This window comes from Moraxella sp. CTOTU49097 (genome assembly GCF_032064105.1).
Taxonomy (GTDB): domain Bacteria; phylum Pseudomonadota; class Gammaproteobacteria; order Pseudomonadales; family Moraxellaceae; genus Faucicola; species Faucicola osloensis_B.
On sequence record NZ_DAMBOA010000008.1, the window covers coordinates 1 to 57671 of the forward strand.

Sequence of the window (57671 nt, forward strand, 5' to 3'; positions counted from 1 at the left end):
GTGAAATCTCTAGCTGCTCAAACTGTGGCGACTTCCAAGCGCGCCGTATGCAAGCCCGTGTCAAAGATGGCAAAAAAACTGAGCTGGTGCATACGTTAAATGGCTCAGGGCTTGCGGTGGGTCGTACCTTGCTAGCTATTATGGAAAATTATCAAAATGCGGATGGTACTATCACGGTGCCTGAAGTGTTACGTCCATATATGGGCGTTGATGTGATTGGTTAGTGGTAATAATGAAAAAATAGCCAGTTGCTTGACTGGCTGTTTTTTATTTGGCTAGCAGATACTAGCGGAATGATGGGCGAGAAATGGTTGCATAGTTGAGCCTTTTTTCGGTTTCAATTTCGGTTTTATTTTGGCATTGTTTAGCCTATTAAGGATATTTGACTCCTTGTGGAATTCTTTTTGTAAGAATTACCAATATCGTAATCTTTATATAGTGTTAAAAAGCTTTCTTGAGAAATAAGAGCATCTTCAAGCAAATTTCTTTTATATAAGGCACAAAATAATGCTACAGATTTAGCTTGGCAATTGATAGATTTTTGAGGATTGAATTCAATATCTGTAAAAGCCTCATATTTTAAAAGTTGTTCGTGATATTCTGGTTTACTGTTAAGGGCATTAATATATAGCCAATCATAAAATGCAGTTAGCGGTGTTGTTTCCCAAAATTGATTATAAAAATTAAATCCAATCACATTTCCTGATTCTTTCAATCTTGTATCTTTTTTAGCTTCTCGTGAGGTTTTTTCCAATAAATCTAAATATTGAATATTGCCTTCAAATACTTTACTACTTTGAAATGCACATTCGACACTAAACGTTTTCCCTAATTTTTTCGTAGTAATCATTAGATTAAAAGCACTTAAAGCAATACCTAACTCATCTTTCGATTTGCTTGATATTTCTAAAATATTTTCAAAACTACACTGTTCTCTAATAGCATTATGAAGAGATTCAATAGACTTTTGCTTTTGAACGAAAGCAAAACCTGAATAATAGGTAAAATTAACTAATTTAACTTCGACAAGTACATTGTCATTTAAGCATGGTATAAAAGTTGGTCTTTGAGCCATTATTTAGTGTCCATAAAGAAATGCTTTACGAGAAGTAAAAGCTCTTGTATTTGGTTCATGAAATTTGAACGAAAACTTTGGATAAAGAGCTTTATACCTTTTTATTAAATTTTCGTCACTCATAATTATACCTGTGATATTATCAGGAGTAACTATCCCATGAATCATAACTTCGGCTTGTGAGTCTGTAGGAAACTTATCAGTTAAATATTCTTCTCTACCTTCTGAATAAAACATTTTTTCCAAAGCCTCTCCACCTTGAAAATCATTCAAATTTGTATTGTTTCTTACCAAGTTAGAAGCGGCGTTACACGGGTAAAATAAACAAGGTTTATTTATGAGTAAATTCACATTTAGCAAAATTATTACCCAAGTAGTGTCAGGATTATTTAATCTAAGTGTATAAAACATTTTATCGTTTGGGAAACTTAAGCTAAAGCAAGAGTAATCAAGTTTATTATCGTATCTATAATCATCATTATAAACATAAGATTTGTTAGCCAAACTTGCTCGAGGTATAATTCCATTCTTCAAAATATTATCTAAATTATCCAGTCTAGTAAAATGAACCAAAGATTTAAGATTCCTTTGGCTAATTACGTCAGAAATTTCCATAAAACTATCCTTAATTTAACTTGAAGCCGAGCATTTATCATACTCGGCTTTTTAAAATTAAACAATTATTTGGTAGAAATTACGCCACTTCACCTTTTAAGAAGTCTTGTGCAAATTTCTGCAATACGCCACCGGCTTTATAAGTATCCACTTCCGCTTGGGTATCAAGACGGCAGGTCACAGGCACTTCAAGCGGCTGCGAGCCTTCTTTATTAATCACCAGCGTCAAATCACAACGTGGCGAGATGTCACCAATCACATCATAGGTCTCAGTCCCATCTAGCCCTAGCGTGATACGCGTCGTCCCAGCTTTAAATTCAAGCGGCAGCACACCCATACCGATAAGGTTGGTACGGTGAATCCGCTCAAAGCCTTCCGCCACAATCGCTTCCACCCCAGCCAGACGCACACCTTTGGCAGCCCAGTCACGGCTAGAGCCTTGACCATAATCCGCTCCGGCGATGATAATCAGCGGTTGCTTACGGTTCATGTAAGTCTCAATCGCTTCCCACATCCGCATCACTTGACCTTCAGGCTCAACGCGAGCCAGTGAGCCTTGTTTGGTACTACCATCGTCATTTTTCACCATTTCATTAAACAGTTTTGGATTGGCAAAGGTCGCACGTTGGGCGGTCAGATGGTCGCCGCGGTGCGTGGCATAGCTGTTAAAGTCTTCTTCGGGTAAGCCCATTTTTGCCAAGTATTCGCCTGCTGCTGAGCTTGCCAAAATCGCATTGGACGGCGACAAGTGGTCGGTGGTGATATTGTCAGGCAAGATGGCGAGGGGACGCATACCTTTGAGGGTGCGTTCACCCGCTAGCGCGCCTTCCCAGTAGGGTGGACGGCGGATATAGGTTGACATGGGGCGCCAGTTGTACAGTGGGCTGTCGGCTTTTTCGCTGCGGTCAAGGTTGAACATCGGGATATATATTTGACGGAATTGCTCAGGTTTGACGTGTTTTGCCACAATCCCGTCAATCTCTTCATCCGATGGCCAAATGTCGATAAGGCGAATTTCTTTACCATTGACCACGCCAAGTACGTCTTTTTCGATGTCAAAACGAATCGTCCCTGCAATCGCATACGCGACGACTAACGGCGGGCTTGCCAAGAAGGCTTGTTTGGCATACGGGTGGATACGTCCATCAAAGTTGCGGTTACCTGACAACACCGCCGTGGCATACAGGTCACGGTCGATGATTTCTTGCTGAATCGCTGGATCTAACGCACCCGACATACCGTTACAAGTGGTACAGGCAAATGCCACGATACCAAAGCCGAGTTTTTCCAGTTCTGGCAATAGGTTAGCGTCTTGCAAGTATAGTTCAGCCACTTTTGAGCCAGGGGCGAAGGAGGATTTGACCCAAGGTTTACGGGTCAAGCCAAGTTCGTTGGCTTTTTTGGCAAGTAATGCCGCTGCCACCACGTTACGAGGGTTTGAAGTGTTGGTACACGAGGTAATAGCCGCGATAATCACCGCACCATCAGGCATTAAGCCATTCTCTGACTCAGGCACCGCTTCACCTTCGGCATGGGCAATGCCTTTGGTAGAAAGCTCAGAAGTCGATACACGCGCATGGGGATTTGAAGGACCTGCCATGTTACGGGTGACGAGTGACAAATCAAACTCAAGCACACGCTCATAGTCGGCATTGACCAGGTCAGATGACCAAAGCCCTGCGGTTTTGGCATAGTTTTCTACCAGTTCGACTTGTTTGTCTTCACGACCTGTGAGGCGTAGATAGTCGATGGTTTGCCCATCAATATAAAATAACCCTGCGGTTGCGCCATATTCTGGGGTCATGTTGGCGATGGTGGCACGGTCACCGATGGATAGACTGTCTGCGCCTTCACCGAAGAATTCCACATAGGCGCCGACCACGCGCTCTTTACGCAAAAACTCAGTGAGTGCAAGTACGATATCGGTGGCGGTGATGCCTGCTTGGCGTTTCCCTTTGAGGTGTACGCCCACGATATCAGGCAGGCGCATCATCGATGGGTGACCGAGCATCACGGTTTCTGCTTCTAGACCACCGACACCCACCGAAATCACCCCCAGCGCATCCACGTGTGGGGTGTGGCTATCTGTGCCCACGCAAGTATCTGGGAACGCCACGCCATTTTGTACTTGGATCACAGGTGACATTTTCTCTAGGTTGATTTGGTGCATGATGCCGTTGCCTGCTGGAATCACGTCCACGTTTTCAAAGGCGGTCTTTGTCCAGTTGATAAAGTGAAAACGGTCTTCGTTGCGGCGGTCTTCGATGGCGCGGTTTTTTTCAAACGCATCTGGGTCATAACCACCACACTCCACAGCAAGCGAGTGGTCAACAATCAGCTGGGTTTGTACCACAGGGTTGACCTTGCTTGGGTCACCGCCTTGCTCAGCGATGGCGTCACGCAAGCCTGCCAAGTCCACAAGGGCAGTTTGACCCAAGATGTCATGACACACCACACGCGCAGGGTACCAAGGAAAGTCTAACGTACGCTCACGGTTGATGAGCTGTTTGAGCGCAGCGGTCAGTTCATTTGGGTCGCTGACTTTACGCACCAGTTGCTCGGCTAAAATACGTGAGGTGTAGGGGAGTTTGTCATACGCGTCTGGAGTGATGTCGTTCACCGCTTGGCGGGTGTCAAAGTATTCTAAATCAGAATTGGGTAAGGGCTTGCGGTATTGGCTCATGGCTAGTTCCTTTTGCTGTATGACATTATAAGAGTCAACTTATATAAAAATTCATTACTAATTTTAGATAGAATTAAACAGATTTGAACAGCTAGTACTCTGTAAAAATACTAAAAATATTATTCTCTAAAGAGAAAGAATATTTCAGTATTTGACTCATCCTGTATTTCGAATCCAGTATTTTGTAATATGTTTACAACAGCATCTTTATCTATATTACATTTCTTAACCAGAGCAGAAAGAGTTTCATTTCTATCAACTTTTTCTTTCCACAATATGATTGCTTTTTGAATCGCATTTTTTGCAATGCCTTCACCTTGGTATTCATCAAATATACCAATGGTTAATTCAAATTGAAATCCTGATGGATATTTTGTTTGATCTGGCTCTTCTACTCTTTCTAATAAAATAAATCCAGCAAAACTACCTCGGTATAGAACTTTATAGAAAAAACCTTGCTTATTTTCAATAAAATTTCTTCCAATATCATTAGAAAGCTTCTCAGATACCCTTTTAGATAATTCTCTAAGTAAATTTTCTCGCGAACATTCTTCTATTTCATCGTTATTGAAAAGATCGTCAAAACTATAAAAAGAAGTTGCATGATCTGTAATAAATTTAGCAAGGGCATTATCTATAATTATTTCATCAGTTGAAATTAAAGTAACATCTGTCATTTTTAAAACTCAATACTATTATTTGCTGAACTCTATGAGATTTTAATCAAGTCAAAATCTCATAGAGAATGTTATGAAAATTTGAATGCAATATTATCAAAGGTTTAAAAAAAGCGTCTTGATTCATTTATTGATAATACTTATACAAAACCAAAGGCATATTTCTTTAATCAAAATATGCCCTTGTTCCACTATTAATTAACGCTCATCTAGCGGCACAAATACTTGGTCATCTGGGCCTGTATAGTTGGCAGAAGGACGGATGATTTTGCCATCGGCACGTTGCTCAAGTACGTGCGCTGACCAACCTGCAGTACGCGCAATCACAAATAATGGGGTAAACATGGCAGTGGGTACGCCCATTTTGTGGTAGCTGACCGCTGAGAACCAGTCAAGATTTGGGAACATTTTTTTGTTGTCCCACATCACGCTTTCTAGGCGTTCTGCCACATCAAATAGGGTCATGTCGCCCGTTTCTTTGGATAAGTTGCGCGCCACTTCTTTGATGACCACGTTGCGTGGGTCGCTCACGGTGTACACAGGGTGACCAAAGCCAATGATAACTTCTTTTTTCTCAAGACGTTCAAGGATGTCTTTTTCCGCGTCGTCGGCATTGCGATAGCGTTTTTGGATGTCATACGCCACTTCATTGGCGCCGCCATGTTTTGGACCTTTTAACGCACCGATTGCGCCGCTAATGGCGGAATACATATCCGAGCCAGTGCCCGTAATCACGCGGCTGGTAAAGGTTGATGCATTGAACTCATGCTCAGCGTACAGAATAAGCGAGATGTGCATGGCTTTGATATGCGATTCACTGGGTGCTTCACCTTGTAGTAGCTCAAGGAAGTGACCGCCAATGCTGTCTTGGTCGCTCTCAAGACTGATGACTTTGCCATTGTGGCTATAGTGGTACCAATACAACAGCATTGAGCCTAATGAGGCGATAAGCTTGTCGGCGATATCACGGGCTTCTGAGGTAGGTTGGCTTTCACGCTCAGGCAAGGTGCAGCCCAGTGCCGATACGCCGGTACGCATCACATCCATCGGGTGGGCGTGGGCAGGCAAGGCTTCTAACACCGCCAGTACATTGACCGGTAAGTTACGCAGGGTTTTGAGTTTTTTCTTGTACGCCGCTAGCTCATGACGGTTTGGCAAATGACCATGAATCAGTAGGTGCGCTACCTCTTCAAACTCGCTGTCTTTTGCCAAATCCAAAATATCATAGCCACGATAGCTTAAGTCATTGCCTGTACGACCTACGGTACATAGGGCAGTGTTACCGGCGGGTACCCCTGATAGGGCAACACTTTTTTTGGGTTTTGGCTTATTGTCAGTCGCATCTGTCACTGGGGTGTCTTTTGACATGGTAAAACTCCTTTTTAGCTTTATTCAGTGTTTGGCATTAAGTGTTTGGCATAGTTCGCCAATTATTTTTTTGATTTAAATAAGGCGTCAAGTTTTTGCTCGTATGAGTGGTAGTTTAAGAAATCATACAATTCCATGCGGGTTTGCATGGTGTCGACCACGGAAGTTTGTACGCCTTCATCTTTTAACGCTTGGTAGACATTGAGGGCGGCTTTGTTCATCGCACGAAACGCGGATAATGGATAAAGTACCATGTCAACACCCACGTCAAACAGCTCTTTGGTACTGTAAAGGTCGGTTTGCCCAAACTCAGTCATATTGGCAAGCACGGGAATGTCTAACACGTCGGTAAATTTGCGGTACATGGCGATATCGGTCAATGCTTCGGCAAAAATCATGTCCGCGCCTGCTTCTTGGAACGCCACCGCACGTTCAACCGCAGCATCCAAACCTTCCACTGACAGCGCATCGGTTCGTGCCATCACCACAAAATCTGGGTCAACTTTGGCATCCAGCGCAGCTTTTAGGCGGTCAACCATTTCAGCAGTTGAGACGATTTCTTTGTTCGGGCGATGACCACAGCGTTTTTGCGCCACTTGGTCTTCGATATGGACCGCGGCAACGCCTGCTTTTTCCATTTGTTTGATGGTTTGGGCGATGTTAAATGCGCCGCCCCAGCCCGTGTCGATGTCAACCAATAATGGCGTGTCAACCGCATTGGTGATACGGGTGGCATCGGTCAATACATCGTTAAGGCTCGTCATACCAAGGTCAGGCAAACCAAATGAGGCATTGGCAACACCGCCACCTGAGAGATAAATCGCTTTATGACCGACTTGGCTTGCCATCATGGCAGTGTAGGCATTGATAGTGCCAACGATTTGAAGGGGACGACCTTCGGCTTTTTCAGACTCGATGGCGTCACGGAATTTGCGACCTGCAGAGATAGGTGCCATGTTGCTTCCTTTTTACATGATTGAAGGGGAAAATAGCAAAGTTAGTGTTAATCAGCCCTGCTTTAGGTTTAGGGCAGGTTATTAGCTGCTTTGCCTTAGTATACCCACAAGTATACGCACAAAAAAACTGGCTGTCAGTATGCCATTTTTAAAAAATAAGTTAAGTAAAAATAACAGTATGTTAAAAATGAATAGTAAACTTCTATTTTTACATAATTAGTCGTGCTAACTTTTAAAAGGTGAATATTTTGCGCAAAGTATGAAGCGTTTATTTACATTTATTTACAATAAACAGGCGCCCGTTGCTACATTCTTCTAAAATAAGTTTAACAAACTAGGCATGATATACAGGTTAAAATTTGAGGAATTACTTATGGCACAATCAACGTTACCGAGTCATATCAAACAACTGGTCGATAAAAAAAACTACGTCATCGCCATCAAAACCCACGCACAAGAGCAGGGGATTAGCTTAGACGAGGCAAAACAACAAATTGATGCGTATGAAAATCAAGCGTTAGCAGCAAAAACCCAAACGCCGCCTACAGCCCATCCTGCGCCATCAGTAGAGACTAAAGAGCAAGGCTTTAACACATTGACACAAGGATTAGATAATCATCTCAAACAAGAAAATATCACCCTACCGTTATTGCCAAGATGGGTGAAACGCGTGAGTGTGATTATCTTGGTCATCCTGATAATAGGTTGGTTGTTTTATCGATGGTTTAAATAATTAATTGTTCAAATAATTGCGGGTTTAGATGATAAGCACTGCAATAAAAAAAGCGTATGACGATTCAATACGCTTTTTTAATGAAATGCTCGTGTTGTTGGACTGCAATTAATTGCCGATTTGCATATATTTTTGGAAGTTTTCGGCATAGTCGTCAATATTGTCAGACAACATACGCTCAAAGTTTTTGGTAAAGTGCTCAATGATGTCTTGTTTTTCTTTGGCATAATCAGTGCCTTTGACAAAGCCAGTTGCCGCTGTCCATGCGCTAAAACGCGCGACCGCATACAGCATGGAGGCATTGATTTTACCTGCGTGTATATCATCGGTGCGAAGGGTATTGGCAAGCTGGATAAACTCATCAGCACGCTCATAAAACGCGTTCATTTCTTCGGTGATTTGGTTGGTGTTTTCGCTCATAACTTTTCTCTACAATTTTCTACCATCAATTAAACGTTAAAAAGGTACGTAAAACGCACCCTACAAATCTTGTACTTCGTCAATAAAATTATAAACCCGCGTCTGCTCTAAGTAGTGCTGCGCGGTCAGTACGCTCCCAAGTAAAAGCGGTTTCAGTACCTTGGCGACCAAAGTGACCATAGCTCGCCGTTTGCTCATACATGGGCTGGAGTAGGTTAAGCATACGCGTGATACCATACGGACGTAAATCAAAATGCTGGCGAATAAAATCGACAATCTTGTCATCGCTGATTTTACCCGTGCCAAAAGTGTTGACAGAAATAGATGTTGGCTCTGCCACCCCAATGGCATAACTTACTTGAATTTCACAGCGTTCCGCCAGTCCTGCCGCTACGATATTTTTGGCAACATAACGCCCTGCGTAGGCTGCACTGCGGTCAACTTTTGATGGGTCTTTGCCTGAGAACGCACCGCCGCCGTGACGCGCCATACCGCCATACGTGTCTACGATAATTTTACGACCGGTCAAACCTGCATCCCCCACAGGACCACCAATCACAAATAACCCAGTTGGGTTGATATGATACTTCGTGTCTTTGTGCAGCATCGCGGCTGGAATGACAGGCTTGATGATTTCTTCCATCACCGCTTCATGCAAGTCTTTTTGCGAGATACTTGGATCGTGTTGGGTTGATAGTACCAACGCATCAATAAACGCAGGTTTGTCGCCATCATAGCGTACGGTGACTTGCGCTTTGGCATCGGGACGCAGCCACGCTAATGTGCCGTCTTTACGCAATTGCGCTTGCTTTTCCATCAAACGATGGGAAAACTGAATGGGGGCAGGCATCAACACATCCGTCTCATGGGTGGCATAACCAAACATCAAACCTTGGTCACCGGCACCTTGCTCTTCAGGGCGTGAGCGGTCAACGCCTTGGGCGATTTCGGGAGATTGTTTGCCAAGCATATTGATAACCGCGCAGGTGGCGCCATCAAAGCCCAATTCTGAGCTGTTATAGCCGACGCGCAGGACGGTATCACGCACGATTTTTTCAAAATCAACATTGGCGGTGGTAGAGATTTCACCCGCCAGCACCACGCCGCCTGTTTTGGTCAAGGTTTCGCATGCCACACGCGCATGAATGTCTTGCTCAAGGATGGCGTCAAGGATAGCATCAGAGATTTGGTCAGCGAGTTTATCTGGGTGACCTTCGCTGACAGATTCAGAGGTAAATAGTTGATATTCACGCATTTAATTTTCTCATTACATTAAGGGTGATAGAAAATTAATCGCTTTGCAAACCTATCTCTATTTTACATTTTAAAACGAGAACAAAGCAAAAATAGAAAGTCACGGACTGCGATACAGCACGAGCAAGTTTGCAAAATGATTAACGAAAAAATGATTAATATGACTAATAGCAAAATGACTCATACAAGTCATTGCCGCTACAGTGGAAAAAGTCAGGGGATATTATAAGGGATTTTGCCAAATTAACCTAATGCTTTTAAATGCCTAACTGCAATAGGCTAATGGGGTAATTTGAACAAGTTTGATGATGGCTGGTTTGTTAATGGGTGGTCTTTTTCGATACAACCAGTTATTGATACAATATTTCGCGTTATTTTGCTTTAACTTCTCACCCATTAACCCCATTATTTAGCCATCTTTGACTACGATAAAGACAATAAAATGCGACCACCTCAATCTTCCCGCTCCGAACGTGAACTTAGCCAACTTGCCCGCCAAATTCAAGATGATGCCCAAATCACCGGTGTCAATGCCAGTGGTACCCAAATCTCAAGTAAACCTTTTGAGATGGTGACCGAATTTGAACCCTCAGGCGACCAACCACAAGCGATTGCCAAATTGGTTGATGGCATTGAGCGCGGCATGCACGGTCAGCTGCTCTTAGGGGTGACAGGCTCAGGTAAAACCTACACCATGGCAAAAGTGATTTCCCAATGCCAGCGTCCCACCATTATCATGGCACATAACAAAACCCTTGCCGCCCAGCTATATGGCGAGTTTAAGGCGTTCTTTCCCCACAATGCTGTGGAGTATTTTGTCAGTTATTACGACTATTATCAGCCTGAGGCGTATGTGCCTGCCAGCGATACCTTTATCGAAAAAGACAGCGCCATTAACGACCATATCGACCAAATGCGACTGTCCGCTACGCGTGCGCTACTGGAACGTCGTGATGCCATTATCATTGCATCGGTATCTTGTATCTATGGTCTAGGCGACCCAGAAAGCTACCTAAAAATGCTTCTCCACATCGTAGTGGGTGACAAAATCGACCGCACTGCCATGCTCAAACGCTTGGTGGAGCTGCAATATACCCGTAACGAGCTTGACTTTGGGCGCGGTACTTACCGCTTGCGTGGCGAAGTGCTGGATATTTACCCAGCTGAGTCTGAACAACTTGCGGTGCGTATCAGTATGTTTGATGATGAAGTGGAAAAAATCACCTGGTTTGACCCGTTGACAGGTAAAAACGTGCGCAGTGTGCCACGCATTACTATCTATCCAAAATCTCACTACGTCACCCCACGAGACAAGCTAGAAAGAGCCAGTGGCACTATCAAAGCCGAGCTTGAACAACGCCTGGAGTATTTTCGAGCGCATGACAAACTGATTGAAGCACAGCGTATCAAAGAACGCACCACTTATGATTTGGAAATGATTCAACAGCTTGGCTACTGTAACGGCATTGAGAACTATTCGCGCCATTTATCGGGACGTCCTGCCGGTGAAGCACCGCCGACGTTGTTTGACTATATTCCGCCTGACGCCTTGTTATTTATTGATGAAAGCCATGTAACCGTACCACAAGTCGGTGCGATGTACAAAGGCGATAGAAGTCGTAAAGAAACCTTGGTCAATTACGGCTTTCGCCTGCCATCTGCGATGGATAACCGCCCGCTGATGTTTGAAGAATGGGAGCGTATTACCCCTGCGACCATTTTTGTGTCGGCGACCCCTGCCCAATACGAGCTTGAGCATAGCGAACAGGTCGTAGAGCAAGTGGTACGTCCGACAGGTCTAGTTGATCCACAGCTTGAGATTCGTCCTGTCTTGACCCAAGTTGATGATGTGCTATCAGAAATCAACATTCGTAAAGCCAAAGATGAGCGAGTGCTGATTACCACGCTCACCAAACGCATGGCAGAAGATTTGACCAGTTATCTAAAAGAATACAACATCAAAGTCGCTTATTTGCACTCGGATATCGACACGGTGGAGCGGATGAAAATCATCCATGAACTGCGTACAGGCGTGCATGATGTGCTGGTCGGTATCAACCTATTGCGTGAGGGTTTGGATATGCCTGAGGTGAGTCTGGTGGCGATTTTTGATGCGGATAAAGAAGGCTTTTTACGTTCGGAGCGTTCGCTTATTCAGACCATCGGTCGTGCCGCGCGCCATGTCAATGGTAAGGCGATTTTGTACGCTGACAGCATTACCCCAAGTATGCAAAAGGCGATTGAAGAAACCGAGCGTCGCCGTGCCAAACAGATGGAGTATAACGAGGAACATGGCATCACGCCGACGTCCGCTCGCCGTCAGATTACCGACAAAATCGACACAGGCGAGGCAGAAGCCCCGAATGATAACCAAGCGATTGCGGTCACCCATGCGTTCCCCGATGTGGATATTTCGATTTTGCGTTCGCCTGATTTGCTTGCCAAAGAGATTGCTCGGCTGGAAAAAGAGATGAAAGCCTTGTCGCGTGATTTGAAATTTGAGGAAGCGGCAAAAGTGCGGGATAAGGTGGTGAGTTTAAGGGAATTTGTGTTGCAATAATTATTTAAAAAATTTTATTCGACTATCAACAAGGGGTACTAAATGGTAAAAAATGCTGATATTTTAAAGAGTAAAAATGAAGTTTTGAAATTTAAAGTTGATGAAGATAGTCCTTTTAAAAGAAATGATGTAGTACACATAATTCAAGAATATTCTTTACCAAAATTTGATGAAGTAAGGTGCAGTTTTCTAAACGAAAATAAGACTAAAAAATGCAACACTCTACATCAAAATGGCTTTATTGTGCAGAAAATAAATGGAGATTACGCACTACTTGGTAATGAATGCAGTAAGTATTTTGGTGAAGATGAAGAAATAAAACGCCAAATTTCTCAGATAAGAAATGAAAGAAATCGAAAAAAAAAGTTTGGCGTTTTATTGGAATATGCTAGTCATCAATTAGAATTAAAATCAAAAATAGAGTTAATTCGAAGTGAATTAAACAATTGGTTAGAAAAGTTAGAAGTAGTTTTTAATGGCAATACACCCGAATTTAATACGGTTATTTCAAACGGGATAAAACAAGGGCAAATAACGGTTTCATTAAAATGTATAAGATATGAAAGAAATAAATTTGGAGATTTAACCAATAAAATAGAATTTTCATCAAATATTGAAATAGGAAAAATAGTTGCATTATCTACACTTAATCAAGAATTAATAAAATCCTTAAGAGCAAGAGTAGCTATTGCTTTGAAAGCATTAGATGAGGTTGTTGAAATTCTAGATAAAAATCATAACACAGTTGATAGTAAAGTTATAATACGACTTTCTCAAAACTTAAATGATATTAAATTCATACAAATGGACTTTGAGAAATTTCTAATGAATCGAAAAGTTTTTTTAGAGAATAATTTTATAATAGCTACTATGCTTTTCAGCGGTAACCAATCTAAGAAATGTGTTTTGGAATTTGCAAATTATTTCGGTATAAACTTGGATATCGATACTCAGAAATTTAAAAGAGAATTAGTTAATACTTTGAAGTTACAACATAAAGTTGATGCTATACATGAACTTAAGTAAAAATTTTCTTAGATTTATTATTTATTAAGCTTTATAAACTTTTAAAAAATTCATCAAATATTGAGAGAAAAAATGACCGACGTCACACAGACCAACCAAACCGAACACCCACAATTATTAAACACCCAAATGCCCGATGTGCCTGCTAATACACCAACACCCGACCCAAGCCAACCGCAAAAAATCTACCTTAAAGACTACACGCCGCCGGTCTTTAGTGTCAATCACATTGACTTAAAAATTGAGTTGTTTGACGGCGCTGATAAAAAGCATGCAACCGTCACCGCCAATCTTGACATGACAAGAAACACGGCAGGCGATTTGGTACTCTTTGGACGAGAATTACAACTTGAATCAATTACCTTAAACGGCAAAACTTTAAGCGAAAGCGACTACCAACTAGACCAAGAAAGCCTAACGATTGTTAACGCGCCAGACACTTGTCAGATTACCACTGTGGTCACCATCGTGCCGCAAACCAATACCAGTCTTGAAGGTTTATACCAAGCAGGGGAAGGGGCGGACAAAATGTTCTGTACCCAGTGTGAGCCAGAAGGGTTTCGTAAAATTACCTTTTATCCAGACCGTCCCGATGTGCTTGCTACCTTTACCACACGCATTGAAGCGGATAAAACTTACCCAACGCTGCTTGCCAATGGTAATTTAATTGACCAAGGCGAGCTTGCGGGCGACCGTCATTTTGCGGTGTGGCAAGACCCCACCAAAAAACCGAGTTATCTATTCGCTTGCGTGATGGCAGATTTGGACGTATTGACCGATCAGTATGTCACCAGTGAAGGGCGTGAGGTGCTGCTTGAATTATACGCCAAGCATGAAAACATCGAGCAGTGCCATGTCGGCATGCAAGCGTTAAAAGACTCAATGAAATGGGACGAAGACAACTACGGACGGGCGTATGACCTTGATCGCTATATGATTGTGGCGGTTAGCCAGTTTAATATGGGCGCGATGGAAAACAAAGGATTAAACATCTTTAACACCGCTTGCGTACTATCTAGCCCAGAGACCACCACCGATCGCCGTAATTTTAATGTCAAAGCGGTGATTGCCCATGAATACTTCCATAACTGGACGGGCAACCGTATCACCTGCCGTGACTGGTTTCAGCTGTGTCTAAAAGAAGGCTTTACCGTATTTCGGGACCAGTCTTTTTCCGAAAGTCTGCATTCTGCTGCGGTACAGCGGATTGATGATGTGGCAACATTGCGAGCGGCGCAGTTTCCTGAAGATGCCAGCCCATTGGCGCACCCGCCACGCCCTGACCATTTTGTTGAGATTAACAATTTCTATACCGCCACAGTGTACGAGAAAGGCGCAGAAATCGTGCGCATGATTGCCAATACGCTTGGCAAAGAAAAATTCCGCCAAGGCACGGACGAATATTTTCGCCGTTATGACGGGCAAGCGGTCACGGTAGAAGACTTGTTATCTGCACTGAGCGTTGCAGACCCAAGTATTGAAACATTTATTGATTGGTATACCCAGCCAGGCACGCCGACGTTATCAGGGTATTTTGAAAAAACAGCTGACAAGCTTATCTTGACGCTAAGCCAACACACGCGCCAAGTGGCAGGCTATCCTGCACCAAAAGCCTTGCCGATTCCTGTTAAAATGGCGATTTTTAACCGTGCCACGGGTGAGTTGGCGAAAGAAGACTTGGTATTGTTAAAAGATGATAGCCAGAGCTTTGAATTTGATGGGTTATTTGCTAAGGCAGATTTTGACCCTGTGGTGTCATTGCTTCGTGATTTTTCCGCGCCTGTTCAGCTCAATTTTGAGTATAGCAATGATGATTTGGCGTTTTTGATGCAGTATGAGACCAATGGCTTTAACCGTTGGCAAGCGGCACAGTTGTTGGTCAATCGTATTTTATTACAAAATGCCGATACCGATGCCTATATCACAGCATTAAAAGCCAGTCTGCCAGCGCTATCAGAAACCGATCCCATGCTAGCGGCGCGGTTACTAGATATGCCAAGCGAGCGAGAGCTGGGCAGTGCGATTCAGACCGACTATGACCCTAGCCAAGTTCGTGCCCGTCATCAAGCAGTCAAAAAAGCCGTGGCGGTAGAGCTTAAAGACATTTGGCAAAGTGCGTATGCCAAACTGCCGATTACCGCGTATGAAGATACAGCCGAAGCCATGGGCGTGCGGGCATGGCGAAATGTGGTGCTGGATATGGCGTTATTGGCAGGCGTGAATGATGCCAAACACTGGGCGATTACCCAGTACCAACAAGCGTCTTGTATGACTGAGCGTTTAGGCGCGTTAAATGCGGCAGTGGAGCATGGTTTGCCCCAAAAAGCCGAATGGCTTGCCGATTTTTACCAACGCTTTCATCATGATGCATTGGTGATGGATTTATGGTTTGGTGTCCAAGCCAATGACAGTCAGGCGAGCGTTGCCGATATTTTTGCGTTAACCTCACATCAAGACTTTGACATCAATACCCCAAACCGGGTGCGTGCGGTGCTCGGCGGATTGCTTGCGCAGCCTACCAAAATTTGGACACAGCAGGGCGTTGAGCAGTATTTGAGCATGATGCAAGATTTGGATAAACGTAACCCACTGTTGGCGTCGCGTTTGATTCAAGGTTTATCAAATTGGAATGCCTTGGTAGCAGACAAAAAGTCAATGGTTAAACAGGCTTTGATATTAAGCCAAGCTAATATGTCGTCCAAAAATGTGAAGGAAACCTTGCAAAGTATGCTCAATAATCTTTAAAATGCAAGCTTAAACGCTGACAAGCCGTGTCAATAAAACCAAGGGGTAACGCAAAATGTCACAATCTGACCGACAGCAGATTATATTTTGCTTTATCCTAGCAAGTACCGCGCTTGCGGTGGCAATGGGAATCGGGCGATTTGCTTTTACCCCGATTTTGCCTTTGATGATACAAGAAGGCAAGGTGCATCTTGCGCAAACGGCGTGGTTATCAAGTAGCAACTATATTGGCTATTTGGTCGGGGCGCTGTCACTGCTTAAAAGTAAGCGGCACCCGCTTTTTGTCGTGTTAGGTCTTACCTTAGTCACGCTTACCACTTGGCTGGCTTCGCTAAGCAGCTTTGCTTGGTTACTGGTGCTACGCTTTTTGGCGGGCGTGGCAAGTGCTTGGGTGCTGGTATCTATCAGTGCGTTTGCAATCAATTGGTTGAAATCAAGACAGGTAGCCAGCAGCGGCTTGATTTATACGGGTGTCGGTATCGGTATCACCCTTACAGGATTGATTTGTAGCTATTTTATTTTTCAATCAGCGACGGCGACTATCGCGGCTCAGTCATCATTGAGTCCATTATCGAGTCGATTATGGCAGTATCTAGGCGTGATTGCGCTGCTCGCCACCCTGCTTGTCACCTTTCTGCTGGCGAAAATCAACTCGCAGTTTGCCACAACAGCCGCTGCCAAAGCCAACCCTAGCAAAGCTGCTCATACCAAACCTACCCATACTAATCCTACCTCTTCTAGCATACAGCCACCTGCCAAGCTAAAATTAGCGAATGTATTAACCGCCTACGGCTTATTTGGGTTTGGCTATATTTTACCTGCGACTTTTTTGCCACAAATCGCCAAGCAATGGTTATCGGGGCAAAGTTATTTGCTGATTTGGCCATTTTTTGGGTTGGCGGCGGCTCTGTCGGTGGTGTTGTCGCAGCGGTTACAACGCCGTTTTGACAATGTTTCTTTGCTCGGCGTTTGGCGAGTGTCACAAATCATCATGGCGGTTGGTACGTTATTGCCTGCGCTTTGGCAGTCGTTGGCAGGTTTGATGTTGTCAGCGCTGATGGTGGGCGGCACCTTTATGGTGGTGACGATGGCAGGGCTGCAAGTGGCAGCAAGCCAAGTTACGCACTACCCTAAATACAACTTAAGTGCGCTGATGACCGCAAGTTTTGCCTTTGGGCAGCTTATCGGACCCTTAACCGCGCTAGTTGCAACAGGCAAAAATATTTGGCTTGCGTTGTTGCCCGTCTCTGCCATCGTTTTGCTTATTGGGGTGGCGCTACTTTGGCGACCATATCAACATCAACAATCATTAAATCATGTTTAAATCACTTTTAACGGGGCAACCATGAATAACCAAGCTACGAGTAATCAAACTGTGAGCAATCAAACCATTGAACTTTTACAAAATCATCGGGTGTATCGGGAATTTGACAGTAGCGCCACTGTGCCAGATTCGCAATTAAACGACATCATCAAATGCGCCCAGCAAGCGCCCAGTTGGCAAAATGGACAGCACTACAGCATTATCAACATCAGTGATAAAGCCTTACGTCAAAAAATTGTCGATTTGCAACCGCGCAACCCACAGATAGCCCAATGTAGTGTATTTTTGGTATTTGTGATGGATGGCTATCGCTCCTATTTGAGCAGTCAAGCGTATGACGGCAGCTTTGAGGGGTTTAAGGATAGTGATACATTGATTACCCTGGCTACCGATACGGCATTGGCGGCGCAAAATGCTACGGTGGCGGCAGAGAGCTTGGGTTATGCTACCTGTCCGATTGGCGGTTTGCGTATGATTGCCAATGACTTAATCAAACTGCTTCAGCTACCAAAATATACCTATCCAATTTTTGGCTTATGTATTGGTAAACCTAGCGTGGAAATGCGCCTAAAACCGCGTTTGCCAAAATCTGCGGTGTATTTTGAAAACCAATACAATACTGAAAACTTGCCGCAAATGCTCGCCGATTACGAGCAAACCATTTTGGCGTTTAATGAAGCGCGTGAGCGTAAGCCATACCGTCAAAAATTTGCCGATTACTACAGTCGACCGTATGTCGCTGCTGCAGAAGATTGGCTCAAAGCGCAGGGTTTTTTGACAAAACAAAAATAACGTGTAAAATTCGCGCAGTTGACAGATGAGAGCAAAATTATGGCAAATTCGCAAAGACAACCAACCCATCAAAATACCGGCAATGATAGCGGCTGGTTCCCAAAATGGCAGCCTTACGATGGGCATTTAGATCATCATCCTGTGCGTATCCACGAGTATTTACCTGCCGATAAAAGTGTGCTACTTGGGCTGCAACATGCGTTTGCGATGTTTGGGGCAACGGTGCTTGCGCCGTTATTGATGGGCTTTGATGCCAACCTTGCGATTTTGATGGCGGGGCTCAGTACGGTGCTGTTTTTCTTTTTAACCGGTGGGCGAGTACCCAGTTATTTAGGGTCAAGTTTTGCGTTTATCGCGCCTGTCATCACGGCAACGGCTTATACAGGGTCAGGCTTTAACGGTAATTTATCCGTGGCGCTCGGTGGTATTTTTGTCTGTGGTATTTTTTATGCCATGGTTGGATTACTGGTGATGAAAACAGGGGTTGGCTGGATTGAGAAACTCATGCCGCCTGTGGTAACCGGTGCGATTGTGATGATTATCGGGCTAAATTTGGCGCCAGTGACGATCAAAGGCGTGTCGGGCAACCAGTTTGATAGTTGGGTTGCGTTGATGACGGTGCTGTGTATCAGTGCGGTCGCTGTGTTTAGCCGCGGTATGCTACGTCGTTTGTTGCTACTGATTGGTTTGGTATTGGCGTATATAGCATATTTTGTGCTCACCAATGTGCTTGGGTATGGCAAGCCAATTGATTTTACCCCAGTTGCCCAAGCAGCTTGGGTTGGATTGCCCAATTTTTATCATCCGACGTTTGATATCAACGCAATAATTTTGATTGCCCCCGTTGCCTTTATTTTAATCGCCGAAAATTTAGGACATATCAAAGCGGTAGAAGCCATGACAGGACAAGCGGTATCGCCTTATATGGGACGGGCGTTTTTCGCCGATGGTCTATGTACAGCGATGTCATCGAGCATGGGCGGTACGGGCGTCACAACCTATGCGGAAAATATCGGCGTGATGGCAGTGACCAAAGTATACTCGACCACGGTTTTTGTGGTGGCAGGCTTGATTGCTGTGCTACTGGGGCTGTCACCAAAATTTGGCGCGATTATCCATACTATCCCAGCGCCATTATTGGGCGGTGCCTCTATCGTGGTGTTTGGGCTTATCACGGTAGCAGGGGTCAAAATTTGGCTCGATAATCACATTGATTTTAGTAAAAATGCTAATTTAATCATTGCTGCGGTGACCGTCATTATGGGGGCTGGGGATTTTAGCTTACATATTGGACAATTTAATTTGGGCGGTATCGGTACAGCGACAGTGGTCGCCATTGTATTAAATTTACTGTTTAGCCGCAGTGAAAAAGCCAAATTGACGGTTTTAAAATAACTTAAAAAACGCGCTACTTTGGGTAGGGCGGCGTTGTTTTATAAACTGTTTGATAAGTTGTTTGCCAAAAAGAATATGTCACCAAAAATGGACGAAAAAGGATGTCGCATGAGCGAAAACAATATAGCAAAACCCAAGGGACTGAGCGCAACCAGTTATTTGTTTGTACCCGCCATCAATATTGAGCGGGTGGAAAAAGCCTTTGCCCGTGGCGCAGATACGGTGATAATTGACTTAGAAGATGCGGTCAGTGATAGTGTCAAAATGCAATCACGTGACAATGTGATCAATTATCTAAGCGGCGCTGATGCCCAGCCTGTTTGGGTGCGTATCAATGCTGCAAGTAGTAACCACCAAGCGGGCGATATTGATTTGCTCAAATCTTTGCCAGCATCTGCAATCAACAACGTGATTGGGGTAGTGCTACCCAAAGTCGAGCACGCTATAGAGATTGACCGTGTCCGTCATGCGCTCGCCAAACCCATGATTGCCTTGATTGAGACACCCAAAGGCATGGCAAATATACCCGACATCGCCGCTGCGGCAGGATTGACTGCGCTCAGTTTTGGCTTTTTGGATATCTGTGAAAAATTGGGCGTGCGCGCAGACAGCGAGGCAGGTCAGATGGTTGCCAACCAAATCCGTTATCAGCTAAGCTTGCATAGTGCTATCAATGCGCTTACCCCACCGATTGAATGCGTATATCCGCCTTTTAATGACGATGACGGATTGACCCAGCGCGTTAATTGGTGGCGCGATTTGGGTTTTTCAGGGATGCTATGTATTCATCCCAACCAAGTCGCCATTGTCAATGCACTGGCTAGACCCAGCCAAGCACAGCTTGCCTTTGCCAAAAAAGTGGTTGACCATTATGCACAGACAGGGCTTGCGGCATTTGCCATGGATGGACAGATGGTCGATACGCCGGTGATTGTGCAAGCGCAAAAACTGATTGAAAAATACCAACCCTAAAGCTAATCAAACCCTAACCCAACTTATAACAACACAAACCATAACAAGGCAAACCATAACAGGGAAAATCATGACAACGCATAGTGAGCATAGTGACAGTAAACCCACCCTAGAGACGATACTCAATCATCGCTCGATTCGCAAATTCACCAACCAGCCAATAGATGCAGCAACGTTTGAGCAGCTTATCGAAGCGGGGATGGCAGGCTCATCATCGGGATTTTTGCAGTCGGCAAGCATTATTCGGGTGACAGATGCAACGCAGCGCTATGACATCCGCCGTATTTGTGCCGATGCCCAGCAAGCCAAAGACGGGGAAAAATACGGTCATCCCTATGTGGAGCACTGTGCCGAGCTACTAATTTTTTGTATGGACAACCACCGCCATCAAACCCTTGTACCCAACGCGCAAATTGATTGGACTGAAGTCACCATTGTTGGGGCGGTTGATGCAGCCATTATGGCGCAAAATCTGCTACTAGCGGCTGAGAGTATGGGATTGGGTGGTGTGTATTTGGGCAGTATCCGCAATGACATCAGACGTATGGGCGACATACTCAAACTGCCACAAGGCGTGGTGCCGCTATTTGGCATGGCATTGGGTTATCCTGACCAAAACCCTGCCATGCGTCCACGTTTGCCAAAGGCATTGGTTGTTTCCACCAACCAATATGAACCCGCTAACAAATCCGAATTAGAGCAGTATAACCAAACCGTTGCAGAATATTATGCGGCGCGTGGTCAAGCAGGGTCAGATTGGGTGCAAACCATTGAAAGTTATTTGGATAAACCTGTCCGTCCCGAGGTGCTGCCTTATCTTAACCAACAGGGCTATGCCAAAAAATAACCCAAAGTTTAATCAACAAATTTATGTAAAAAAATTTATGTAAAAAAAGGACGCTTAGGCGTCCTTTTTGATGAGCGAACAAGTCCTATTTTAATAAATTTTTCAAGTTTTTGGCTTGCTGAGCTGCATTGCCCGTGTAAGTAGCAGGGGTCAAATCAGCCAAACGTTGACGCTCATCTTCTGGCACGGCTGTCAGTTCATCACCATTGACGAAGTTGACCATCATCTCACGAGTCATGGCTTGACCGCGGGTCAAGGCTTTTAGTTTCTCATAAGGTTTTTCAACATTGTAGCGACGCATCACGGTTTGGATTGGCTCTGCCAATACTTCTTGTGCAAGCTCCAAGTCTTCATTGAGACGATTGGCATTAAGCTCTAATTTGCCAATACCTTTTAAGCAAGCGTCAAAGGCAATCAGACTATGGGCAAAACCCACTCCCATATTGCGAAGGACCGTTGAGTCGGTCAAGTCGCGCTGCATACGAGAAATCGGCAGTTTTTCGCCCAAATGCGCGAGCATGGCATTGGCAATACCCAGATTACCTTCTGAGTTTTCAAAGTCAATTGGGTTGACTTTATGTGGCATGGTGGATGAGCCCACTTCGCCATCTTTGAGTTTTTGTTTGAAATAACCCAAGGAGATATACGTCCATACATCGCGGTTAAAATCAATCAAAATGGTATTGTAACGGCGCAGCGCGTCAAACAATTCGGCGATATAGTCATGTGGCTCAATTTGGGTGGTATAGGGATTAAAGGTCAACCCAAGGCTGGTGACAAAGTTTTCGGCATTTTTTGCCCAGTCAATATGTGGGTAGGCTGACAGGTGCGCGTTGTAGTTGCCCACCGCACCATTGATTTTACCTAGCAATTCTACGTTATTAAATTGCTTGAGCTGGCGATGCAGACGGTATGCCACGTTTGCCATTTCTTTACCCAAAGTCGTTGGGCTTGCGGTTTGCCCATGCGTGCGTGACAGCATGGGTTGGTCGGCATGGGTTTCGGCGAGGGCTGCAATCTCATCAATGATTTTTTGCATCGTTTGCGCCAGTACGTCGCGACCGGATTTTAGCATCAACGCATGTGATAAGTTATTGATGTCTTCAGAGGTACAGGCAAAATGGATAAATTCACCCGCGTCTTTTAGCGCATCGATATCGGCAATTTTTTCTTTTAAAAAGTATTCAACGGCTTTGACATCATGGTTGGTGGTGCGTTCGATGTCTTTGATACGCATCGCGTCTGCTTCGCTAAAATTGGCTACAATCGCGTCCAAGCGCTCATTGGTCGCTGCCGAAAAAGGCTGAATTTCATGAATATCTGCATGATTGGCAAGGGTCTGCAACCAGCGCACTTCAACCGTCACACGGGCATGAATCAAGCCAAATTCTGACAGGTAAGGACGTAAACTATCCACTTTACTGGCATAGCGACCATCAATAGGTGAAAGAGCGGTCAAAGTATTCATCAAATAATCCTAATCGGTTAAATAAAGGGTTAACGTAAAAGTGCCTGCATTATAGCAAACTATCACAACGTGGACTACCGCTAGCGTTGCTTGGCAAACAGCACAAGCCCAATAATCACCAACGCAATCCCCACAAAACTTAAGCCTGATGGCATGGGCGTATGCAGCAGCAACATACCGCCTAACAACGCAAAAATAATTTCACTGCCTTGTGTGGCATCAACGGCGGCCAGTTGTTGTGGCTGTTTGGCAAGACTACGGGCATGTAAAAAAGTGGTCGTACCGAGCACACCTGCCATCAAGGCAACCAAAAAACTAATGGTCATTTGTGAGACACTGGGCGCGGGCGGTTGTACTATGACGCCTAATAGCAACCACATCGGCAATGACCCTAGCGACATCAGCCAGACTTTATGCAAAGGATTTGATAGCAGTGGGGAAGTCACTTGCGGCACTTTTTGTAGCAATTTGCTCGTTGCCAATTCGCTCGTTTCATTGCTCGTTGCCAATTTACTCGTTGCCTTGCTTGTTGCATGGGTATGATGGGTAGAGTCCCCTTTGGGTTGTCCTGCTTGCCAAATTAATTGATTACCTAAGGGAAAACAAAAACTTGCAATAAAGGCAGGCAGCGCACCAAATAGCAACAAAGCATGCCAATCAGTGCCTTGGCTCGTGCTATGCCTTAACCCTTCACCCACATTGGCAAGTACCACACCGATAAATACAATCACCGAATAGACAATGACCTTTTTTTGAAATGATTGCCCAAAAAAACTCAGCACCACCAAGCTTGCTACGACAGTGAATAAATAGGTCGCGGCAATCACCCACCCTTCCGCATAATCCGCCGCAAACGCTAGGAGTCCATACGTGCCCAGTCCAATGCCGCCCGTCACACACCAAAACTGCCAATGACTGACAAATAGTTTACATAGTTCTAGTAGCTTGGACGGATTGAGTTTGTTTTGCAGTAAAATAAAAACCGATAACAACAGCCACATAAAAAAACAGCGAAAACTTGCTGACCAAAACCAATGTCCGCCTTGTACACTCATCAATTGATACAGTACAAACGACGTGCTAAAAAAAGCCGACGCAATCAGCCCCCAAACAATCATTTTTCCCATCGGCTTGATATTTCCCTAAGTTGTGTTCTAACGATTTGGCAGCGGCTAGTTGACAGCGGCTATTTGCCTTTGGCATCTGCCCAAATGATTTTATGCAGTTGCAGTTGAAAACGCACTGGCAGCGCATCGGCAAGTATCCATTCTGCCAAGTCAGTGGCAAGGGTAGGTACATTGGCTTGACGTTCTTCCACATTAAACATCGGAGAAAACCATACCGTTGCGACTTTTTTATCCAGTTGGTAGTCTGCGAGGATTTGTTTTGACCAGTCATAATCGTCGCGATTCATAATGACAAATTTGATTTGGTCATGGGCAGTTAAGTAGGGAAGGTTTTGCCACAGATTTTTATCGGCTTCTTGAGAGCTTGGGGTTTTGATATCCATGACCTTAGATACCGCCGTTGGCACCTCTGCCACGGACAGCGCGCCCGAAGTTTCAAGCGAAATCTCGTAGCCATGCGCCAGTAGCAAATTCATCAAAGCGATTGCATTGGGCTGGGCTAAAGGTTCGCCACCTGTCAAACAAATACGCTGGCACGGAAAACTCTGACATACTGCCAAAATCCCTGCCAAACTCATGCGCTCGCCGCCGACAAAGGCATATTCGGTATCACAATACACGCAGCGCAGCGGGCAGCCCGTCAAGCGAATAAAAATCGTCGGCAATCCTGCGGTCAAGGCTTCACCTTGCAGCGAATAAAAAATCTCAGTGACTTTAAGTCCTGCTTCGGGGTCAGTGGTGGGAATGTCGATACGTCTTAAAGAATGGTTCACAATTATTACCTAAATCAACCGTAAAAATATCGCACTATTGCATATTTTATACAAAGGCATATTTTATACAAAGCTGACCATTTAGGGAAAATAAAATGTTATATCACGATTAAAAACTGGGTGCTAGCCCCTTGTTCCCCTTGTAAAATTGCTGTTAATTTGCATCTTATGAAAAAGTAAGGGCCAGAGCATATAAATGACACGACAAATAATAGGAAACCATTATGAAACAACTGATGACCGCTGCATTGATAGCAGGTTTGACCATCACCAGTACTGCAAGCATGGCAGCGGCGGATAAACCTGCTAAAGCTGTGGCAGTAAAATTTAAAGCAGGCGCGTCAGGTGCCACCTACCATGGTAAAATCAAAGGCTATGGCTATGACCAATACAGTTTTTATGCCAAAAAAGGTCAAAGGTTAAAAGCGGTCACCACAGGCAATGTTGAAACTTATTTATTTAATAACAGTTTATTACCCGACTCGGTAAATTTGGGGGAGTATTCAAGTCACTTGGATAGTCATGGTGATTATATCTTGCCTTATACAGGCACTTACCAAGTCAGAGTGCTCCAAACTCGTAACGCTGCGCGCAAAGGTAAAACACCCAACTATACGCTGCAGCTGACAATTCGCCAATAGTTTAATCAATAGCTTTATTAATAAAGCCTAATAAGGGCGCCTGTGGGATAGATTACTAGAATTGTCTGCGCCCATGATTAAGGTAATTTCCAATCAGCCTCCATTGCTCAGAGCTTAAATGGCTTAAAGCTAAAATGGGGGCTTTTTTTATATGAGTTTTATACGGGCTTTTTTGCTAAAAACTGGCAACAGTCAGTCACGAGGCAGGGGTAATTAAGTTAAGCTCGGTGAGTATCTCTAGCGCTGCCCGAAACGCTTCTTGTGCCGCTGGCGCACCGCAGTAAGGTAGACTATGCAGTAGCACTTCTTGAATTTCTGCCACGCTTGCACCGTTATTAATCGCCCCGCGAATATGCCCTTTTAGTTCTGTTGGGGATTTTTGCGCGATTAAAAAGGCGAGGGTGACCAGCGAGCGGGTTTTACGATCAAGTACGTCGTCGCGTTGCCATGTTGAACCCCAGGCGTGTTCATTGATCCAGTCTTGCAGTGGCGCAGTAAATTCGGTGACTTGTGACATGGCACGCTCCACATGCGCTTCGCCCATGACTTGTTTGCGTACCGCAATGCCGTTGTCATAGATGGTGTTTTGTTGTGACGACATACTGTTTCCTTTAATAAAGGCTATAAAGATAAGCGCTATAAAATTTGCTGAAAGGTATAAAAAAAGCAAACCATGGCTGATTTGCTTTAAATAATTTACTGTTATCTTGACTAAAAATCTAGTCCATTCTGAGCAAGTCATTGATAGAGGTTTTAGAGCGGGTTTGCGCGTCTACTTTTTTTACGATTACCGCACAGTACAAGCTATGCGAGCCGTCTTTACTTGGCAAACTGCCTGACACGACCACTGACCCTGCAGGAATACGGCCGTAACTGATTTCGCCTGTTTCGCGGTCTAGAATTTTGGTTGATTGACCGATATACACGCCCATCGAAATCACCGAGCCTTCCTCAACAATCACACCTTCAACGATTTCTGAGCGCGCACCGATAAAGCAGTTGTCTTCAATGATGGTTGGATTGGCTTGTAGCGGCTCAAGAACACCGCCAATGCCGACACCGCCTGATAGATGCACGTTTTTACCGATTTGGGCGCATGACCCCACCGTGGCCCACGTATCGACCATCGTGCCTTCATCGACATAGGCGCCGATATTGACGTAAGATGGCATCAAGATAGCGCCTTTGGCAATGTATGAGCCTTTACGCGCGACGGCAGGTGGCACCACGCGCACGCCCGCTTTGGCAAATTGTTCATCGCCCCAATCTGAAAATTTGGTTTCGACTTTATCAAAGAACTGCAGGTCACGACCGCCATTCATGATGCGGTTGTCGTTCAGACGAAAGGATAATAATACCGCTTTTTTGACCCATTGGTTGACGATCCATTCACCGTCTTTTTTTTCTGCGACACGCAAGGTACCCGCATCGAGCTGAGCGAGCACATCATTAACGGCAGCACGCACATCGTCGGTGGCGTCATTGGGGTTGAAGTTGGCACGGTTTTCAAACGCATCTTCAATAATCTGTTGTAATGACATAATTTTTTCCTACAATCCAAAAAAAGGTAGGTCATTGTCGCTAATTTTATTTTGTTTGGCAAATATTAATACGTCATTTTGGCAAGTTTTCATGAGTAGATAGCTTTGAGGTGTTGTAAAATCACAGCAGGTATTAAAAGGCATGTGTTAAATAGCTTAAAAAGTATGGGTTAAATAGCCGTCATTAAATGAATCAACGTAGGACCAAAAAACACCATAAATAACCCTGCCAATACCATCGTCAGACTGGCAATCACGCCTTCGCTTTCATGACGCTGACTGGCTCTTGCAGTACCAAAACCATGCGATGCATTACCCAATGCCACGCCGTGGGCAAGATGAAAACGGATTTTTGACCAGGCCAGTACCATATCGCCAATCACCATGCCGACCACCCCAGTAATTAAGGTAAATAGCGACACGAGCGCCGCTGAACCATGAATCTGCTGCGCCAAATCAATGGCAAATGGGGTAGAGATTGACCGTGCCATCAAACTGTAGGTGAGAGTGGCATCAAATTTAAACACGCGAGCAAACACCATGATGCTAGCAATACCCACCAACATACCTACCACAATCGACACCGCAAGCACGGCAGCATAGCGGTAAATCAATTGACGATACTGATAAATCGGTATGGCAAATGCCACGGTGGCAGGGCCTAACAACTCAACAATCCAAGCGGTATCGGCAAAATAGGTTTGGTAAGAAATCCCCAGCACAATCATCAAAACAATCGTTACTGTCGCCACCGTGATGGCAGGATTGAGCCAAAATTTTGGGAAACGGGCATACACCCGCTTTGCTAAAACATACGCCAAGATAGTCCAAAGTAAACAGCCGATAGAGATAATATTCATAGTAAATTACGATTGGTATGATTAATGATTAATGATTAATGATTTTTGATTAGTGATGTGCATGGTGCGTGCGGCGATACAACGCGCGCTTAACACGATTGCCTAGCATAAAAGTGAGGGCAGAGCTCAGCATCACCAGTGCCGTACTCACGACAATGGTAATCATCAGCTGCCAACCTTGAGCAAAAAATAACTGCTGATATTGGGTAATCGACATCATCAGCGGGATAAATAACAGCACCAACTCGCCCAAGATAAACTTAGCGCCGACATTGACCCAGTTGAGTTTAATGACCCGAGTCAATAGTAATCCCAACATCAAAAACAGCCCCAAGATGCCAGATGACATAGGGAGGTTAAATAACTTTTTGAGGATGTCAGCCGCGCCCCATACCACACCAATGAGGGTGGTTTGCAGTAAAATTTTGACCAGTGGCTGTTGTAACATCAGGTCTATTTTATGGGGTAACAGTTTATGGCGTAGCGGTTTATGGGGCACCAGTTTATGGGGTAATAGCTGCTGAAAAGTCGGAAGATTCATAGCGCGTTTCACGGTAAACAAGTCATCAACAATGAAGATATCTAGTATAAAAAAACCGTTAACAAAAAATATGAATAATATTTTTAAAATTATGCGTAAAATCTATAAGGCTAAAAAACTATAAAGTTATAAAGCTACAAAACAAAGCTATAACGCTATTTTGGGCAGTGCAAAAACATGATGACCTTAAAACAACTTCAATGCTTTATCACTGTGGTAAAAACCGGCGGATTTTCTCATGCTGCCGATACATTGAGTTTGACGCAGCCAACAGTCACCAAAGCCATTTCTAATTTGGAAGATACGCTGGGCGTGGCGCTGTTTGATAAGCAACTGATGAGCCGCAAGCGGGATATTGCGCTGACCGAAATAGGTGCATTGGTATATGAGCAGGCGCAGACGGTGCTGCAACATGTCGGCTACCTTGAGCAGACGGTGACGCAATATCAGCACATGGACCGCGGGCAGCTGCGGCTGGGGTTGTCACCGCTCGGGGGTGAGTTGTTGAGCGATGCGATTTTTGAGTTTTATCAAACCCATCGCCATATTGAGCTGTCGTTGCTAGAAGATGGCGCAGAGTCGTTAAAACAAGCCTTGCTCGATGATACGCTTGATGTGTGTACCTTGATGCAACCGATTGAGGAGGACTTTGATTGTATCCCAGTATGCGATTATCCCATTATGATGGTGGCACACCGACAGCATATGGGCAATACCATCAAACAAGTGACTTTAAAATCTTTAAAAAATGCGTCGTTGATGTTGTTTGCGTCCCATTCGTCATTTACCTCAATGATTGTCGAAGAATGCCAAAAAATCGGCTTTGAACCCAATATCGTTTGCCACACCAACCAATGGCAACTATTGACGACATTGTTGAAAAAAAACATGGGGGTGACGCTACTGCCCAAATATTACACCGATAAGCTCGATGACAAACAGCTGGTTTGCCTGCCGCTCGTCCAGCCCAATTTGACTTGGCAAATGGTGATGGCATGGCGAAGACACCGACCACTGACCCCAGCGATGCAAGCTTGGTTAAACGTAGTACAGCGCCAAGCTAATAATAAAATTTAATGGGAAAGTTTAATAGGAAAGATTAATCGACAGGCTAGAAACATGGTCTATAAACGTTTAATAGACTTGCTTATAGCACCGTGTTACAGCCTTGTGTTACAGCCCCGTGCGTTAGCGCTTTTTGATATATAGAATTTACCAAATGGTGTTAGACACCGCAAAATCACTGCCGTAAAATCATTCAACAATACCTCAAAAAAAAGGGAATACTTATGCTACAACAACCTGATGATCACTACACCGCACCCGCTAATCTTGGCACAGCGGTATATGCCAACAATGCCGATGCTATTGGTAACACGCCGCTGGTGCGTCTTAATCATATCATGCCACAGGGGGTGACCGTGCTTGCCAAAATCGAAAGCCGTAACCCGGCGTTTTCGGTCAAATGCCGAATCGGTGCGGGCATGGTGCAAGCCGCCGAGCAAGCAGGGTTATTAAAGCCAGGTATGCAAATCATCGAGCCGACGAGCGGTAACACGGGGATTGCGCTGGCGTTTGTGGCAGCAGCCAAAGGGTATAAAATCACGCTGACCATGCCCGCCTCGATGAGTATGGAGCGCCGTAAAGTGCTGGCTGCGTTGGGTGCACATTTGGTACTCACTGAGCCTTCGCTAGGTATGAGAGGGGCGGTGGAAGCTGCGCAAGAAATCCATGACAACCATCCTGGCGAATACTTTTTGCCGCAACAGTTTGATAACCCTGCCAACCCAGACACCCATGTCAAAACCACCGCACCTGAGATTTTTAATGCCACAGGTGGTAAGGTCGATGCGCTAGTGGCAGGCGTGGGTACAGGCGGGACGATTTCGGGTATCGCCCGTTATTTTAAACAAATCAAAAATCAGCCGCTTTATACCGTCGCGGTTGAACCTGCGGAATCACCGATTATTACCCAGACGCGTGAAGGTAAACCCATTACCCCAGGTCCGCATAAAATCCAAGGGATTGGCGCCAACTTTATCCCAAAAAATCTTGCGCTTGATTTGCTTGATGAAGTCATCACAGTAACTGGCGATGATGCGATTGCAGGGGCAAGACGGGCGATGACCCAAGAAGGTATTTTATGTGGTATCTCTTGCGGTGCAGCGCTACAGGCGACGTATCAACTAGCAAGCCGCCCTGAGATGCAAGGCAAAACCATTGTGGTTATTTTGCCAGACAGTGGTGAGCGTTATTTAACCAGTGTGCTATTTGATGGTATCTTCACTGGCGAGAACTTTAATTAACAAACTTTCATGAACGATAAAAAAGGGCGTTAGTTAGCCCTTTTTTAATTTATTTCTACTTTATTTCTACTTTATTTTTAATTTAAAATCGCTATAAAAATCATCGGTTGAATACCGCAAACATGGTCATCAATCTATGACCCATAACGAATAACCCACAATAAATAGCCTAAGCGAATTTTCTAATCATTGCCAGTCATTTTTTTCAAGTCGTTTTTATTACCGACTTATTTTTATTGCCAAGCCATTTTTAAGCGTTTTTGCTGACGTAATAAACGCGTCCCTAACAGCAGTGACGCCAATCCCAGCGCCGCAACCAGCGCGATCCAAAATCCCTTAGCCCCCATATCGGTATGGCGCACCAAATAGGTACCCAGCGGAATCGCCACCACCCAATAGCAAAACAAGGTGATAAACATCGGCACTGTGGTATCTTGTATACCGCGCAAAATCCCCGCAAAATTGACCTGCCAGGCATCAAACAACTGATACACGGTGGCAAACCATAACAATAGCGCAGCTTGCTGAATCACTTGGGGATTTTCACTAAAGAAAGTTGGCAGGGTTTGCCGAAAAATGGCAGTTGACAGCATGCTAATCACCGCAAATGATGTGGCTACGGCAATGCCGATGAGCTTGATGCGTTTAAGCTCTCGGTAATCTTTGGCGCCATAGCGATTTGACACCATGATGGTGAGCGCCATCGCGACTGAAAACGGGAACATAAATAACTGCGATGAAATCGTCAACGCTACTTGGTGGCTTGCCACCGCGATTTCACCCAGTGGGCTGATGATAATGGAAGCTAGACTAAACGCGCTCACTTCAAAAAAAATCGACATGCCAATGGGAATACCAATCGATAATTGCTGACGCAACTGAGCAAAATCCATGCCGGCAAAATTGGCAAAAAACCGTTGATTGGCAAAATCTGACTGGGGACTCAAAGTCAAATAGCTTACCAACATCAATAAATTTATCCATAACGCAATCCCAGAGGCAAAACCACAGCCTGCGCCGCCCATAGCAGGAATCAGCATAGTTTCACCGAGGGTGACGCCATGAATAAACGCATAGCTGAGCGGCACATTTAAAATCAAACCAATGAGGCTAATCACCATGACCACGGTAGGATGTTTTAAGCTTTCGGTGTAGCAGCGCAGCGAGGTGTATAGACAGACTGCAGGAAACCCAAAAGAGATACCAAACAAGAATTTTTGCGCGATATGCTGAATATCCTTCGGTACCTTCATCCAATCAAACAAATAATGCAGCTGATTGACCGCCACAAACCCTATCATACCGATGATAAGCGCCAGCCACAGCGATTGTTGGGTGATAAACGGCACTTTTTGTAGTTGCTGTTGACCAATCGCTTCCCCAATCAATGGCGTGGTGGCAAGCAAAATACCAACCGCCAGCAAAAACGTGGGCATCCAAATACCCGCGCCGATTGCCACACCTGATAAATCTAGCGCGGAGACTTGCCCAGCGAGTAAAGTATCGACCAAGGCGAGTCCTGACTGGCAAATCTGGGTGATTAAAATAGGTAAGGTCAAGACAAATAATTGTTTTAAGTCTTGACGAGCAATAGCTGACAGCATGTAATGACCAAATATTCGTTGAAAATTCAATAAAGGCGGCAGTTTAACAGATTTTGCGGCATGATTTTTTATTGTTTAATTTATTGTTTAACAGGTCAACAAAATATAGGTCAAAAAAATTAGCGTTTGATTGTGATAGCGTCAACATAAAAAAGCCTTTATCAAATGTTGCTACAATTTGATAAAGGCTTTTTTTTAACAATAGCTGTTAAAGCGCTTTTATCATGGCTTGATAGCCTGTGAGTTTATTGGTCGCATCAAAGGTCTGTACCACAAACGCGTAATTGGCTTTGGTGGCATCCACAAAGGGTGTAAAAGTAGTACCATAGGTTAATTGGTTAGTACGTACAAAACCCATACCACGGTCAGTGGCTTTATCCAAATTGATTTGGGTGACAAGCGTGCGAGCGGTGTTGGCAGGCGCAGTCCAATTGAGGTTTAGAGTACTACCTGTCCCCGTAAGATTAACGCCTAAATTGCCGATAGTAGCGGTGAGTGGCAATACTTTAAAATCGCCATCACCGCCTAAGGTATAGTTGACATCACAGCCGTCTTTATTATCAGATAATTGTTTGCCAAAATCGATACCGACCTGATAACTATATTGACCATCCCAATAATCGCGATTGCTATCATAATCGCCATTAAATGGCATGCCCGCCACAGAGGTTTTTAATTCGTCAAACTGTAAAAATTTAAGCACCGTATTATCAAATTTTGCTGCTGGGTCGAGTGTGCCAGACAGCACACCACCGATCGCTTCGTCAGTTTTAATAGAGATTTTTTCTGTGGTCAAGGTGTTTGGGTCTTGGCAAGTTTTTTGTTGATAGCTCATTTGACCATACACTGAGGCGGCATAATCATTGCCAATATCAAAATACACCACGCCCAAGTCGCTATCATTGGGCTCGTTGTCGTTGTCTTCTACAAAATAGCCAACATACAACCCCCCTTTACCGCCTTCTGGGGTGATTTTGTCCAAAAAATTATCTAAGCTGTCTTCGGGCAAAAAGATACTTTGTAAAATCTCAGCCATGCTTTTTTCTTTATTGGTTAATTTATCCTCGACTTTTTTGTAGGCAGTACGGATATCCGTTGCAATGTTTTTATAACTATCATTGGCGTCGTCTAGGGCATTGTCGACAGTCTCACTACCTGAGCCGCCACACGCAGATAGGGCGATGGTGAGCGCAGTTAGCATGCCTGTTTTATAAGACGCTTTTTTATAAGGCGACTTTTTACATAGCGCTTTTTTACAAGACGCTTTTTTATAAGGCACTTGGCTATATGACATGATGACAGTCCTTCCTTGATGATAGATGAAATAGCAATAACAAATAGCGATAAATTATTAAATAAAATCAAAATAAAAGTTTGGGCTATGCTAACATTGTTATTTTTTAAAGTATAGCCAAATAGTAACGATTATCATCAAAAAATTGTTGGCTATAGCGTGTTAAATTATCAATCAAATGAATTAGTTACTGATTAATGCCAAATCCAAACCTTATCCCTTTATCGCTTTATATCCATATTCCTTGGTGTGTAAAAAAATGCCCGTATTGTGATTTTAACTCACATGAGAGCCGTACACCGATTGATTTTGTAGGCTATGTCGATGCACTGTTAGACGATTTAAAAACCCAGCTAAGCTTGGTACAAGGGCGCAAGATAGCCAGTATTTTTATTGGGGGCGGCACGCCATCGCTACTGCCGATTGCGCAATATCAGCAGCTTTTTGCGGGTATCAATGCTCAGTTAACACTGACTCACGACTGTGAAATCACCATGGAAGCCAATCCTGCCACCGTGGAGCATGCGCCATTTCATGAGTATTTAGCGGTGGGTATCAATCGGTTGTCGCTTGGTGTGCAAAGTTTTCAAACCCAAAAACTTGCCGCCTTGGGGCGGATTCATAACCCGCAGCAAGCGCTTTTTGCCATTGCCAATGCCCAGCAAGCAGGGTTTAAAAAGTTAAATGTCGACTTAATGCATGGCTTGCCCAACCAAACACTGGCAGACGCCCTGAGCGATTTGCAACAAGCGATTGATTTGGGCGTTTCGCATATTTCGTGGTATCAGCTCACCATTGAGCCCAATACCGTGTTTTATCGCAATACGCCAATTTTGCCCGATGACGAGATATTGGTGAATATTTTTGAGCAAGGCGCTCAGCTTTTACAAGCCAATGGGTTTGTGCAATACGAAGTGTCGGCATGGTCAAGGCAGGCGGATTTTCAGCCCAGTCAGCATAATCTCAACTATTGGCAGTTTGGCGATTATCTAGCAATTGGGGCAGGCGCGCATGGTAAAGTCACGCGGTCTGATGGCATTTACCGGTTTAGTAAATCCCGTTCACCAAAAGATTATAGGGTTAATCAGTCGGCGATAGGTTGGCAAGCCATCGAGCCGGCTGATTTACCGTTTGAATTTATGATGAATGGGCTGCGGCTAAAAAATGGGGTGCCCAAACAGTTTTGGACACAGAGAACAGGCTTGGCATGGTCAGTCATTGAACCGCAATTGATAAAACTACACAATCGGGGTTTGGTTGAGTTAAGCGGTGACCATATCCACTGCACAGCGCAAGGATTTTTATTTTTAAACCAAGTCCTGCAAGAATTTTTACCCGATGACTAACGCTTTGACGGCGCATTTGATTGAATTTATGCGCCGCAGCCTTATTTAAGCGTCAATCAATTAAAAAAAGAGAGTGATATGTTTACCGATACCCATGCGCATCTAAACCGTTTGGATTTAGAAAAATATCAAGGTGATATCCGTCAAGCCTTACAAGCCGCCAAGGATGCCAATGTGCAGCGGATTATGGCGATTATGTGTGAGCTGGATGAATACGATGCTATTTATGAGATTATCAATACGAAAATCGATGGGCTGACGTTGGGGATGAGTGTGGGCGTGCATCCCTGCGAAGACATTGCCATGCTAAAAAGTGCAACAGTTGAAACACTCGTTGAAATGGCAAATCAGCCACATGTTTGGGCGATTGGCGAGACTGGGCTAGATTACTATTGGTCAACAGAAAACAGCATAGAACAAAAAGCGAGCTTTGCCCGCCATATCCATGCCAGTCAGCATCTGAAAAAACCCATTATCGTCCATACCCGTGAGGCCAAACACGATACATTGGATTTATTAAAAGCAGAAAAAGCCGAGCATGGCATTATTCATTGCTTTACGGAGGATTATGAGACCGCCAAAAAAGCCTTGGACTTGGGTTTTTATATTTCTTTATCAGGGATTCTAACCTTTAAAAATGCCACTGAATTACAAGCAGTGGCGAAAAAACTGCCTAAAGATCGCATTTTGATTGAAACCGACAGCCCATACCTTGCGCCAGTGCCCAAACGCGGTAAATCTAACGAGCCTGCTTTTGTGCCCTATGTGGCGGATTTTCTCGCCAAGCATTATGACATGCCAGTCGATGAGTTTGCGCACTTAACCCATCAAAATTTTGACGCATTATTACATCAATATGCTTAAAAATAGTTAACGAAATCTTTATACTTTATTAAGTAGGTAATAAAATTTATGTGATAAAACATTTGGCAATGACTCATCAGTCATGTATCATACGTAACAACCTTGCTCTTATGTTACTAAGCGAGGTTATTAAGCTGGGTTACTATGCAAAGTTATTAAGCGAGCATTTTTTTTATCATTTAACAGTTGTGCGTAGATGGGTTGATGTAACGGGTCTCGTCAACAATAGGGGCTACTAGAACAGACTGATGGAGTAATCAATGAGTCGTCAACAACAATTCAAAAATCGTGAAGAAGTCATATTGGCAGTTGCCGAGCAGTTACTATTAGAGTCTGGGGAAGGCGATATCACCCTAGATAGTCTAGCCGAGCAGCTAGACCTAGCCAAAGGTACGCTATACAAGCATTTTACCAGCAAAGATGAATTGTTTTTACGCATCATTATCCGTCATGAGCAACAACTACTTGCGCTGAGCGAAGTCGGCGATTGTCCTGCCGCAGGCGTGGCACGTCTTACCCTGTTTCAACTGATCAATCCGCAAAAAGCGATATTACTCAACCAAATCGAAGAGCGCTTAGCCAATTCTGCCGTAGGGCTTAATAAGCTTTTTTCGCAGTTGTATGAAATTCGCCGTGAACGCATGAAGCGATTAATCAACACCACGGCCGAATACCTGCAATCGCTACACAGTACCATGAGTACCCGAGACTATCTATCAACCATTTGGGCGATGGGTCAGGGCGGTGCAGGACTGCTAAATTCTAGTTTTTACCAACGCTATCTTGGTCGCCGCGATACCTTACGCTTTGCCTTGGTTCAGCATATTTTAGACATTCCCAAGCAATACCCCGCTGCGGTACAATCAGTTGATGCGCCTACTGGGGCGAGTCAATCAAACGCTTCTACTCATACGGCAAATTCACAGACTGAATCAAACCTGACGACGCGCAATGTCAAATAGTAGATGCCAAAGAATACTAGTTAACTATCATCACCCACGGTTAAGCTTTATAAACTATCCCTGTTTTGTCTGAGTGCATAACGATGCGATTGCTGTTTGGTCGGTCTTGTAAAACTTTCACTCCCGCACCCAGTGCGATGGGTGGGCAACAAGGTTTTACCTTAATCGAAATCATGGTAGTCATCGTCATTTTATCTATTTTTGCTGGGATGATGAGTTTATCGGTTGGGGGTAGTGAAAATCGTAGAAACACGGCATTTTATGAGCGTCTGACCAGTAATCTTGATTATGTACGCTTGTTATCAACAGAACGCATGCAGCCTTATGGGCTGGCAATCAAACTGCCGCAAAATGATGCGCCCAATCAGCTAGTGGTGGTTAAATTAGAAAACGCCTTTTCCTATTCTCAAAGTGCTGTTCGCAATCCCAATGCCGCCATAACCTCGCAACCTGCGCCACCCCAATGGGTGATAGAAAAACAAATCGCACCGCTGGATGTGCCAGACAACCTTGACGTCAAAATCCGCCCACTGGATAACCCATTTAACACCACCATCGCCCAAAATACCCAACCCACCGCCAACTGGTTAAGCGGCAGCGAAGCACCGCCTGTGGTGTGGTTTGGGACAGGCGAGGCGACACCCGTGCAAATCAGCATCCAAAAAACCAATGCCGACAAACAAACCTTTGCGGTTGGCAATCCCATCATCGTCAACCAAGCTGGAGCGATCGAGGTGGCAAAATGACCATGGCTACCTCAAATAGACTGGCTACAAGACAGCATCAGCAAGGATTTACGTTACTTGAAGTCATGGTGGCGTTAGCGATTTTGGCGGTGGTTGCGGTATCGGCAAGCCAAGCCAGTCGCAGTTATGTGCAATCCGTGGATAACATGAAAACACGAACCTTTGGCTATTATGTGGCGCAAAACACGCTGGCAGAATTACGAGTACAAAAAACTTGGCTCACCGCATCCGATACTCGGCAAATCACCTCGCAAGGTCGTCAATGGCAAGTGGTTATCTCACCGCAAACCACACAACCCAGTCAAGGCTTTGTCCAACCCATTCATGTTCGCGTGGCACCTATTGTCGATGGCAGCGCAAAAAAAGACGTGGTGGATATTGATGCAGTACTGGTAAAGGATATGGGGACAACGCCGTGAGCCCTTTTTTTATTCATTCCTCTGCTGCAACCGCACGGCATAAAACATCTCAGCAAGGCTTTACCTTAATCGAACTGATGATTGCATTGGTGATTTTTGCCATGCTGGCATTGGCGGGATGGCAGATTATGGATAGTCTGACCAAAAGTCGCGAGCGCGGCTACCAACATCAAAAATCATTATCACAGCTTGATTATGCTTATTTACAGCTGTCGCAAGATTTGGCACAAACCAGCAATTATGTGGCGGTGCCAATCCTGTCAGCGACTGCCAATGATACGACATCGGCGAATAGTGCCGCTATGACACCAACCTTTGTATTAAATACGTCACAAATGAGTTTTATCCGTTTTGCTGCGCCCGATCCGCGTTATCAGCCGTCACCTATGCTAGCAAAAATACAATATTCGTTGGCAGGGGAAACACTGACAAAACGGCGTTTTTACCAGTTAGACGACAACAACGAAACCCCTGCAACCAGTGTGTTATTGACAGGTATTAAGGATGCCAGTTGGCGAGCATTGACGCCTGACGCGGTGAGTGTTTTTCCAGATGAAGCCACGCTGCAAAAGGTACAGCAACTACAAGCGAAAAAAAACACCAATCAAACGGCCAATGCTGCAACCAATCCGATTCCTAACACGCTTAATAATGTAACAGATCAAAATGGCAATTTGCAAAACAGTATAGATTTAACGCCTTATCAGCAGTTACCACGCGGCATCGAGCTTAGTTTTAGTTACCAAGGCGAGCCAATTACTTGGCGATTTGCGTTACCCAGTACACCGCCAAACGCACCGAACCCATAATGCAATCAAATTTTAGCAAATACACCATGCCAACAAACTCCAATCCGTCTAAAATTTTTGCAAATGTTACCATAGCAAACCCGCCATATCGGCATGGGCAACAAGGAATGGCGCTACTGACTATTTTGTTGTTGGTGGTGGCGATTACCATCGTGGCAGGCAGTATGCTTGCCAATCAAAAAGTGATGATTCGAGAATTTGAGCTAACCAAAGGTCAAGGGCAGCTTAGAGAATATGCCTTGGCAGGCGAAGCTATGGCGACCAATGTGATCGCGCAAGACAGCCAAGTCAACCAAGTCGATAGTTTGACAGACGCTTGGGCAAAACCCATAGCTGAGCAAACCATCAATCAAGCCAAAGTCAACATTAAAATCGACGATGATGCCAGCCGCTTTAATATTAATAACCTGTATCACGATGGCAAAGTGGATGATACGGCACTGGCTTTTTTTCAAGCGCTGTTACAAGCCAATGGCTTATCGCCCAATATTGCGATGGCGGTGCTCGATTGGCAAGACCCAGACAGTGATACCCTTGCCAACGGTGGCGCAGAAGCAGCGTATTATCAAAGTACGGGCAAAAAAATGGCGATGGGTATCGCTAATCAGCCTTTTATCTCAATCAATGAATTGCAACAGGTGCGCGGTATGGACAGCGAAGGATTGCAAAAATTAGCGCCGTATCTGACCGCAGTGCCATATTATCTGCCCATGAATATTAACACAGTGAAGCCCGAACTATTAACCCTACTGGTGAATTTACCCGCCGCAACCAATGGCAACCATCCGCAAGGCTCAAACCGTTCGGACAGTGATGACGCCCCAGAATCTGGGCAAGACACTAGCGCAGCTTCAAATGTGGCGGCTACCCACCAAATCGACGATACGGCAATCATCAATTGGGCAAATGCCCGAGAAAACAATCTACGGGTGCAAAACTTAAATCAACTGTGGGCAGTGCCAAGTTTTGCCCAGATTGACGAGCGTAATAAAGCACGCATCGCCAAGCTGTTATCCACCCAAAGCCAAAGTTTTCACGTCGTTGTCAGCGTCAAAAGTGACGACAAGCAGCTTTTTTTGCATAGCCAAATCGCTAAGATTTTACCTAAAGCTGACAATGACCCAGCGCCTGCTTCTGGTGTGTCAGCGAAGCCCATGCCAGGACCAGTCAATGCACAAAATGGCACACAAAATAACACGCCACCACAACTCATCACTTACAACCGCCAATTTTTACCCTTTGCCCAATAACGCAGCAGCGCAATAAATTGGCTTCAAAATTCCCAGTTATTTTATGTTTATTTTAATCAGTTATTTGTTACTGGCGTATTCTAGGGTAAAATAAGGGGTTTTTCTTGGGCGTTGTTGAATGACAATGGGGCAGAAAACGGGCACAAAAGCGTTGTCAACACAACGGATACAGACGCAAATTAGGTGAATAAACTGGGTGAATATAGATGAATGTAATCGAGCGCTATTTTGGCATAGATGGCCGCAATACAACGATAAAAACTGAAATTCTGGCAGGTCTGACAACCTTTTTGACCATGGCTTATATTATCTTTGTCAATCCCGACATGCTAGCAAAAGCCGGGATGGATAAAGGGGCAGTATTTGTAGCGACGTGTCTAGCCTCAGCGCTGGGCTGTTTTCTGATGGGATTGATTGCGCGTTTGCCCGTGGCATTGGCACCTGGCATGGGTCTAAATGCGTTTTTTACCTTTACCGTCGTCTTGGGAATGGGTAAAAGCTGGCAAGTGGCTTTGGGGGCGGTATTTATTTCAGGCTTGCTCTTTGTGTTGATTAGTGCCTTTAAACTGCGTGAATGGATTATCAACGCCATTCCCTATACCCTTAAACAAGGTATCGTGGCAGGGATTGGGGCGTTTTTAGCATTTATTGCGCTTAAAAGCTCGGGCATCATCGTGGCGAGTCCCGCCACGTTTGTGACGATGGGCAAACTCACCGATTTTGGTCCTGCGATGGCGATTTTAAGCTTTTTTCTGATTGTCGTATTTGTGCAGCGTAAAGTCCCTGCGGCAGTAATGTTGTCAATTTTAATTGTGACGGTGATTAGCTTGTTGGCAGGGGAAAGTCATTATTCAGGGATTGTGTCAATGCCGCCATCGATTGCACCGACGTTTATGCAGTTAGATATTGCAGGTGCGCTTGATGTGAGTATGGTTAGCGTGATTTTTGCCTTTTTATTTGTGGTGTTATTTGATACATCAGGCACGCTAATCGGTGTGACCAAAAAAGCCGGGTTAATGTCTACCGACGGTCAAATCCCGAATCTGGGTAAAGCCTTGTTTGCTGATTCAACGGCGGCTGTGGCAGGGTCATTGCTAGGGACTTCATCGGTAACAAGTTATGTAGAAAGCACCGCTGGGGTGGCAGCAGGTGGACGCACCGGTTTGACCGCGATTGTAGTGGGTGTGTTATTTTTATTGGCATTATTTTTTGCGCCATTGGCTGGGATGATTCCTGCGTATGCGACGGCAGGGGCGATTTTTTATGTCGCGGTATTGATGTTATTTACGCTGCGTGAGATTGATTGGGATGACTTGACAGAAGCTTCACCTGTCGCGGTAGTGCTGCTGTTGACGCCGCTTACCTTCTCAATCGCGGATGGGATTGCGTTAGGTTTTATCACCTATACCATTGCCAAATTGGTGAGTGGACGTTATAAAGAAGTTAGCCCTGCGGTTTGGGTGTTAACCGTGATTTTATTGGCAAAATTGATTTTTTTAAGTTAATCAATGGCTGAGCAAAAAAAACCATCTAGCCGAATTGGGTTAGATGGTTTTTTATTAAATTTTGGTCCAGAGTACCGCTGTCTATGTGAACCCATGAACTGTAACGTTCAGGGTGGGTATGGCAACCACTCTTAAGGCTTCCTGAATCATCGCAGCGTGGCTGGATGCAGGCTTGCACAACAAGTGAAAAGAACGCATACCCTTATATAAATTATCAGCTCAGGTAAAACCATAAACTGGCGAATACCCCAGATGCATGTATTGTAGCAGATTCGGTGAACTGATGCAAAAGCTCGCTCGTTAATTCAATGATTGATTAAATTAATTACACTTGACGCTCAAAATACCATTGAAATCGTCAAAACACATCACAAGGTTTTTTGTTCTCATCATATTGCTTAGCAGTTAACAGTTAACAGGCTTTGCAGTTAACAGAATGACGCAAAATCAGGGTTAAAGAGATTGAGCGAGCTATGCTATAATTTTCAAAATTTTTTTAATACTAGTTTTGTATTTTCCTTATTTTAGCTTTTCTAGAGGCAACAATGAATCAAGCGTCTAACTCGGTTACCCATCAATCGACGGTTAAAAAAATCCCCCATGTGTTGATGATTTTAGATGGTTTTGGATATCGCGAAGATCAGCGTGATAATGCGATTGCCGCGGCGCACACCCCAAACCTTGATTATTTGTATCAGCATTATCCCCATGGCTTGATTTCAGGGTCAGGTGAAGACGTGGGTTTACCCGCAGGGCAGTTTGGTAACTCTGAAGTCGGGCATATGAATTTGGGTGCAGGTCGTATTTTGTATCAAGACTCTACCCGTATTCACAAAGAAATCCGCGAACAGCAATTTTTTAGCAACCCTGCATTAACCGAAGCAGTAAAGCTTGCCAATGACCGACAAGCCAATATTCATATCATGGGATTGTTATCGGATGGGGGAGTTCATTCGCATCAAGATCATATTGTTGCGATGGTCGAACTGGCATTGCAGCAAGGTGCAAAGCAGGTCTTTATCCATACATTTTTGGACGGTCGTGATACGCCCCCCAAAAGTGCGGACAATTATGTCGCACAATTAGAACAAGCACTTGCCACGCTTAACGAGCAATATGAGGGCACGGCTTATTTGGTCAGTCTTATTGGTCGCTACTTTGCGATGGATCGGGATAAACGTTGGGATCGGGTACAGCAAGCATATGATTTGCTGACCCAAGCCAAAGCAGAACGGGTAGTACAATCAGGTGCTGAAGCAATTAGCGCAGCGTATGGCGCAGGTGAAAGTGACGAGTTCGTTAAGCCGACTTGGGTGCGTTATGCTAACCAAAGGGCTGATTTTGGTACTATCCAAGACAATGACAGTGTGATTTTTATGAATTTTCGTGCCGACCGCGCCCGCGAAATCAGCCAAGCACTGGTATCAGCTGATTTCGATGGCTTTACGCGTGAAAAACTGCCAACACTGTCAAAATTTGTGATGCTGACCAAATACTCCGATGAATTACAAAACAATGACTTGACCAGTATCGCTTTTGAACCGACATCGCTAACCAACACCTTAGGCGAGTATTTGCAAGCGCAAGGCAAAACCCAACTGCGCATTGCGGAAACCGAAAAATACGCGCACGTGACCTTCTTTTTTAGTGGTGGGCGTGAAGCAGAGTTTGAAGGGGAGCAGCGGATTTTGGTCAAATCGCCTTCGGTTGCTACTTATGATTTACAACCCGAAATGAGTGCGCCAGAAGTCACGGAAAAATTAACTCAAGCCATCAATTCGGGTGCGTATGATGTACTGATTGTGAATTATGCCAATGGTGACATGGTAGGGCACACAGGTGTGTTTGATGCCGCTATCAAAGCCGTCGAAACGTTGGATAACTGTGTAAAAACCATTGCCGATTGTGTGCTTGCCAATCATGGGCATTTACTGATTACCGCTGACCATGGCAATGTTGAGCAAATGCAAGATTATGATAGCGGACAGGTACACACCCAGCACACCACAGAGCTAGTACCATTTATTTATGTCAGCGAGCAAGCGCCTGATAACGTCCACATTCGCACAGGTGGTAAGCTATCGGATGTGGCGCCAACCCTATTAGACCTAATGCACCTTGCCAAACCTGCCGAAATGACAGGTGAAAGCTTAATCGTAGCAAACTAACAGTTAATGGGTGCAACTATCCTATGGTAACGCAGCGTTTCAAACCACTATCCAACCCTACTTTCAAAAGACACGTTATCGTGCTGGCATTGTGGGGGATAGGTTCATTGGGTTATGCTGCTAGCCGACCGACTGTCAGTGCGCCTATCAAACCACCAGTCAAATCTGCTACCTCAGTTGCGGCAAAAACCAATAGAACGGCATTAACACCCGCCATCACTCAGGCGATTGCGGGTGTCAATCCTGCTGCTGCCGTACCTGCTAGTGGGGTGAATGCACCTGATGGTATACCCGATGGCGCTGATAACGACAATTTGACGGATGACGGCGCTGACGATGGCGGGGAAGTGGATATTACGTCAACCACGCCTATAGTGACTAATCCCACTACTCAGCCAAATCCCGCCACTCAGCCCATCGCGCCAGCCTCTGGGCAAATACAGCAAGTGGCGTTGGGGGCAGTATCACCCATCACGGTTGAAAAATTTGTCAAAATGATTGATATCATCCGTCAAAACTATGTGATAAATGTCGATGATGAGTCCCTGTTTGCCAATGCGATGGCAGGCACTTTAGCTGGGCTCGATCCTTATTCTGAATATCTGGATGCGAACGCGTTTGAAAACTTAAGGTTATTTACCGAAGGCGATATTGGCAGTATTGGCGTGAGTGTCAGTTTTCATGCCGATGTAGATAGCTGGGTGTTTGATGACGTGCTGCCCAATTCGCCTGCTGCAAAAGCGGGTATTCAGCGCGGCAATTATTTGCATCAAATCAATGATAATAAGTTAGACAATACACGAACCTCGCAAGATGTCGATCAGCTGCTGACAGGCATTGCAGGGACAACGGCTCGGTTGTTAGTCTCGGATAAAGGTCGTCGTAAACATCTGGTGGTGGTGCAAAGAACCTTGTTACAACAACAAGCCATGAGTGCCAACATCATTAATGGTGTTGCGGTGGTGCAAATCCCTGTGTTTCAAAACAATACCCAGCAGCAATTTTTAATGGCGCTCACCAAATTAAATCAGCCGTTTAACGTGCTGGTACTCGATTTGCGCAATAATCCAGGTGGCGTGTTGTCAGCTGCCAATGATATCGCAAGCTTATTTATGAACGATAAAGTGGTGGTGCAGATTAAAAATCGTCAGGGCATACAAGAGGTGATGCGCACCCACGGCAAAGCCCAATTTGCCGACTTACCGCTGGTCGTATTGCAAAATCGTTATTCCGCTTCGGCGGCTGAAGTATTAGCCAGTGCCCTACAAAACAACCAACGTGCCAAGGTGTATGGCGAAACTAGCTATGGTAAAGGCTCTATCCAAAGCATTGTACCCATCAATGATAACGAAGCAGTAAAGCTAACGGTCGCGCATTATTACTCAAGTAAAGGTGAGAAAATTGATGGCGTAGGCGTCAAACCCGATGTGACTTTGATGGGTGCAGAAACGAGTTGGCAAGATCAGGTATTAGCGGATTTGCAAACCACCAAGCGAAGCAACCAATTTTTACTTAAACCCACACCAACGCCCCAGTCTTTCTAAGCTAATCATCTAAGCCGCCACCCAATAACCTCTCATATTTATCATCGGGTGGAATTTATTTTATAGTTCATCTTCCATAAAAAATTGCGGATCGACGGCATCCAATTCACGCACATCAAGTTTGGTATAGTGTTTTTTGCAGAAATTTGGATCCAATTTGCACATCGCACTTTGCAATTCATCAAGGCGCGCTTCAGACTGGCGAATGTGCTCGAGCATTTTGATAAAAGTCATTGCCACGGGGTCTGGGGTGTTTGGGTCAATCCCATATTGATGAAAAACGCCCGCTTGCTCTAACTTAATTTTATTGCAATCATCTTCATTGGTAGCAGAGGTATTAATGGAAGTTTGTTCAACCGCTTTCATCTGCTCAGCATCGGTTGTTTTTTCGATGACGGTTTTTTCGATATAGTCGTCAGCTGGGCTTACCCCATTATTTGCCAAGCTATCAAGCCCCATTTGCTCCGCTTTGGCTTTATCATGAATCAAACGCGCGGCACCGCCTACCATGGTCGCACCGGCAGGCACTTCTTTGACAACGACAGCATTGGAGCCGATTTTGGCATATTTACCTACGGTAAAGCCGCCTAATACTTTGGCACCTGCACCGACAACCACGCCATCTTCCAGCGTGGGGTGGCGTTTGCCTTCACTTAATGATACCCCACCGAGCGTGACGCCATGATACAAGGTGACGTCATCACCGATTTCAGCAGTTTCACCAATGACCACGCCCATGCCATGGTCAATAAAGAATCGACGCCCAATTTTTGCTGCAGGGTGAATTTCAATCCCGGTCAAAAATCGATTACCAAAGGATACGAACCGTGCCAAGCCTTTGTTATTGTGTTGCCACATACTATGGGCGACGCGGTGAATCAATAGCGCATGCACGCCAGGATAAGTCAACAGCACTTCAAGCGTGTTACGTGCCGCAGGGTCACGGTCAAACACCGCTTGGATGTCCTCTTGTAATTCTGCTTTGATGGTCTGGGTTTTTTTGGATAAATTTTGGATGACGGACAACATACTGACTACCGATTTTATAAAAATTTTAAGTGATTATGATATCACGAACTCATTAAGCTACGCTATGATTGGCTATGATTGCAATACTGTTGTCGCATCACGACGATAGCTAGGTCGATGCATCAAAGGTTTTTCAATATAGTTGTAGCCTATAACAGCAAACATAACAACGAATACCAACACCAGCGGGTACGTCCACACATACGCGGTCATCGATTGGCTAAAGTCATGCAAGTGTAATAAGTTAAACCAAACATACATTACTAAACCATGGGTCAGATACAAGCTATAACTTAATTCACCCAAGACCTTTAGACCTTGTTGGTATAACACGCCAAAATACGTAAAACCGTTGGCGATAAAACAAAACAGTAAGCCACAAAGTAGCATTTGCCCATAAGAATACGCCGATGTTTCAAATAAAATAAACAGGGTGAGTAGGCATAAAGCGATTGCAAAAACCACAGGAAATTTTGCCAATACATCTTTAAAAAAATCTTCCAACCAAACTGCAAAAAAAGCCAGCAAGAATAACCCATACAGCTTGATAATAGTATGTGTGAAAACGTAACACAACACAGGTAAACTTATCATCAGCATCGCGATATTTTGCCACTGGCATACTTGTTTGGGATGCGCCAATAAAAATAGTAACGGTAGGCTAAAATAAAAACCCCACTCATAAAGCAGCGTCCAAGCCGCGCCCGCAACCAGTGGCCAAGCGTAAAAGTTTTTAAGCGATTGATTGTTAAAGCTTAACCAGCGCAGCGTCCATTGCTGCCATTCAGGCAGGGGTAGCGGCGGATGTTGCTGGGTGAAATAGATAGCGACGATACAAATGCCCAAAAATAAATACAGCGGCACAATGCGCTGCAGCCGAGAGCGATAAAGATATTGCCAATCCATCTGCGGCTGTTTGAGTTTACCAAAAAATAAATATCCGGTAATTAAAAAAAACAGCGATACCGGCACACTACCCAAGTTGGTAAAAAAATCAATATTGGGTGACTGCCAGCGCCCCGTCATTTGAAAGAAATAATTTTTAAAAAAGTGATGGGTAAACACCGATAACGCTAAAATGCCACGGATACCATCTAATGGGGAATGGCGATGGCTGGCATCAAACCCCACAATCATCCGTTGGGGGAGTTGATTGAGGAGCCAAGTGATAAGCGTTAAGCTCAGCACAAACACAACAGCAAGCAAAACAGTGGCAGACATAAAATTTGAGCGCTTAACGGGTTAATAATTTATCGTTTGAGTAATGCTTTATCGGTTGAGTAATTTTGCGATGGTGGCTTGCAGTAACTGATATTCTTTGATATCAAGCTGTAATCTACTAAGGAGTCGATTAATACGCTGAGGCATCACTTTAGATTGGGCTGGGTTATAGATATCTAAATTCTCCAGCAATGCCAATAGCCTATTTTCTAGCTGTAAACGCTGATCATTTGAGATAGGTGGCTCATCCCACTGCTGGCGAAAAGTCAAATCAATCGATTTTTCAGCCGCTGTTTTTGCTGTCAATGCTAATTCGGCAGTTTCGTAAAAAACGCTGGCAATCACTTGAACCGCAGCCGCCACATTTAACACCCCATACTCAGCATTGGCAGGAATTTGAATATGGTAGTCGGCCAATTGCAACTCTTCATTTGTTAAACCGCGATCTTCACGACCAAACACAATAGCAAGTTGCCAATTGTGATGCGCAGCATTTGTCATTAAATCGCCAAGGTTGTGAAAATTAGTGACCATCAATTCGGCCGCTTGTCGGGGCGATAACACGGGTCTTGGAATATGGCGTTGGCGACTACTGGTAGCAATCACCCAGTGGCAATCTTGCAAGGCTTGCTCAAGGGTGTCACAAATGGTCACAGCGTCTAAAATTGCTTTGGCACCTGCGGCATGGGCATAGGCATCTTCGTCAATCGGTAGTTTGGGCGCCACCACCGTGAGCTGCGTTAGTCCCATGGTGTGCATGGCGCGCGCGGCAGAGCCGATATTGGCAGGCAAGGTGGTATTCACCATCACAATTCGAATACCGGCTAAAAATGCCGCAAGGGTTGAGAAGGGTTGCTGATAAGCATTAGTGTCAGTTGTTACCATGGGTTGTCAAATTTTAGCCAGTCGTTACGCAATAAGCGATTGTATTTGGTCATTCACTGCATGGCATTCCGCTTTGATTTCTTCAATCAGTTGTTCATGTTGATTGATATGACCTGTGCGGCAGATTTCTTGCAGTTTATAACAAAGTTCGGTCAGCTCGGTAGCGCCAAGGTTAGAGCTAGCGCCTTTTAAGCCGTGCGCTGCATTATACCCCAAACGGTTGTCTAAGTTGGCATACGCTGTGTCCATTTCCGATAAACGTTGTAAGCTATCTTCCATATAAGTATGAATCAAATCGACAAAATCTTCCTCAAGTAATTCTCTTAATTCTTCAAACTGGGGTAGGCTGATATGGGATGGCTGAGTCATATGAGTTTCCTGTTGATGGGACATTGAATAAAACATCATTGATTAAATTTGATTGGCTTATTTTAGCCCATATCTCATTGAATTTTATCAAAACTTTGATGAAAGTCAGTTTAAAGGATACAAACGTTTATCGCATGATGGTTTTATCGGACAAATTCACCAAAATCAGACGCTAACTAAAATGTAAATGCAAATCTTCTTCATTGACCAAGCTTTTGAGTTTGCCAAAATTCTCTTCTGTCGGCACAATTTGCCAATGCGTTGGCATATTAAGATGGGCAATCGCATAGTCGTTATATACACATAGGTTAATCGGTACCCCTAATTGACCCGATTGAGCCAATACATTGGCGGGCTGACTGTCCGCAAATTGGGCATTATCGGCCGGGTGATTCAACTGATGCGATAAATAGTGAATTGTTGAGTTATTGGCGGTCGCTAACAATTGCTGTATCTGCTCAAACAGTGCCATATCATGACCTGCAATTTTGATGCTGATTTTTTTGAGCCAGCGTTTGCGCGCATCGGTTAAAGTCATTACCTCTTGTAGGCTGGCATAAAACGTGCCATCGCGTTCACGAATAGCGCCGTCGATAATCACCACGGTTTCGACTTTAAGCTTATCTTTGACGCGGGCAAAACGCTCGGCATAACAACTCACTTCGATACGACCTGTACCGTCATCTAAGGTAATCACTGAGCGATTACCAAAGTTTGCCACATCGAGTATCAAGCCTGCAAAAAATACGGTTTCGCCATAGCTGGTTTCGCTCAAATCGCCCAATGTCTTTGGCGTATAGCGTTTTAACTCATCGCGATAACTATCAATCGGGTGACCGGTCAGATAAAGTCCTAGCGTGTCTTTTTCACCTTTTAAGCGTTCAGCATCTGTCCAGACCGGCTCACAGGGCAATGGGGGTGGCGCAGTGACCTCGTGTATATCGCTAAATAAATCAATCATCCCTAGGCTGTCATTGCTACGCTGTTGCTCGGCTGCCTGTACCGCTTTTGGCAATTCGGCAAGTAACGCGCCACGGATGTGATAAGCTTCATCCGCAGGCAAATCAGGTCGTAATTTTGGCGCAAAACTATCAAAACAGCCTGCTTTAACCAATGCTTCTAGGGTACGTTTATTGACTTTTCGCGTGTCAACACGGCGGCAAAAATCATACAAATCGGTAAACACACCGCCCGCGTTTCGCGCTTCCACGATAGACTCTACGGCGCCTTCACCGACACCTTTAATACCGCCTAACCCATACACAATGGTCTTCGGGTTAATAGGCACAAACGCCCAATTGGAGTGGTTAACACTGGGGTTTTCTACTTTTAAGCCAAAATTTTCGCGGCAATCATTGATAAAAAACACCACGCCATCGGTATTATTCATATCCGAGGTGATGACCGCCGCCATAAATTCGGCAGGGTAGTAATGTTTTAAATAGGCAGTTTGATAGGCTAACACGCCGTATGCCGCTGAGTGTGATTTGTTAAACCCGTAGCCGGCAAATTTTTCCATCAAATCAAACACGCCACCTGCAAGTTTATCATCGATGCCTTGACCAATAGCCCCTTCAACAAAAATACTGCGCTGTTTTGCCATTTCTTCGGGTTTTTTCTTACCCATCGCGCGGCGTAGCATATCAGCACCGCCTAAACTATAGCCTGCCATCGCTTGCGAGATTTGCATCACCTGTTCTTGATAGACAATCACCCCATAGGTATTTTCCAGTATTGGCTCAAGTCGGTCATGGTCATAGATGACCTCTTCGCGGCCATGTTTACGGTCAATATACATATCGACCATTCCGGCATCGAGTGGACCCGGGCGGTACAGCGCGCACATGGCGATGACGTCTTCAATATTGGTCGGTCTCAGCTTGGCCAAATATTTTTTCATGCCGGTACTTTCAAGCTGGAACACAGCGGTGGTATGGGCATCTTGTAGCAGGGAGTAGGTGGGCTTATCGTCTAAGGGTAAAGTCTCAAGATCAAGCGGTGGCTGTTGTTCTTTAGCGCGGCGTGCGTTGATGTTTTTTACTGCCGCATTAATTACCGTTAAATTGCGCAGACCCAAAAAGTCAAATTTTACCAAGCCGACTGCTTCCACATCGTCTTTATCAAACTGACTGACGGGATGACCCTCTTCATCACAATAGATGGCGCTATAATCGGTGATTTTGGTCGGCGCGATAAGTACGCCCCCTGCATGTTTACCAACGCCCCGGGTAATCCCTTCGAGCCGTACCGCCATTTCCCAAATCTCATTGGCATCTTCATAATCCATATTGTCAGGATTGTTAAGCAAATCTTTGAGTTGCGGTTCGGCTTCAACCGCTTCAGATAGCGAAATACCGGGGGTTTTGGGGATGAGTTTGGAGATTTTATCAGCAAGGCCATACGATTTACCTTGAACGCGCGCGACATCACGCACCACCGCTTTTGCCGCCATCGTACCAAAGGTGATGATTTGCGATACCGCTTCTCGTCCGTATTTTTGCGCCACATAATCAATGACGCGGTCGCGCCCTTCGATACAAAAATCGACGTCAAAGTCTGGCATGGATACCCGCTCAGGATTCAAAAACCGTTCAAACAGTAGGTCGTATTCTAGCGGGTCTAAGTCGGTGATATTGAGCGAATACGCCACTAATGACCCCGCGCCTGAGCCACGACCGGGACCTACAGGCACATCATTGGCTTTTGACCAGCGGATAAAGTCCATCACGATTAAGAAATAACCGGGAAAACCCATATTCAAAATCGTCGTGAGTTCAAACTCCAAACGCTCATCATACGGCTTGCGTTTTTCGGTCCAGCTGTCGTCGCGTTTTTCGATGGGGTAGAGTTTTTCAAGGCGTTTTTCTAGACCTTCTTGGGCGGTGCGCCGAAAAAAGGTTTCAATGGTATCGCCTTCGGGAATGGGGAATTCGGGTAAATCATGATGACCCATAGGAATAATGACGTTACAGCGTTTTGCCAAATCCAAGGTGTTATCAATCACCTCTGGCATGTCACTAAACAGGGCAGTCATCTCATCTTGGGTTTTTAAATATTGCTCAGAGGAATAATCACGTGGGCGATTGGGGTCGGCAAGCACTTGCGAATTGGCGATACACACCCGTGCTTCGTGCGCTTCAAAATCATCTTCTGTTAAAAAACGCACGTCATTATGGGCAATGATAGGCACATCAAAGGCATTGGACATGCGAATGGCTTGCTCGATAAAACGGTCTTCGTTGGCGCGCTTGGTGCGTTTAATGGCAAAATAGACACGATCGGCAAATTTGGTTTGCCATTGTTGTAGTAGGCTATCGGCTTTTTCTGGGTGACCTGATAACATGGCTTGACCGACGTCTGATTTTTCGGTGAACAGCACAATCACCCCTTCACTGCGCTCAAAAATCCAGTCACGCTGAATAATCGGTTTGCCCATTACTTGACCATCGACAAAGCCTTTTGACACGATATTGGTCAAATTCTTGTAGCCGATTTGGTTGCTGGCAAGTAGCGTTACTGTCGTACTATCATTTTCAAGCAAAACCTCTGAGCCAATAATTGGCTTGATACCGGCATCCAAGCAAGCTTTATAAAATTTGACTGTGGCATACAGGTTGGATAAATCGCTAATGGCAAGCGCCAGTTGGTTATCGGCTTTGGCAGCTTTGACCAGCGCTTTGATGCGTACAATCGAGTCAGTGATAGAAAATTCGGTGTGAATACCAAAGTGTACAAATGCCATGGATTGCCTTTATCGCGGTTCGTCTTTAGCCCACTATTATACTATGAATTGCAAAACTGCGAACCTACAAAATCAGCAACAAAATGCCTAAAAAGTATCAGCGGACGCTAAGCATTTACGATTTAATATGATAAAATAGCAGGCCTTTACGCCTATAGCTTAACTGGATAGAGCAGTTGCCTCCTAAGCGACCGACGTGGGTTCAAGTCCCGCTGGGCGTACCAGTTTTTTTGACATAAAAACCTATAAAAATAAAAAAACCCAATAAAAAATTATTGGGTGTGGTTGAAAAAAGTAACAATTAGCTTAAACGTTTGGCATTGGCTGCCACGCGGCTATAGATAGGGTGCATCCCTTTTTCCAAAACATGCAGCGCTTCTTGGTTGACAGAATAAAAGAAGTTTTCCAATGAAATCGGTTGACCCAAGCTTAATTTCATACAGTTTGAAAACATTAATTGCCCAATATTTTGCTGCGCAACCAGCGCTTGCCAAGCCATTTGCGTCCAAGATTCAAAAAATGCGATGGGTTTTTCAGTCACCATACGTTCCATTTCTTTCATTTCTTTGGCATTATTGAGGGGGTTTTGTTTCGCTATCATATAGATGCGGCGCTGCATGACTTGTGGTACGCGAACTGAAAAATCTTCAGATTGCTGACACATTTTTTCAACTTTTTGGTTAATATGTTCGTAGGTAGCCATAAGGACTCCATTGATAACAACGGTAAAATACAGGATTGACAGTAAAGTGTAGTGCTATTATACACTGATTTAAATTAAGTTAAGAATAGCAAAATCATTGGGCATACAATACTTACTTAACATTACGCAAATAATCAGATTTCATTTAATCAAACCATTGGTAATTGCTAACAATCATCCGTGTAATCAGGGTTTTAGTTGACCTCATGAGCATGAAACTTTATCAAATTAACTATAAGCCGCATCATTGGTAATAAATTCATAAAATATTAACTGATAGCTTTATCAGTGTTTATCAAAAGGTATAAAAATGACCATTCAAAGTCTTCCCTTAGTGATTACTTCGGGCGAACCTGCGGGTATTGGCATGGATATCATATTGATGCTTGCCGACAAACAACAATTAAATCTGCCCAATCGCGCTGTCATTGTGTTAGCAGATATCAAAGCGTTGCAACAAAGGTATAGTGAGCTCAAACAAAAGGGCGCGATAAAAGACGGGTTGGTGATTCAACAGTTAGCGATGGATGAGTTACATGAGTTAAACGATTTACCGAAAATTGCTCGACCATCAGCACATGACACTATTTTGGTAGTGGATGTGCCGACAGCAGAACCTGTGGTAGCAGGTCAGCTAAATCCGCATAACGCGCGAATGGTCATCGCACAGCTGCAACTGGCGCATAAGCTCGCCATCAGCAAACAAGTCGCTGCCATTGTCACCGCGCCACTGCAAAAATCGGTGATTATGACTGTGCTGCCAGATTTTATGGGGCATACCGAATTTTTTATGCAGCAGTCGGGGATGGATAAAGTGGTGATGATGCTCGCCAATAACCTGATGAAAGTGGCGTTAGTCACCACTCATTTGCCCCTGCGAGCGGTCGCTGATGCGATTTCCCACGAAGAAGTGGCAAAAACCGTTGATATTGTCATCCATGATTGTCAGCAAAAATTTGGTCTCACTCACCCAAAAATATTGGTCTGTGGACTCAATCCTCATGCCGGGGAAAGCGGCTATTTAGGCAGAGAGGAAATTGACATCATCAATCCTGTGTTACAGCATTATCGCGATCAAGGTATCGATATTAGTTTGGCGATGCCAGCTGATACCTTGTTTACCCAAAAACATATCGCTACTGCCGATGCGATTATCGCCATGTATCACGATCAGGGACTGGCGCCGCTCAAATCACATGGATTTGGCGAAACAGTGAATATCACTTTAGGGTTGCCTTATATTCGCACCTCAGTCGATCATGGCACGGCGTTGGATTTGGCAGGCACAGGCAAAGCGAGTGCCGATAGTTTGTATCATGCGATTGATTATGCCAATAACATGGCGACTGCGATTGCCCTCTAGTCATCCTCACTGATAATTACGCTGACAAAAAAAGCCAATCGTCATAGATTGGCTTTTTTATTGCGATTATTTTAACTACCTATCTTAATTATTTTAAATAACTGGCAGGATTCACTGGCGTGCCACGATAACGGATTTGGAACTCTACAGCAGGTTGATTCAAATTATTGTCCGTTCCAACGGTACCGATGGTTTGACCTGCTTGCACCGTTTGGCGCTCTTGTACAGCAAAACTTCCCAAATGCGCGTAGGCACTAATGTAGTCGCTGTTGTGCTGAATTAGTACTAATTTGCCATATTCTGGCAAATCACTACCGACATACAGCACTGTACCTGGCTGGCTGGCGACAACATTTGCGCCCGCTTGTCCGCCAAACCACATACCTAGCGTACCTGTTTGCTGGTTAAACGGTCGTAATAGATTGCCAGTGGTAGGACGTAACCAACCTTGTGACAAGCTGCTGGTTGGCACGATGACTTGGTTTGGCATCGGTAACGGGGTTGATGAATTATTGACTTGTCTAGGCGGGTAATAAGTCGGGTTAGACGGGCGGGGTGATTGGTTGACCGTCACCGGGCGAATGGTCGTTGGGCGATAAGAAGTGGGACTACTTGCTGAGGTTAAAATCAAGCGTTGCCCTGGATAAATGGTATAGTTGCTATCTAACCCATTGAGCGCGCCAACCCGGCGATAATCCAGTCCATAAGTGGTGGCGATTTTGCTTAACGTATCGCCGTTTCTGACAATATAATAGTTGGGCACACCCCGTACATACACAGGGCGCTTATCCACGGTCGCGATCTTCTGTGAAGCACAAGCGCTCATCAATACCGCCGTACAGGCTATCGCGCTGAGTTTTACCAGTTTGGGGGTGCACAGTGTTTTATAAGTGGCAAACATAACCGTCATTCCTAGCAAGTGATACAAAAAAAATTACACAAGTCAGGGTATAGTAACTAACTTTTAACCACTTACAAAGTAACTGAAGTTAACAACAACGTTTCTTTGCCAAACGATAACAAATAGCAACATTTTGGACTCAAATGAAAACATGGCGCAAAATCCCTTGTTTATCCATTGCTTGCCATTTACCCCTTGCCCAGCATTGTTAGCTATTTGTGCTAACCTAACGGGGCGATTAAATAGGCTGATTGAACAGAGCGATAGGGTGTTATTCATGGGTCATAATGGGCTTAGTAGGGCTGTATTTTTTTAGTTTTAAAAATAGCCAAATGCCCATGACTAAATTTATCACCCCGACAATCGCAAATAGCATCGGCAGGCTCACGTTAAATAGCGTCAAACAAACAATCGAAAAAATCGCCGAACCCACCATAAATACCGCATTTAAAATATTGTTGGCACCGATAATGCGAGCACGGCTTGTTTCCGGTGAATAAGCTTGCATATAAGCGTATAAAGGCACAATATAAATACCGCCTGAAAAACCCAATAAAAACAAATCGACAAATACACGAATAGCACCCTCCGCGGCAAAAATCATACCAATACTATAGTGGGCGTTGTTGGCGAGTGGCGGCAAATGCATCGCTGAAAGCGTGAAATACAAGTCAATCGCAAAAATCGTCAATCCTGCAATCCCAAAGGGCAACAGCTTTAAACTCACTTGGTTTTTGGTCAACGTTTTGCATAACAGTGAGCCGAGCGCCGTACCCACAGAAAACAGCGTTAATAAAAATATCACGACGCTTTCATCGCCTAGCAAAATAGACTTGCTAAATTCAGGTACTTGGGTCAAAAACGTGGCACCATAAAACCAAAACCAACTATTACCCAAAATGGTAAACCACATAATCGGCAAACGATATAAATTGGCGATGGTTTGCCAGCTAGTACGAAAGATATTCCAGTCGATGGTCAAATCAGGCTGCGGCGCAGTCATGACGGGAATAAACCGAGAAGCCAAGTAGCCCATAATCGCCACAAAAACCGTCACCCCAGATATCCAAAACAGCGGACTGTCTAACTTCATCAATACGCCAGCCAGCATCATCCCTGTCAAAATAGCCAGTGACGTGCCCATTTGAAACAGCCCATTGGCACCCACCAACTCATCGGTGGTCATGGCTTGTGGTAGATAAGCATATTTGATAGGACCAAAAAACGTCGAATGGGTACCCATCAAAAATAACGCCACAAATAACAGCGGATAAATCTCAAACACAAACCCAACTGCCGCAACTACCATGATGACGATTTCAAGGAGTTTAATCAGCCTTGTCAGCCAAGATTTTTCATACTTATCAGCGATTTGCCCCGCCAAGGCGGAAAACAAAAAAAACGGCAATACAAACAGCATCGCCGCTAGATTGTTGAGCAAACTAACACGCATCCCCAATTTTGCCGCTGCCATAAAGGTTAGTACTAAAATCAAACCTTGCTTAAATACATTGTCATTAAATGCGCCTAAAAACTGGGTGGCAAACATGGCGCTAAAGCGTTTGTATTTAAAAAGCGCAAACTGGGTACTCATAAGCAATCCTAGAAATGTCTGATGATGCCTATCTTAACAAATATTTTACAAAGGGTTGCGAAAATGTTTGGTTAGCAAAATGTTTATGCTAAAATCGCCTAGTGCTCGCTCAAGGATTTGATTTTTATCATGAAACCAATAAATTTGCTACCCTATCGTCCGTCAACCGCATGGACCGATAACCTGCTTAGTTTTTTTTATGCCACATCTCCACTATCGTCAAATCCTTGTCAAAGCCTTATCCAATCTAGCGTATCAAGACATTCGCTGTTTCGCTTGACCCCCATACATTTGGCAATTACCTTGGTTAGTGTCGGTATGGTGCCTGCTTGGGGGGCACAAACGCCGATAATGTCAGCTACTGTTAGTACTTTAGCTAACAACACAGTTAATACTTTGGCTAACAGCTCAGCAACGAATAGCACGCTAACCACGAACAGCGCAGCGCAGACCACCAATGATAGCAAGCGCACCACGGCAACGCAAAATACCACGCCTGCTGCAACTGCGCAAGATAGCATCACAACCGATGCCAACACTGCTCAGCCTTATCGGTATCAACTCAATCACCAGCGCGTTGAAGATAAAATTGGTCAACAACTCGATAATCAGACCTTGGCAGACTTTAATAATTTTAACCAACCTGTGGCGACG

50 protein-coding genes, 1 tRNA gene and 1 other RNA gene (1 of these 52 running past the window's edge) are annotated in these 57671 nt (G+C 44.6%); 26 read left to right on the forward strand and 26 right to left on the reverse strand.

Annotated features, from left to right (window positions below; translation table 11 throughout):
• On the forward strand, nucleotides 1–224 hold a 224-nt coding region (locus RT064_RS06485; protein ID WP_313062526.1), incomplete at its 5' end, for an aminoacyl--tRNA ligase-related protein.
• A 140-nt stretch (nucleotides 225–364) separates the two neighbouring features.
• On the opposite strand, the gene RT064_RS06490 is transcribed toward RT064_RS06485, so the two are convergent.
• The 6 genes from RT064_RS06490 to prpB form a co-directional block, all read right to left on the reverse strand.
• Nucleotides 365–1075, reverse strand: coding sequence for a DarT1-associated NADAR antitoxin family protein (locus RT064_RS06490; RefSeq protein WP_313062527.1), 711 nt, complete (start codon nucleotides 1073–1075; stop codon nucleotides 365–367).
• Between the two features lie 3 nt (nucleotides 1076–1078).
• A complete protein-coding gene (locus RT064_RS06495) occupies nucleotides 1079–1690 on the reverse strand; it encodes a DarT ssDNA thymidine ADP-ribosyltransferase family protein (RefSeq protein ID WP_313062528.1) in 612 nt (203 codons plus the stop codon).
• Nucleotides 1691–1769: 79 nt separating this feature from the next.
• Nucleotides 1770–4373, reverse strand: a complete 2604-nt coding sequence (gene acnD / locus RT064_RS06500; protein WP_313062529.1) for a Fe/S-dependent 2-methylisocitrate dehydratase AcnD — start codon at nucleotides 4371–4373, stop codon at nucleotides 1770–1772.
• Between the two features lie 119 nt (nucleotides 4374–4492).
• Nucleotides 4493–5050, reverse strand: a complete 558-nt coding sequence (locus tag RT064_RS06505) for a GNAT family N-acetyltransferase (protein WP_313062530.1) — start codon at nucleotides 5048–5050, stop codon at nucleotides 4493–4495.
• A 198-nt stretch (nucleotides 5051–5248) separates the two neighbouring features.
• Complete coding sequence (gene prpC, locus RT064_RS06510) at nucleotides 5249–6418, reverse strand: bifunctional 2-methylcitrate synthase/citrate synthase (RefSeq protein WP_313062531.1); 1170 nt, start codon at nucleotides 6416–6418, stop codon at nucleotides 5249–5251.
• A 62-nt stretch (nucleotides 6419–6480) separates the two neighbouring features.
• Nucleotides 6481–7374, reverse strand: coding sequence for a methylisocitrate lyase (gene prpB / locus RT064_RS06515; RefSeq protein WP_050325521.1), 894 nt, complete (start codon nucleotides 7372–7374; stop codon nucleotides 6481–6483).
• 373 nt (nucleotides 7375–7747) lie between these two features.
• Between prpB and RT064_RS06520 the strand changes: the two genes are divergently transcribed.
• Nucleotides 7748–8107 (forward strand): hypothetical protein, encoded by a 360-nt coding sequence (locus RT064_RS06520; RefSeq protein ID WP_313062532.1) that lies wholly within the window; start codon nucleotides 7748–7750, stop codon nucleotides 8105–8107.
• A 108-nt stretch (nucleotides 8108–8215) separates the two neighbouring features.
• On the opposite strand, the gene RT064_RS06525 is transcribed toward RT064_RS06520, so the two are convergent.
• Nucleotides 8216–8527, reverse strand: coding sequence for a DUF3144 domain-containing protein (locus tag RT064_RS06525; protein ID WP_135888983.1), 312 nt, complete (start codon nucleotides 8525–8527; stop codon nucleotides 8216–8218).
• Nucleotides 8528–8615: 88 nt separating this feature from the next.
• A complete protein-coding gene (gene metK / locus RT064_RS06530) occupies nucleotides 8616–9782 on the reverse strand; it encodes a methionine adenosyltransferase (RefSeq protein WP_007115720.1) in 1167 nt (388 codons plus the stop codon).
• A 441-nt stretch (nucleotides 9783–10223) separates the two neighbouring features.
• Here metK and uvrB point away from each other — a divergent pair, with 441 nt between their 5' ends.
• The 8 genes from uvrB to nfsA all read left to right on the forward strand — a co-directional run bounded on the left by uvrB (nucleotide 10224) and on the right by nfsA (nucleotide 21442).
• Nucleotides 10224–12341 (forward strand): excinuclease ABC subunit UvrB, encoded by a 2118-nt coding sequence (uvrB, locus tag RT064_RS06535; protein WP_313062533.1) that lies wholly within the window; start codon nucleotides 10224–10226, stop codon nucleotides 12339–12341.
• A gap of 42 nt (nucleotides 12342–12383) precedes the next feature.
• Nucleotides 12384–13367, forward strand: coding sequence for a hypothetical protein (locus RT064_RS06540; RefSeq protein WP_100270135.1), 984 nt, complete (start codon nucleotides 12384–12386; stop codon nucleotides 13365–13367).
• Between the two features lie 129 nt (nucleotides 13368–13496).
• Nucleotides 13497–16112 carry an aminopeptidase N gene (gene pepN, locus RT064_RS06545; protein ID WP_313062590.1) on the forward strand — a complete coding sequence of 872 codons (2616 nt, stop codon included), beginning with the start codon at nucleotides 13497–13499 and terminating at the stop codon, nucleotides 16110–16112.
• Nucleotides 16113–16167: 55 nt separating this feature from the next.
• Nucleotides 16168–17436: a YbfB/YjiJ family MFS transporter gene (locus RT064_RS06550; protein WP_313062534.1), complete on the forward strand. Its 1269-nt coding sequence runs from the start codon at nucleotides 16168–16170 to the stop codon at nucleotides 17434–17436.
• A 21-nt stretch (nucleotides 17437–17457) separates the two neighbouring features.
• Nucleotides 17458–18228 (forward strand): nitroreductase family protein, encoded by a 771-nt coding sequence (locus RT064_RS06555; protein WP_313062535.1) that lies wholly within the window; start codon nucleotides 17458–17460, stop codon nucleotides 18226–18228.
• Between the two features lie 39 nt (nucleotides 18229–18267).
• On the forward strand, nucleotides 18268–19623 hold the full coding sequence (locus RT064_RS06560; protein ID WP_312534991.1) for a solute carrier family 23 protein: 1356 nt from the start codon (nucleotides 18268–18270) through the stop codon (nucleotides 19621–19623).
• A gap of 108 nt (nucleotides 19624–19731) precedes the next feature.
• A complete protein-coding gene (locus RT064_RS06565) occupies nucleotides 19732–20595 on the forward strand; it encodes an HpcH/HpaI aldolase/citrate lyase family protein (protein ID WP_313062536.1) in 864 nt (287 codons plus the stop codon).
• 70 nt (nucleotides 20596–20665) lie between these two features.
• A complete protein-coding gene (gene nfsA, locus RT064_RS06570; protein WP_313062537.1) occupies nucleotides 20666–21442 on the forward strand; it encodes an oxygen-insensitive NADPH nitroreductase in 777 nt (258 codons plus the stop codon).
• 85 nt (nucleotides 21443–21527) lie between these two features.
• Here the strand turns inward: nfsA and purB are convergent, their stop codons facing one another.
• From purB to queE, 3 genes are all read right to left on the reverse strand, one after another.
• Nucleotides 21528–22910 (reverse strand): adenylosuccinate lyase, encoded by a 1383-nt coding sequence (gene purB / locus RT064_RS06575; RefSeq protein ID WP_313062538.1) that lies wholly within the window; start codon nucleotides 22908–22910, stop codon nucleotides 21528–21530.
• 80 nt (nucleotides 22911–22990) lie between these two features.
• Entirely contained in the window at nucleotides 22991–24037 is a 1047-nt protein-coding gene (locus tag RT064_RS06580; RefSeq protein WP_313062539.1) for a multidrug resistance efflux transporter family protein, read from the reverse strand.
• Nucleotides 24038–24096: 59 nt separating this feature from the next.
• On the reverse strand, nucleotides 24097–24810 hold the full coding sequence (gene queE / locus RT064_RS06585; protein WP_313062540.1) for a 7-carboxy-7-deazaguanine synthase QueE: 714 nt from the start codon (nucleotides 24808–24810) through the stop codon (nucleotides 24097–24099).
• 224 nt (nucleotides 24811–25034) lie between these two features.
• Between queE and RT064_RS06590 the strand changes: the two genes are divergently transcribed.
• On the forward strand, nucleotides 25035–25451 hold the full coding sequence (locus tag RT064_RS06590) for a PPC domain-containing protein (RefSeq protein ID WP_313062541.1): 417 nt from the start codon (nucleotides 25035–25037) through the stop codon (nucleotides 25449–25451).
• Nucleotides 25452–25647: 196 nt separating this feature from the next.
• Here the strand turns inward: RT064_RS06590 and RT064_RS06595 are convergent, their stop codons facing one another.
• The 4 genes from RT064_RS06595 to RT064_RS06610 all read right to left on the reverse strand — a co-directional run bounded on the left by RT064_RS06595 (nucleotide 25648) and on the right by RT064_RS06610 (nucleotide 28393).
• The gene (locus RT064_RS06595; RefSeq protein WP_313062542.1) at nucleotides 25648–26052 is read right to left on the reverse strand and encodes a carboxymuconolactone decarboxylase family protein; all 405 of its coding nucleotides are present in this window, start codon (nucleotides 26050–26052) and stop codon (nucleotides 25648–25650) included.
• Nucleotides 26053–26170: 118 nt separating this feature from the next.
• Nucleotides 26171–26992, reverse strand: coding sequence for a 2,3,4,5-tetrahydropyridine-2,6-dicarboxylate N-succinyltransferase (gene dapD, locus RT064_RS06600; RefSeq protein WP_065252815.1), 822 nt, complete (start codon nucleotides 26990–26992; stop codon nucleotides 26171–26173).
• A gap of 170 nt (nucleotides 26993–27162) precedes the next feature.
• The gene (locus tag RT064_RS06605) at nucleotides 27163–27852 is read right to left on the reverse strand and encodes an LrgB family protein (protein ID WP_313062543.1); all 690 of its coding nucleotides are present in this window, start codon (nucleotides 27850–27852) and stop codon (nucleotides 27163–27165) included.
• 49 nt (nucleotides 27853–27901) lie between these two features.
• A complete protein-coding gene (locus RT064_RS06610; protein ID WP_313062544.1) occupies nucleotides 27902–28393 on the reverse strand; it encodes a CidA/LrgA family protein in 492 nt (163 codons plus the stop codon).
• Nucleotides 28394–28570: 177 nt separating this feature from the next.
• Here RT064_RS06610 and RT064_RS06615 point away from each other — a divergent pair, with 177 nt between their 5' ends.
• Together RT064_RS06615 and cysK are read left to right on the forward strand one after the other, a co-directional pair.
• Entirely contained in the window at nucleotides 28571–29470 is a 900-nt protein-coding gene (locus RT064_RS06615; RefSeq protein ID WP_313062545.1) for a LysR family transcriptional regulator, read from the forward strand.
• A gap of 212 nt (nucleotides 29471–29682) precedes the next feature.
• Nucleotides 29683–30699 carry a cysteine synthase A gene (gene cysK, locus RT064_RS06620; RefSeq protein WP_313062546.1) on the forward strand — a complete coding sequence of 339 codons (1017 nt, stop codon included), beginning with the start codon at nucleotides 29683–29685 and terminating at the stop codon, nucleotides 30697–30699.
• Nucleotides 30700–30932: 233 nt separating this feature from the next.
• On the opposite strand, the gene RT064_RS06625 is transcribed toward cysK, so the two are convergent.
• Nucleotides 30933–32303 (reverse strand): MATE family efflux transporter, encoded by a 1371-nt coding sequence (locus RT064_RS06625; protein ID WP_313062547.1) that lies wholly within the window; start codon nucleotides 32301–32303, stop codon nucleotides 30933–30935.
• A 208-nt stretch (nucleotides 32304–32511) separates the two neighbouring features.
• Nucleotides 32512–33597 carry a hypothetical protein gene (locus tag RT064_RS06630; RefSeq protein WP_313062548.1) on the reverse strand — a complete coding sequence of 362 codons (1086 nt, stop codon included), beginning with the start codon at nucleotides 33595–33597 and terminating at the stop codon, nucleotides 32512–32514.
• A gap of 197 nt (nucleotides 33598–33794) precedes the next feature.
• Between RT064_RS06630 and hemW the strand changes: the two genes are divergently transcribed.
• The 8 genes from hemW to RT064_RS06670 all read left to right on the forward strand — a co-directional run bounded on the left by hemW (nucleotide 33795) and on the right by RT064_RS06670 (nucleotide 41498).
• Complete coding sequence (hemW, locus tag RT064_RS06635; RefSeq protein WP_313062549.1) at nucleotides 33795–34943, forward strand: radical SAM family heme chaperone HemW; 1149 nt, start codon at nucleotides 33795–33797, stop codon at nucleotides 34941–34943.
• Nucleotides 34944–35021: 78 nt separating this feature from the next.
• A complete protein-coding gene (locus RT064_RS06640; protein ID WP_313062550.1) occupies nucleotides 35022–35807 on the forward strand; it encodes a TatD family hydrolase in 786 nt (261 codons plus the stop codon).
• A 260-nt stretch (nucleotides 35808–36067) separates the two neighbouring features.
• Nucleotides 36068–36769, forward strand: coding sequence for a TetR/AcrR family transcriptional regulator (locus RT064_RS06645; protein ID WP_313062551.1), 702 nt, complete (start codon nucleotides 36068–36070; stop codon nucleotides 36767–36769).
• A gap of 83 nt (nucleotides 36770–36852) precedes the next feature.
• Complete coding sequence (locus RT064_RS06650) at nucleotides 36853–37515, forward strand: type II secretion system protein (protein WP_313062552.1); 663 nt, start codon at nucleotides 36853–36855, stop codon at nucleotides 37513–37515.
• A complete protein-coding gene (gene gspI, locus RT064_RS06655; RefSeq protein ID WP_313062553.1) occupies nucleotides 37512–37934 on the forward strand; it encodes a type II secretion system minor pseudopilin GspI in 423 nt (140 codons plus the stop codon). Before RT064_RS06650 ends, gspI begins: the two co-directional genes overlap by 4 nt.
• Complete coding sequence (gene gspJ, locus RT064_RS06660; protein ID WP_313062554.1) at nucleotides 37931–38743, forward strand: type II secretion system minor pseudopilin GspJ; 813 nt, start codon at nucleotides 37931–37933, stop codon at nucleotides 38741–38743. Before gspI ends, gspJ begins: the two co-directional genes overlap by 4 nt.
• Complete coding sequence (gene gspK, locus RT064_RS06665) at nucleotides 38695–39993, forward strand: type II secretion system minor pseudopilin GspK (RefSeq protein WP_313062555.1); 1299 nt, start codon at nucleotides 38695–38697, stop codon at nucleotides 39991–39993. The genes gspJ and gspK overlap by 49 nt, the downstream gene beginning before the upstream one ends.
• Before the next feature lie 206 nt (nucleotides 39994–40199).
• Complete coding sequence (locus tag RT064_RS06670) at nucleotides 40200–41498, forward strand: NCS2 family permease (RefSeq protein ID WP_309577077.1); 1299 nt, start codon at nucleotides 40200–40202, stop codon at nucleotides 41496–41498.
• Between the two features lie 59 nt (nucleotides 41499–41557).
• Here RT064_RS06670 and ssrS read toward each other — a convergent pair.
• A non-coding RNA gene (gene ssrS, locus RT064_RS06675) (6S RNA) lies at nucleotides 41558–41756 on the reverse strand.
• A gap of 287 nt (nucleotides 41757–42043) precedes the next feature.
• Here ssrS and gpmI point away from each other — a divergent pair.
• Together gpmI and RT064_RS06685 are read left to right on the forward strand one after the other, a co-directional pair.
• Nucleotides 42044–43666, forward strand: a complete 1623-nt coding sequence (gene gpmI, locus RT064_RS06680) for a 2,3-bisphosphoglycerate-independent phosphoglycerate mutase (protein ID WP_313062556.1) — start codon at nucleotides 42044–42046, stop codon at nucleotides 43664–43666.
• Between the two features lie 23 nt (nucleotides 43667–43689).
• The gene (locus tag RT064_RS06685; protein WP_313062557.1) at nucleotides 43690–45210 is read left to right on the forward strand and encodes a S41 family peptidase; all 1521 of its coding nucleotides are present in this window, start codon (nucleotides 43690–43692) and stop codon (nucleotides 45208–45210) included.
• Nucleotides 45211–45270: 60 nt separating this feature from the next.
• Here the strand turns inward: RT064_RS06685 and cysE are convergent, their stop codons facing one another.
• From cysE to dnaE, 5 genes are all read right to left on the reverse strand, one after another.
• Nucleotides 45271–46197, reverse strand: coding sequence for a serine O-acetyltransferase (gene cysE / locus RT064_RS06690; RefSeq protein ID WP_409519539.1), 927 nt, complete (start codon nucleotides 46195–46197; stop codon nucleotides 45271–45273).
• 114 nt (nucleotides 46198–46311) lie between these two features.
• Nucleotides 46312–47460 (reverse strand): acyltransferase family protein, encoded by a 1149-nt coding sequence (locus tag RT064_RS06695; RefSeq protein ID WP_313062559.1) that lies wholly within the window; start codon nucleotides 47458–47460, stop codon nucleotides 46312–46314.
• Between the two features lie 48 nt (nucleotides 47461–47508).
• Entirely contained in the window at nucleotides 47509–48345 is an 837-nt protein-coding gene (locus RT064_RS06700) for an RNA methyltransferase (protein ID WP_313062560.1), read from the reverse strand.
• Nucleotides 48346–48369: 24 nt separating this feature from the next.
• On the reverse strand, nucleotides 48370–48714 hold the full coding sequence (locus tag RT064_RS06705) for an Hpt domain-containing protein (RefSeq protein WP_313062561.1): 345 nt from the start codon (nucleotides 48712–48714) through the stop codon (nucleotides 48370–48372).
• A 172-nt stretch (nucleotides 48715–48886) separates the two neighbouring features.
• Entirely contained in the window at nucleotides 48887–52456 is a 3570-nt protein-coding gene (gene dnaE, locus RT064_RS06710; RefSeq protein WP_313062562.1) for a DNA polymerase III subunit alpha, read from the reverse strand.
• A 148-nt stretch (nucleotides 52457–52604) separates the two neighbouring features.
• On the opposite strand from dnaE, the gene RT064_RS06715 reads away from it, so the two are divergent.
• A tRNA-Arg gene (locus RT064_RS06715) sits at nucleotides 52605–52680 on the forward strand.
• Between the two features lie 77 nt (nucleotides 52681–52757).
• Here RT064_RS06715 and RT064_RS06720 read toward each other — a convergent pair.
• Nucleotides 52758–53159 carry a hypothetical protein gene (locus RT064_RS06720; protein ID WP_313062563.1) on the reverse strand — a complete coding sequence of 134 codons (402 nt, stop codon included), beginning with the start codon at nucleotides 53157–53159 and terminating at the stop codon, nucleotides 52758–52760.
• A 310-nt stretch (nucleotides 53160–53469) separates the two neighbouring features.
• Here RT064_RS06720 and pdxA point away from each other — a divergent pair, with 310 nt between their 5' ends.
• Nucleotides 53470–54522 carry a 4-hydroxythreonine-4-phosphate dehydrogenase PdxA gene (pdxA, locus tag RT064_RS06725; protein WP_313062564.1) on the forward strand — a complete coding sequence of 351 codons (1053 nt, stop codon included), beginning with the start codon at nucleotides 53470–53472 and terminating at the stop codon, nucleotides 54520–54522.
• Nucleotides 54523–54610: 88 nt separating this feature from the next.
• Here the strand turns inward: pdxA and RT064_RS06730 are convergent, their stop codons facing one another.
• Together RT064_RS06730 and RT064_RS06735 are read right to left on the reverse strand one after the other, a co-directional pair.
• Nucleotides 54611–55423, reverse strand: a complete 813-nt coding sequence (locus RT064_RS06730; protein WP_313062565.1) for a M23 family metallopeptidase — start codon at nucleotides 55421–55423, stop codon at nucleotides 54611–54613.
• A gap of 271 nt (nucleotides 55424–55694) precedes the next feature.
• The gene (locus RT064_RS06735) at nucleotides 55695–57017 is read right to left on the reverse strand and encodes an MFS transporter (RefSeq protein ID WP_313062566.1); all 1323 of its coding nucleotides are present in this window, start codon (nucleotides 57015–57017) and stop codon (nucleotides 55695–55697) included.
• 129 nt (nucleotides 57018–57146) lie between these two features.
• Here RT064_RS06735 and RT064_RS06740 point away from each other — a divergent pair, with 129 nt between their 5' ends.
• Nucleotides 57147–57671, forward strand: partial view of an autotransporter assembly complex protein TamA gene (locus RT064_RS06740; RefSeq protein WP_313062567.1) — the 5' end (the start) only. It continues 2718 nt past the right edge of the window; the window shows 525 of its 3243 coding nt (coding positions 1–525); the start codon lies at nucleotides 57147–57149; its stop codon lies off the right edge, out of view.

Excerpts from the sequence above, each read along its gene's own strand:
- cysK (WP_313062546.1), top strand. The coding sequence starts at position 29,683 with ATGCTACAACAACCTGATGATCACTACACCGCACCCGCTAATCTTGGC.
- prpB (WP_050325521.1), bottom strand. The coding sequence starts at position 7,374 with ATGGCACCTATCTCTGCAGGTCGCAAATTCCGTGACGCCATCGAGTCT.
- RT064_RS06730 (WP_313062565.1), bottom strand. The coding sequence starts at position 55,423 with ATGTTTGCCACTTATAAAACACTGTGCACCCCCAAACTGGTAAAACTC.
- RT064_RS06595 (WP_313062542.1), bottom strand. The coding sequence starts at position 26,052 with ATGTCGTCACAACAAAACACCATCTATGACAACGGCATTGCGGTACGC.
- gpmI (WP_313062556.1), top strand. The coding sequence starts at position 42,044 with ATGAATCAAGCGTCTAACTCGGTTACCCATCAATCGACGGTTAAAAAA.
- RT064_RS06580 (WP_313062539.1), bottom strand. The coding sequence starts at position 24,037 with ATGGGAAAAATGATTGTTTGGGGGCTGATTGCGTCGGCTTTTTTTAGC.
- acnD (WP_313062529.1), bottom strand. The coding sequence starts at position 4,373 with ATGAGCCAATACCGCAAGCCCTTACCCAATTCTGATTTAGAATACTTT.
- RT064_RS06625 (WP_313062547.1), bottom strand. The coding sequence starts at position 32,303 with ATGCTGTCAGCTATTGCTCGTCAAGACTTAAAACAATTATTTGTCTTG.
- RT064_RS06610 (WP_313062544.1), bottom strand. The coding sequence starts at position 28,393 with ATGAATCTTCCGACTTTTCAGCAGCTATTACCCCATAAACTGGTGCCC.
- RT064_RS06565 (WP_313062536.1), top strand. The coding sequence starts at position 19,732 with ATGAGCGAAAACAATATAGCAAAACCCAAGGGACTGAGCGCAACCAGT.
- RT064_RS06505 (WP_313062530.1), bottom strand. The coding sequence starts at position 5,050 with ATGACAGATGTTACTTTAATTTCAACTGATGAAATAATTATAGATAAT.
- RT064_RS06650 (WP_313062552.1), top strand. The coding sequence starts at position 36,853 with ATGCGATTGCTGTTTGGTCGGTCTTGTAAAACTTTCACTCCCGCACCC.
- uvrB (WP_313062533.1), top strand. The coding sequence starts at position 10,224 with ATGCGACCACCTCAATCTTCCCGCTCCGAACGTGAACTTAGCCAACTT.
- RT064_RS06605 (WP_313062543.1), bottom strand. The coding sequence starts at position 27,852 with ATGAATATTATCTCTATCGGCTGTTTACTTTGGACTATCTTGGCGTAT.
- RT064_RS06645 (WP_313062551.1), top strand. The coding sequence starts at position 36,068 with ATGAGTCGTCAACAACAATTCAAAAATCGTGAAGAAGTCATATTGGCA.
- pepN (WP_313062590.1), top strand. The coding sequence starts at position 13,497 with ATGCCCGATGTGCCTGCTAATACACCAACACCCGACCCAAGCCAACCG.
- RT064_RS06590 (WP_313062541.1), top strand. The coding sequence starts at position 25,035 with ATGAAACAACTGATGACCGCTGCATTGATAGCAGGTTTGACCATCACC.
- RT064_RS06525 (WP_135888983.1), bottom strand. The coding sequence starts at position 8,527 with ATGAGCGAAAACACCAACCAAATCACCGAAGAAATGAACGCGTTTTAT.
- RT064_RS06670 (WP_309577077.1), top strand. The coding sequence starts at position 40,200 with ATGAATGTAATCGAGCGCTATTTTGGCATAGATGGCCGCAATACAACG.
- RT064_RS06735 (WP_313062566.1), bottom strand. The coding sequence starts at position 57,017 with ATGAGTACCCAGTTTGCGCTTTTTAAATACAAACGCTTTAGCGCCATG.
- RT064_RS06555 (WP_313062535.1), top strand. The coding sequence starts at position 17,458 with ATGAATAACCAAGCTACGAGTAATCAAACTGTGAGCAATCAAACCATT.
- RT064_RS06550 (WP_313062534.1), top strand. The coding sequence starts at position 16,168 with ATGTCACAATCTGACCGACAGCAGATTATATTTTGCTTTATCCTAGCA.
- gspI (WP_313062553.1), top strand. The coding sequence starts at position 37,512 with ATGACCATGGCTACCTCAAATAGACTGGCTACAAGACAGCATCAGCAA.
- RT064_RS06720 (WP_313062563.1), bottom strand. The coding sequence starts at position 53,159 with ATGGCTACCTACGAACATATTAACCAAAAAGTTGAAAAAATGTGTCAG.
- hemW (WP_313062549.1), top strand. The coding sequence starts at position 33,795 with ATGCCAAATCCAAACCTTATCCCTTTATCGCTTTATATCCATATTCCT.
- dnaE (WP_313062562.1), bottom strand. The coding sequence starts at position 52,456 with ATGGCATTTGTACACTTTGGTATTCACACCGAATTTTCTATCACTGAC.
- RT064_RS06540 (WP_100270135.1), top strand. The coding sequence starts at position 12,384 with ATGGTAAAAAATGCTGATATTTTAAAGAGTAAAAATGAAGTTTTGAAA.
- RT064_RS06490 (WP_313062527.1), bottom strand. The coding sequence starts at position 1,075 with ATGGCTCAAAGACCAACTTTTATACCATGCTTAAATGACAATGTACTT.
- metK (WP_007115720.1), bottom strand. The coding sequence starts at position 9,782 with ATGCGTGAATATCAACTATTTACCTCTGAATCTGTCAGCGAAGGTCAC.
- prpC (WP_313062531.1), bottom strand. The coding sequence starts at position 6,418 with ATGTCAAAAGACACCCCAGTGACAGATGCGACTGACAATAAGCCAAAA.
- RT064_RS06560 (WP_312534991.1), top strand. The coding sequence starts at position 18,268 with ATGGCAAATTCGCAAAGACAACCAACCCATCAAAATACCGGCAATGAT.
- nfsA (WP_313062537.1), top strand. The coding sequence starts at position 20,666 with ATGACAACGCATAGTGAGCATAGTGACAGTAAACCCACCCTAGAGACG.
- RT064_RS06700 (WP_313062560.1), bottom strand. The coding sequence starts at position 48,345 with ATGGTAACAACTGACACTAATGCTTATCAGCAACCCTTCTCAACCCTT.
- RT064_RS06640 (WP_313062550.1), top strand. The coding sequence starts at position 35,022 with ATGTTTACCGATACCCATGCGCATCTAAACCGTTTGGATTTAGAAAAA.
- purB (WP_313062538.1), bottom strand. The coding sequence starts at position 22,910 with ATGAATACTTTGACCGCTCTTTCACCTATTGATGGTCGCTATGCCAGT.
- RT064_RS06630 (WP_313062548.1), bottom strand. The coding sequence starts at position 33,597 with ATGTCATATAGCCAAGTGCCTTATAAAAAAGCGTCTTGTAAAAAAGCG.
- RT064_RS06695 (WP_313062559.1), bottom strand. The coding sequence starts at position 47,460 with ATGTCTGCCACTGTTTTGCTTGCTGTTGTGTTTGTGCTGAGCTTAACG.
- RT064_RS06615 (WP_313062545.1), top strand. The coding sequence starts at position 28,571 with ATGATGACCTTAAAACAACTTCAATGCTTTATCACTGTGGTAAAAACC.
- RT064_RS06705 (WP_313062561.1), bottom strand. The coding sequence starts at position 48,714 with ATGACTCAGCCATCCCATATCAGCCTACCCCAGTTTGAAGAATTAAGA.
- RT064_RS06495 (WP_313062528.1), bottom strand. The coding sequence starts at position 1,690 with ATGGAAATTTCTGACGTAATTAGCCAAAGGAATCTTAAATCTTTGGTT.
- RT064_RS06685 (WP_313062557.1), top strand. The coding sequence starts at position 43,690 with ATGGTAACGCAGCGTTTCAAACCACTATCCAACCCTACTTTCAAAAGA.
- RT064_RS06520 (WP_313062532.1), top strand. The coding sequence starts at position 7,748 with ATGGCACAATCAACGTTACCGAGTCATATCAAACAACTGGTCGATAAA.
- dapD (WP_065252815.1), bottom strand. The coding sequence starts at position 26,992 with ATGTCATTACAACAGATTATTGAAGATGCGTTTGAAAACCGTGCCAAC.
- pdxA (WP_313062564.1), top strand. The coding sequence starts at position 53,470 with ATGACCATTCAAAGTCTTCCCTTAGTGATTACTTCGGGCGAACCTGCG.